This window comes from Sphingomonas sp. P4_G3 (assembly GCF_056401105.1).
Genome location: NZ_JBFUJZ010000003.1, coordinates 506,442 through 560,517 on the forward strand (window position 1 = coordinate 506,442; position 54,076 = coordinate 560,517).

The following is a 54,076-nucleotide window of genomic DNA, read 5'->3' on the forward strand; positions in this document are numbered from 1 at the left end:
GAAGGCAAGCACGCCGAGCACGCCCCAGCCGAAGGTGTGACAGACCCACAGGATGCATGACAGCGGCACGAAGAGGATCGCGCGCAACCAGAACTTCTTGAGCCGCGCGAGGCGCAGCCACAGCGCAAACATCGGCAGCGCCCAGGCCATGGACAGCATGAAGTTCACGAAGCCGAATTGCAGCGGGTAGCAATAAGCGAGCGGCAACGCGAACAAGGCAGTGGGTGGGATGCGCCCATGGACTTCGCGCGCGATCCACAACAGGCCGATCACGATCAGCGGCGGGATCGACAATACGATCAGCTTGACCGACAGTTCGAGCCCGAAGATCGGGTGCATGATCTCGACCAGCAGATCGACGCCGAGATTGCCGATCAGCGACCATTGAAAATTGTACCAGTCGAGCAGCCAGGGATAATTCTGGAGATCGACCTGGACGCGATACCGGCCCATATGACCGGGCAGGTCGACGAGCGGCGGGATGTCAGGCCACAACAGCGGCACCATCGACAACAATGCCATCACCACCACGAAGGTGCGAGTCTGCCACCATTGAAGTTTGCCGCTGCCGTCCATCTTCGCGGCTTTAGGCATGGGCAGGGCCACGCCGCAAGGTCAACGCACGCGCCAAACCTTTGCGGGCGAGCCGGGGAGCGGCATCGGCGTCAGCCAGGCGGGTATCCGGCCGGCGTCGAGACGTGCCAGGAACCCCGAGGGCGATTCGCTTTCATAGATCATGATCTCGGGCAGGCCGGGGCAGAACGCGACATAGTCGATTCGCCGCTTGAGGATGATAGCATGCGCCTGATCCTCGGTGCCGACAAACGCCGCGATCACGTCATGCATGGCGGTTGCGCCACGATGATGCCCACTCGCGACGGCGTCGTGCGGTGTGAGCAGCAGGATCGCCGGCGAAATATCGAGCGGCGCGAGCACGTTGCCGCGTGGCAAAGCGTGGAGCGCCCGCATGTCGCTGGCGTCGAGGCACCCCATCGCCCGGTGCACCGTTGCGACCCGCGGATCGGGCGCCAACGCGGCCAACGACGTGTCGAAAACCGCGCCCGGCGCCGCCGCGGCAAAGATACCGAACGTCGCTGCGAGCCGCTTGGGCAGGCTGTCGATCGCCCGCGCCCGTAGGAGCAGCGGATGAAGCAGGCGTACCACCCCCGCGATCGCCAGCAGGTTGGCGACGCCGCCCGACCGCTGGACGAAGATCGCCGCCGCCGTCGCCGCCCCCAACAGGAACAACAAGGTGATCCAACGTACACGCTCTTCGCCCGTGCTCGTCCTCACCGCCAGCATGGCCCCGGCCAGCCCGAGCAGCGGAAGGGCAATCGTGTTGACGATCGCGAACGGCGTCTGGTCCCATAACGGCAGGCCTTCGGCCACGTTCATGTACCAATAATGGTGGACCAGCGGATCGAGCTGGCCGAACGGACCCGCCGCGCATTGCGGCGCGAGCAAGGGAAGTGGGACGAGGGCTGCCACGCCGACGCCCGCCAGTCCGGCCAGACGACCGGCGACCGTCCGGATCGGCAGCGCGGTCAGGGCGATTGTGCCCACCGTCGCGACCATGAGCATCGCGAGATAGACTGGCGACACCGCGTCGCACGGCGACACCAGCCAGGCGCTCGCCGGATGCGATGCCAGGAAGATGGAGACGGCGCCGAGACTGGTGGCCGCTACCGTCGCCGTCAGCAGCGGGCGATTGGCCGGCGTCACCGCCCATTTTAGCGAGACCAGCGCCAGGATCGCCGCGATCATCGGCAAGCCTTCGAGCGAGATCGACAGCCACACGGCGATCGCCGCTCCGGCCAGCAATCCCGCCTTGCGGGTCGGGGCGCCGACCAGCGCATAGGCCGCGAGAAGCGCGGTCGCCATTTGCCAGCCGTGATGGTCGATCCGCATCGGCCGCAGCTGGTGGAGGACTTCCACGCCGAGGGGGGTAATACACACCGCCATCAGCGCCGCACCGTCATTGGCGAGCAGCCGCCGGGCGAGCGCCGCGACCAACGCCATCACCACGCCGAGCGTCAGCAGCGGCACGACCACCAAGGCGACATGTTCGGCGGCAAGTTGGCCGAGCAGCGGCCGCAGCGTCACGATCACCGCCGCGATCGGCAAGTCGACCACGCGCGACCAGTGCATCGGCACGCCGGCGGGATCATTGAGACGATGCTGGGTCAGATCGAACCAGCTCTGCCCTGCCAGCCAGTCGCGGACCTGCAACAGCCGCATCGGGTCGTCGGGATCGGGAAAGCGCCAGGCGACGATGGCGCTCCAGGTGATGACGATGAGCAGGGCCGACGTGATCGCCCAGATCGCCGCGACCGACAGCCAAAAGCGCCGCCGAGTCATGCGAATACGATCTTCGCCCGCAATAGATACGTGGCCTGGAAGCTCGCCGCGACCGCGATCAGCTTGGCCAGCCGGGCGTCGAGCCCGAATTGAACCGCCAGGCTGACGATCGCGACGGTGATCAGCAGGCCGGCAAAGGCCGAGAGCAGGAACAGCGCCTGTTGCCGGGCGCGGTCGATGCCGACGTCGCGCAACTCACCGGCGAACACCAGCCGACTCGATATCAGCCAGTGCATCAGGATGCCGGCGCTGTAGCTGAGCGCCGACAACAGCGCGATCGGCATGCCGCTGGCCTGGAGCACCAGGAACAGCGAGACATCGACGCCAAGCGCGACGACGCTGGCGGCGAGATAGCGCAAATAGGTTGCTCGCCACAGCAAGGCCATGACGCGATTCATCATGCCGCCGCCCCCAGGCGGGCAGGCACGAGGCGTTCGGACGCCAGTGCGGCGCGTTCACCCTCATTGCCGCTCTCGTGATATTCGGCGTCCTCGTTGACCGCCCAGATATCGTAGATGCGCTCGCCCGCCTGGATGTTGCGGACAGTGAGCATCGCGGTCATCATCGCGTGATCCTGATTGTTATAGCGATGCATGCCGTTGCGTCCGACCATATGGAGCGTCGGATAGCGCGCTTCGAGCTCGCCGCGCATCTCCTCGACATTGGTCCGGTAAGCGTCGTCATAGACCGGATAGGCCTTTTCCTGCCGCACGACGCGGCCGCCGACGACAGTGGCCGGATCGGCCAGCCCCAAAGTCGCGAGTTCCTTCGTCGCCAAGGAAACGAGATCATCGTCCGAAGCCGACCACAAGCCATCGCCTTCAAAACAGAAATATTCCAAGCCGACACAGGCGAGCGCTTCGTCGGGCACCATTTCGGGCGACCAGCTGCGGAAATTCTGGACGCGGCCGACCTTCACGCGGGGGTCATGGATATAGATCCAATTGTCCGGGAACAGATCGTCCGACCGGATCATCAGCGCCACCGTCAGGAAGTCGCGGTAATTGAGGTCGAGGGCATTGGGCAGGGTCACGGGCAACGGGTGGATCCGTCCTGCCAGTTCGCGCATCGGCGCGGACGAGATGACATGGCCGGCATTGATCGTCAGCATCTCGTCGCCACGCCGCGCCGCGACGCGCCAGCGCCCGGTCGCCTGATCCTGGCTGATCTGATGCAGCGCGGTGCCCATCAGCACGCGATTGCCCCCGGCCAGCACCTTGTCGCGCGCGGCATCCCACATCATGCCCGGCCCCTGGCGCGGATAGCGGAAGGTCTCGAGCAATGTCTTGACGGCCATGCCGTCGTTGCGCCGCTTGTTGAGCCCGAGCGACCGCTTGAGCCCGTCGATCACCGCGCCGCCCAGGCTCAATCCCTTGATGCGCTGCGCGGCCCAGTCCGCCGACATCTCGTCGCACGGCATTCCCCAGACCTTTTCGGTATAGGTCTTGAAGAAGATCGAATAGAGTTTGTGGCCGAACTGGTTGACCACCCATTGCTCGAACGAGCGCGGGTTCTTGGTCGGAAAAGCCTTGGCCTTGGCATAGCTCAGCATGCACATGGCCGAGCGCCAGATGCCGAGATTCATCAGCGCTTCGAACCCGCGCAACGGATAGCTGTAGAATTTGCCCTCATAATAGATGCGGCTCATCCGCGGGCGTTCGATGAAGTCGTCGGGCAGGATCTCGTTCCAGAGATCGACTACCTCTTTCGATTTCGAGAAAAAGCGGTGGCCGCCAATATCGAATCGGAAGCCGTCATGCTCGACCGTGCGGCTGATCCCGCCGACATAGACCGGATCCTTCTCGATCACCGTAACCGAATAGCCGAGCTTGGTGAGCTGGTACGCAGCAGTCAGGCCCGCCGGGCCGGCGCCGATGATCGCGACATCGACTGCCTGATCGTCCCGCATGTCTACTTTCCCCCCGAACCGCGATGGTCGAGAGGAGCCTTGGCGGCAAAATGGTTAACGCTCCCCTAAAACGCGCTTGGGGTTGCGCGGAATCGGACCATTCCTGCTCGGCTGCACGAGCAGGCACCAATAGTCGTCATCCCAGCGCAAGCTGGGATCTCAAGCGAGGGCGCGATGCCGCACGAGACCCCAGCTTGCGCTGGGGTGACGATATGGGGCGATGACGGATGCTGGCTCAGCGATCCCGCCGCCCGAGCAACCGCAACCGCAGCGCGTTCAATTTGATGAACCCTGCCGCATCGCGCTGATCGTACGCGCCCTGATCGTCTTCGAAGGTCACGACCTTCTCGCTGTAGAGCGAATAAGGCGATTTGCGCCCGATCACATAGACCCCGCCCTTGTAGAGCTTGAGCCGCACCGTGCCGGTGACCTTTTCCTGGCTGTGGTCGATCGCCGCCTGGAGCATTTCGCGCTCGGGCGAGAACCAGAAGCCGTTATAGATCAGCTCAGCATAACGCGGCGCAAGCTCGTCCTTGAGGTGGGCAGCGCCGCGGTCGAGCGTCAGCTGCTCGATGCCGCGATGCGCGAGGTGATAGATCGTGCCGCCCGGCGTCTCGTACATGCCGCGCGATTTCATCCCGACGAAGCGGTTCTCGACCAGGTCGAGGCGGCCGATGCCATGGCGCTTGCCCAGCTCGTTGAGCTTGGTGAGGAGCGTCGCGGGGGACATGCCCTCGCCGTTCAACGCGACGCCGTCGCCGCGCTCGAAATCGATCGTGATGATCTCGGGCGTGTCGGGCGCATCCTCCGGATTGTCGGTGCGCGAATAGACGTAATCGGGCACTTCTTCCCACGGATCCTCGAGCACCTTGCCCTCAGACGAGGTGTGGAGGAGGTTGGCGTCGGTCGAGAACGGCGCCTCGCCGCGCTTGTCCTTGGCGACCGGAATCTGATGCTGTTCGGCGAATTCGATCAGCCGGGTGCGGCTGGTCAGGTCCCATTCGCGCCACGGCGCGATCACCTTGATGTCGGGGGCGAGCGCGTAATAGCCGAGCTCGAAGCGGACCTGGTCGTTGCCCTTGCCGGTGGCGCCGTGGCTGACCGCATCGGCATTGACTTGCTTGGCGATCTCGATCTGGCGCTTGGCGATCAGCGGCCGCGCGATCGAGGTGCCGAGCAGATACAGGCCCTCGTAGAGCGCATTGGCGCGCATCACCGGGAAGACGTAATCCTTGACGAATTCCTCGCGCAGATCGTCGATGAAGATATGCTCGGGCTTGACCCCCGCCATCTCGGCCTTCTTGCGCGCGGGCTCGAGTTCCTCGCCCTGGCCGAGATCCGCGGTGAAGGTCACCACCTCGCATTGATAGGTCTGCTGGAGCCATTTGAGGATGACGCTGGTGTCGAGGCCGCCCGAGTAAGCAAGGACGACACGATTGATCTTTTCCGACATGGCGGCTCCGAACGCTGAATTGGGGAATCGCGAGCGCGTCTAAGTCCCGGGGGACGGTTCCGCAAGCGGCGGAGGCGTTCCGACGTCCTTGAGCAGCCCCGGCCACCACAAAGCGAGCGCGCCAGCGCGATAGACATAGCTCATGGTCAGTGCGATCCACACGCCGAGCGCTCCCCAGGGGCGCATCGCGAGATCGGTCGCGATGTACAAGCCCGTCGACAGGATCGCGGCGTTTCTCAACGCCTTGCCTCGCGTCGCGCCGATGAAGATGCCGTCGAGCAGCCAGGCTGGCGCGCCGATCAGCGGCAGCAGCGCGGCGAACGGGGCAAACGCCAGCGCGCGTTCCTGCACGTGCGGGTTGCTGGTCATCAGCTCGACCAGCCAGCGCCCGCCCAGGCCGATCGCCGCGACGAAGACGAAACCGCTGGCGAAGGAGAATTCGCCGGTCAGCCGGATCGCACGGAGGAAATCAATCCGCGACTTTGCCCCTATCGCCTGGCCGACACGCGATTCGGCGGTGAAGGCGAAGCCGTCGAGCACATAGGCCGCCAGGCCGACGAATTGCGACAGGACATGGTTGGCGCCGAGCTGGACCGGTCCCAATCGGGCGCCGGCATTGGCGAACCAGCCGAACAGGATCAGCAGCGCGACGGTGCGGACCATGATGTCGGCATTGACCCCGAACAGCCGCTTGAGCGCCGCCGGATCGAACGCGCGTGCCAATTCGCTGCGGATCGCGGCGCGACCGTCACGCCCAAGCACGAAGGCAGCAATGGCGAGGCCGGTCGCCAGCGCGATCCACTCCGCGCTCGACGTGCCGAACCCGACGCCGCGCGCGCCCCAGCCGAAATGCCAGACGAAGATCAAATCGAGCGCGATGTTGGCGGCGTTCATCACCAATTGGAGCAGCAAGGCCGCGCGCGTCCGCCCCAATCCGAGCAGCCAGCCGTTGATGGCGAAGCCGGCCAGCGCGGCGGGTGCGCCGAACAGGCGAGCGGCAACGAACCCCTCCGCCACGCTGTCGAGCTCGCCCGAGCCCGCGAAGATACGAAAAGCGAGCGGGATGAGCACAATCTGGAGCGCGAGCAGCGCCGCGCCGAGTCCGAGCCCAAGAGCGATGCCGCGGATCAGTAGCGCACGAACCTCGACCGCGTCCTTGGCACCCTCGGCCTGCGCGGTCAGACCGGTCATCCCCATCCGCAGGAAGCCGAAGGTCCAGAACAGGAAAGTGACGACGAAACTGCCGAGCGCGACCGCCGCCAGCGCCACCGCATCGCCGGTCCGGCCGATGATCGCGGTGTCGACCAGCCCGACCAGCGGCACCGTGATCTGCCCGATCATGATCGGCCAGGCCTGCGCTGCGATCGAGCGGCGAGTGATCGCGGAGGCAGTCATCGCAGGCCGCTTAAGCGAAGCACGGTCGGCGTGCTAGGCTGTGCGAACCGACTCGCAAGGGGTGCGATCGATGGCCGAGAACAAGACCAAGGCGACCGCGGTCGATCCGCACGCGTTCCTCGCCGCGGTCGAGCATCCGCAACGGCGTGCCGACGGCCAGACGCTCGCCGCGATCATGACGCGCATCTCGGGCGAGCCGCCGGTGATGTGGGGGCCGTCGATCGTCGGGTTCGGTCTGTATCGCTACAAATATGACAGTGGGCGCGAGGGCGAGATCTGCACGATCGGCTTTTCGCCGCGCAAGGCGGCGCTGGTTCTCTACCTGAGCTGCGATCTCGACTCGAATCAGGCGCTGCTCGACCGGCTGGGCAAGCACGAACGCGGACGCGGCTGCCTCTACGTCAAGAAGCTGGCCGATGTGGATGCGGAAATACTCGAGGAAATGATCGCGGCCGCCTGGGCGGCACGCCCCTAAGGCTTAGCCCCGATCTCGCTCACTGACCCGGCGAATTCCTCGAAATCCTTCGCCTCGGTGAAGTCCTTATAGACGCTGGCGAAGCGGATATAGGCGACCGAATCGAGGCCCTTGAGCCCTTCCATCACCATCTGGCCGATCTGCTGCGCGGGGATTTCGGGGTCGCCCGTCGTCTCGAGCTGGCGCTGGATGCCCGACACCAGTTTCTCGATGCGCACGGGATCGATCGGGCGCTTGCGTGTCGCCACCGAGATCGAGCGCATCAATTTCTCGCGGTCGAACGGTTGGCGGCGATCGTCGCTCTTGAGCACGACCAGGTCGCGCAGCTGGATGCGCTCGAACGTGGTGAAGCGCGCCGCGCAGCCCTCGCATTGCCGCCGGCGGCGGATCGCCGCGCCGTCCTCGGTCGGGCGCGAATCCTTGACCTGGCTGTCTTCGTGGCCGCAAAAGGGGCAACGCAAGGTCGATCAGTCCTTCTTCGTGAGTCTGTCGAGCGCGGCGGCACCGGCGCCGATCACCGCGCCGCCGATCACGCCGATGCCCGCGACTGGCAGCGAGACGATCGCCCCCAGTACCGCACCGCGCTTCATCGCACCACCAACGCCCGGTTCGGGCTCACCGGCGCGCGAGCGGTGAAGGGCGGCGCGGGCCGCCGCGAGCGTTTCGTCCGAAGAACTCATACGTCTCCTTATTTGGCGAATCGATTATACGCCATGATTCCGGCGCCGATCACCGCGCCCGTCACCATCGAGATCGGCAGCACGATCGCCGCCACCGCGCCAACCGCCGCGGCACCCGCGATCTTCTGCGCATCCTCGTTCTTCATCAGCTCGCGCGCGGTCTTTTCGGCCTCGGACGCGCTGTTCATCACGAACGCCTTGGCTTCTTCATAGGTGGTCGAACCGTCGCCGGTCGCGACGCCGCACGCCGGGCAGAATTTGGCGCCGTCGGGCAGTGCCGCGTCGCAATGCGTGCACATCCGCTTCAGATTGTCTTCGGTCATGTCTCAGCCTTCCGGATAAATCGGGAATCGGTGACATAGTGCATTAACACGGTCACGCACAGCCATTTCGACTTGAGCGTCGCCCTGCTCGCCATTTTTGGCCAGGCCATCGAGCACGTCGGCGACCATATTGCCGATCTCGCGGAACTCGGCGGGACCGAATCCGCGGGTGGTGCCGGCGGGCGATCCGACACGGATGCCGCTGGTCTTGACCGGGGGAAGCGGGTCGTTGGGAATGCCGTTCTTGTTGCAAGTGATGCCCGCGCGCTCGAGCGCCTCATCGGCATCCTTGCCGGTCACGCCGAGCGGGGTCAGGTCGATCAGCGCGAGGTGGGTGTCGGTGCCGCCCGAGACGACCGCTGCGCCGCGCTCGGCCAGCGTCGCCGCCAGCACCTTGGCATTCTCGATGATGGCCGCGGCATAGAGCTTGAAGTCGGGGCGCAGCGCTTCGCCGAACGCGACCGCCTTGGCGGCGATGACATGCATCAGCGGGCCGCCCTGCAGTCCGGGGAACACCGCCGAGTTGATCTTCTTGGCGATCGCCTCGTCATTGGTGAAGACGGCACCGCCGCGCGGGCCGCGCAAGGTCTTGTGCGTCGTCGTGGTGACGACATGGGCGTGGCCGAACGGGGTCGGGTGGACGCCGCCCGCGACCAGCCCGGCGAAATGCGCCATGTCGACCATGAAGATCGCGCCCACTTCATCGGCGATCGCGCGGAACCTGGCGAAGTCGATCTGGCGCGGATAGGCCGAGCCGCCGGCGATGATCAGCTTGGGTTTATGCTCCCGCGCCTTGGCCGCGACTTCGTCGAAATCGATCAAATGCGTCGTCGCGTCGACGCCATATTGTACCGCATTGAACCACTTGCCCGACATTGCCGCCTTGGCGCCGTGGGTCAGATGGCCGCCCGAATCGAGGCTGAGCCCCATGATCGTCTCGCCCGGCTTGACGAGAGCGAGCATCACCGCACCGTTCGCCTGCGCGCCCGAATGCGGCTGGACGTTGGCGAACTCGCAGCCGAACACTTCCTTGGCGCGATCGATCGCCAACTGCTCGACTTCGTCCGACGGGTGGCAGCCTTGATAGTAACGCTTGCCCGGATAGCCTTCGGCATATTTGTTGGTGAACACCGATCCCTGCGCCTCGAGCACCGCTTTCGAGACGATATTCTCCGACGCGATCAGCTCGATCTGGTTCTGCTCGCGGGCGAGTTCGTGGCGCACGCCGGCGAACACCGCGGGATCGGCCTCGGCCAGGCCGCGAGTGAAATAGCCGTCGGGCTGGACGTCGTGGAGCGTGCTGGGATTCGTGCTCATCGTTCAGGCTTTCGTTGGTTCTGCTGGCGTGGGATGGCCGAGCTTGTCGACCCGGTGCTGGTGGCGGCCCCCGGCAAAGGGGGTGGATAGAAAGGCTTCGAGGCAAGCGATCGCCATCGCCTCGCCGGTCAGCCGCGCGCCGATCGCGATCGCGTTGGCGTCGTTATGTTCGCGGGCAAGCGCGGCAGACAAAGGTTCGGAGACGAGCGCGCAGCGAACCTTGGGATTGCGATTGACCGCGATCGAAATGCCAATGCCGGATCCGCACAAGGCGACCCCGCGTTCGGCCGCACCACTGGCGACCGCCTCGGCGAGCTTGTAGCCGTAATCGGGATAATCGACGCTCGCGCCGTCGTGCGGACCCAGATCGTCGACTTCATGCCCGGCCGCACGCAACCATTCCGCAAGCGTCGCCTTGAGGGCGATGGCGGCATGATCGGACGCGATGGCGATGCGCATGAACTGGGCGCGGGTCCTTTGAGCTGTCGTGTGAGACGCCCTTACCGATCCGTCGCGGGTTACGCCACCCCGACTTTGGGTTTTATCTTCAGCCAGCCGCGCGCGCGGACCGCGGAAAGGTAGGTGTCGCTGACCGGCAGCCGCGTCCCGTGGACCAGCACCAGCCGCCAGGCGCGCCCGTCGCGCACCGCGCCGTCCATGCCCGCGGCGGCGATCCACGCGCCGCGATGAACCTGCTCGCCGTCGATCCCCGCCAGTTCGGCGCGTAGATCGGCGAACCGCGCCAGCACCAATAGAGTCCGTCCGTCGCCGAGATGGACGCGGCAGTAATGATCCTCGGCACGCAGGCCGTGCACCTCGGCGAGGTCGCGGACGCCCGCGCGAAACAGGATGCCGGTGTCGGCGGGAATGACAGCTTTCGCTGGGCCCGCCCGCCGCGCCAGGAACAAGGCGACGAATAAGGTGACGCTGATCGCCGCCGCCTCGATCCAGGTCCGTGCGGGATCGATTGCGGTACTGACCCCGAACAAACGGAGCGCGAGCGGGATTTCGAGCGGCAGCGGCAGGTTGATGGCCAAAGCCCCGAGCACCGCGGCTCGCCGCCAGTCCCGCGGGCGCCGCACCCGCCAGGCGAACCAGACGATCCATTTGGCGATGTTCCAGCCGATCAGCAGCGACCAGAAACCGAACCGCGCCGGATAGGCCATCGCGATCGTCCCGAACGCCCCGGTGATCGTCGCCAGAACGATCGCCGCGAGCCCGCTCGCCGTCAGCGGCACGAAACCCGGCAAAGCGACCACATGGTTCGCGAAATTGCGTGCGGCATTGGCGAAGCCGCGATTGCGCGGCCGTTGTCGTTTCGGCTGATCAGGGGAAAGCGTCGCCATCGCGGCCGACGCTGCCACGAAGCGACGCGGAGGACCATATGCGGCGGATTATCCTGGGGACGTTGGCTCTAATCATGACGGTACCGGCGAGCGCGCAGCAAGCCGATCCCGCCACGATCGCTGCGCAGAAGGACGCAGCGGGCAAATTCGCCTGGATGGACGGCACCTGGCGCGGCACCGCAACGACGCGCGGGCCGAGCGGCGAGCATAAAGTCACGCATACCGAGCGCATCGGCACCATGCTTGGGGGGAGCTTGAGGGTGATCGAGGGCCGGTCGTTAAATGCCGACGGGTCGATCGGCTTCAATGCCTTCGCAGTGATTTCGTACGAACCGACGAAGAAAGCTTACAATTTCCGCTCTTATGCGCTTGGTCATGCCGGCGACTTCGTCATCACGCCGACCGCCGACGGCTATGTCTGGGAGGTTCCTGCCGGCCCGGCGACGATCCGCTACACCGCGACGTTCAAGGACAAGGTGTGGACCGAGATCGGCGAGCGCGTCGTGACGGGTCAACCACCGGTGCAATTCTTCGAGATGCACCTGACCCGGGTCAGCGACACCAGCTGGCCCGATGGCGGGGCAATGACCCCGTGATCGCCTCGCCCCATCGCGAGTCCGGGGGGCGTCATCGAAACGTCACCGGATTGCCCTAGCGCGAAAAGGTCGCGCGCGGTAAGGCCGCGCACCCTCTGGGACACTTCATATGGCCACTGCCCTTGCTCCGCAAAAGAACCGCGCCGTCCAGGATGCGGTCCACCGCCACGACCATCTGACCAAGCAGGGCATTCTCGAACGCGCCTTCACCTTCGCCTTCCGCGGCCTGGTCTATGCGCAGATCTGGGAAGATCCCTCGGTCGATATGGAAGCGCTGGCGATCCAGCCCGACAATCACGTCGTGACGATCGCCTCGGGCGGGTGCAACGCGCTCAGCTATCTGACCGCCAATCCGCGCCGGATCACCGCGGTCGACCTCAACACCGCGCATATCGCGCTCAACAAATTGAAGCTCGCAGCAGCCCGCCATCTGCCCGATTACGATGCTTTCCACCGCTTCTTCGCCGAAGCCAACACCAAGGCGAACATCGCGGCGTACAAGAGCTATATCCGCCCGCATCTCGATGAGCCGACGCGGCATTATTGGGAAAGCCGCGACCTGATCGGCCGCCGCCGCATCGGCGGGTTCGCCAAGGGGCTGTACAAGCGCGGCCTGCTCGGCGGCTTCATCGGCGCGGCGCATATGCTGGCACGGCTCCACGGGCTCGATCCCAAGGCGATCCTCAAGGCCAATACGATCGAGGAACAGCGCGAGATATTCGACCGCGAATATGCGCCGTTCTTCGACAAGGCGTTCGTGCGCTGGCTGACCGACCAGCCGGCGTCCTTGTTCGGGCTCGGCATCCCGCCCGCTCAGTACGAAGCGCTGGCCGGTGACGCCAAGATGGCGACGGTGTTGCGCGAGCGGCTCGAAAAGCTCGCTTGCGACTTCGACCTCAAGGACAATTATTTCGCCTGGCAAGCGTTCGGCCGCGGTTATGGCGAAGGGCCGGAGGCACCGCTGCCGCCCTATCTCCAGGCCGACAATTACGCCGATGTCGTCGACCGGCTCGACCGGATGGAAATCCTCCATTCAAACTATAGTGAGTTCCTCAAGCGCCAGCCCGATGCCTCGCTCGATCGCTACATCCTGCTCGATGCGCAGGATTGGATGACCGACGAGCAATTGACCGATTTGTGGACCGAGATCACCCGCACCGCGCGGCCGGGATCGCGCGTGCTGTTCCGCACCGCGGGCGAGCCGACCATCCTGCCGGGCCGCGTGCCCGACGCGGTGCTCGGGCGCTGGACCTATCGCGCCGAGGACTCGCTCGATTACACCCGGCGCGATCGTTCCTCGATCTATGGCGGCGTGCATCTCTACGTGCTGGGGGACGCCGCCTGAGCGAGCAGCCGCATGCGGCGCAGATGGACGCGATCTATCGCTCCCAGCGCCACTTTTACGACCTCACCCGCAAATATTACTTGTTGGGACGTGACGCGCTGATCGAGGGCCTCGCGCCTCCGCCGGGCGGCAGCGTGCTCGAGGCGGGGTGCGGCACCGGGCGCAATCTGATCGTTGCCGCGCGGCGCTGGCCCGACGCGCATTATTACGGTGTCGATATCTCGGAGGCGATGCTCGAGACCGCGCGCGCCAATGTCGCCAAGGAGGGACTGAGCGATCGCATCGCTTTCGCGCTGGGCGATGCCACCGCGTTCGATGCGAAGGGCATGTTCGGCCGCGCCGAATTCGATCGCGTGTTCCAATCCTACACCCTGTCGATGATCCCCGACTGGACCGGCGCGATCCGCGAGGCGGCAAGCAAGCTCGCGCCCGGCGGGCGGCTCGACATCGTCGATTTCGGGCAGCAGGAACGCCTGCCGCGCTGGTTTCGCGCGATGCTGTTCGCCTGGCTCGGCAAGTTCGATGTCAGCCCGCGCGCCGAGCTGTTCGAGGTGGTGGACAAGATCGGGCTGAACGCGCAACACCGCACGCTCTATCGTGGCTATGCCTGGAGCGCGCGCCTCACTCGTGACTGAGCTTACCGACCTTCATCAGCCGATTATCGTCCTCGTCCGTCCCCAGCTTGGTGAGAATATCGGCAAAGCGGCGCGCGCCATGCTCAATTTCGGGCTGACCGAGATGCGGCTGGTGGCCCCGCGCGACGGCTGGCCCAACCCGCAGGCGGGACCGGCGGCATCGGGTGCCGACGTGGTGCTCGAACGTGCGCGGGTATTCGACAGTGTCGCCGAGGCGGTCGCCGATTGCCCTCATGTCTATGCGACCACCGTCAGGAAACGCGGCGTCACCAAGCCGGTGATGACTCCCGAGGCCGCGGCGCGCGAGATCCATGAGCAAGCGGGCCGGTCGGCGATCCTGTTCGGGCCCGAGCGCTCGGGGCTGGAAACCGACGATGTCGCGGTCGCGCGGACGATCGTCACCGTGCCGATCAATCCCGCGTTCGGCAGCCTCAATCTCGCCCAGGCGGTGATCCTGGTCGCGTACGAATGGTCGAAAAGCGTGTCGCTCGCGCAGCCGACCGACACCGACCTGCCGCTACCCGCGCCGCAGGAAGAGCTCGACGGCATGATCGGCCAGCTCGACGCGATGCTGGAGGGTGCCGGCTTCTATTTCCCGCCCGATCGCGTGCCGACGACGAAACGGACATTACGCACGCTGTTGACCAAGCCCGGTTGGTCGAGCCAGGAAGTGCGGACATTGCGCGGCGTCTTGTCGGCACTTGCCAATCCGCGTCAGCGAGGCTGACGTTTTTGACTTCCTTCGGCGCTAGGGAACCGATACAGCTTCGCGCCAAGTAAAGCCGCTCTCACTTCGGAGTTATACATGCGTTTCAAGATGATGGCAGCTGCGGGCCTTGCGCTGCTGACCGTTCCCGCTTTCGCCCAAACCGGCGATACGGCGCCGGCGCCCAAGCCGAAAAAGGAAAAGAAAATCTGTCGCCCGCTCGAGCCGTTTCCCGGTTCGAACATGATGCGCAGTTCGTGCCACACCAAGGACGAATGGGCGAAAATCGACGGCACCGGCGTCGATCCCAACGCCGAACGGGCGCCCATGCCCGGCGTGCGCTCGGGCGACGGGCTCACCTCAGGCAGCGGTGCGTCGGACGCACACTGACACTTCATCGAACGCTGCCCGTCGTCGAACGACGGAGGCGCGCTGGGTCCAGGCGCTTCGCCAGGTTGGTGATGAGCGCCCCAGCCGCTTTGGCCTTCGCTCCAGTGACGGACACGATAGTCGGATAAGCAATCCAACCAGGGGAGTTACTAATGCATTTCAAGATGATGGCGGCAGTACCCGCCATGTTGTTCGTTGCTCCGGCGATCGCTCAGTCCGCTACCGACGCAGCCGCGCCGGCACCCGTCAAGGAAAAGAAGACTTGCCGCCGCGACGGTCCAGCCACCGGCTCGATCCTCGGTGGCCATGTGACGTGTCATACCAAGGCCGATTGGAGCCGGATCGATTCTGACAATGCGCGCGTCAGAGACGATGCGATGCAGCGTTCGCAAACGCTCCAGAATAATGGTCAGGTCGTCCGACAATAAGGCCGACCCCACCACTGAGGCTTGACTCTAGCGGACGCCTCTGCGAGAGGCGCGCCCTTCGCAAACGGCCCCGCACTTCCGGTGAAGCGGTGGCCCTGCCGATCTCCTGATCTCAGCAGAGCGATGACCGGAATTAGCGCCGCCTTCGGGCGGCGTCGTTGTTGGCAATTGCAAAGGAATATTTATGTCGAAGCGCTCCAGCGCCAAGCACAAGCTCGACCGCCGGATGGGCGAAAACATCTGGGGTCGTCCCAAGTCCCCGGTGAACAAGCGCGAATACGGCCCCGGCCAGCATGGTCAGCGCCGCAAGGGCAAGATGTCGGACTTCGGCATCCAGCTGCGCGCCAAGCAGAAGCTCAAGGGCTATTACGGCGACGTGACCGAGAAGCAGTTCCGGCATTGCTATCACGAGGCCGCCCGGATGAAGGGCGATACTTCGCAGAACCTGATCGGCCTGCTCGAACAGCGCCTCGACATGATCGTCTATCGCGCCAAGTTCGCCCCAACGATCTTCGCCGCGCGCCAGTTGGTCAGCCACGGCCACATCCGCGTCAACGGCGTGAAGTGCAACATCGCGTCGCGCCGCTGCTTCGTCGGTGACGAAATCACGCTGGGCACCAAGGCCAAGGAAATGGCGCTGGTGATGGAAGCGCAGCAGCTCGCCGAGCGCGACATTCCCGATTACGTCTCGCCCGACGGCAATGCCAAGGTGACCTTCACTCGCGTGCCGACCCTCGACGAGGTGCCGTACCCGGTGAAGATGGAACCGAATCTGGTCGTCGAATTCTACTCGCGCTGATGACACGGATCGGCGTGAGCTGATCTGGACGACATCGTCGATATGCGAAAGGGCGGTCCCTATGGGGCCGCCCTTTTGCGTTGACGGATAAACATTCTAGGACTGTCCGAAGCTCTCTTGTGTGGTTGCGAGCGCCGACCCACAAGTTGGTGTCGCGAAACGGACGAACCGGCCGACGGCATTGGGGAAAAGTGATCGATATTCTGCAACGATACCCGCACGTTGCGGACGAGCCGCTCGCCATGGCGATGCTGTGCCAGGCGCTCAAGACAAAGGGCATCGCCGGCGACGCTTATGCGCTGGGGCTGGCCGCGGTGGCGGCAGCGCCCGACGACACCGACGTGCGCGACCTGGTCCGCGCGGCACTGTCGGCGGGCGTACCGCACTGGCATGCGCCCATGCTGCGCGACGGCCCCCGCAACGCTTGTTACTCCCAAGCGATCGCCCGGCTGGTGTCCCCGGGAATGCGTGTATTGGAGATCGGTACCGGGGCCGGGCTGCTGTCGCTGCTCGCCGCCCGCGCCGGTGCCCAAGTCATCACCTGCGAAGCCAATCCGGTGATCGCGGCGGCGGCGCGCGAGATCGCGCAGCGCAATGGGCTGGCCGATCGCATCACGGTCATCTCCAAATATTCGACCGACCTGGAATTGGGACAGGATCTGGCGGAGCCTGCCGACCTGCTGATGTCCGAATTGTTCGACGACGCGTTGTTTGGCGATGACATCGTTCGGGTCATTACCGACGCCCGCGGGCGGTTGATCCGGCCCGACGCGCCGATCCTGCCGCCGCGCGCCGAATTGCGGTGCGCGCTCGTCGCGCTCGACCACCCGGCCGAATGGCCGCTTGGCATGGTGGAGGGCTTCGACATGTCGCCCTTCAACCTGCTCGCCGCGCCCTCTCCGGCAGTGTTGCGGGCGCGCGCCGATGGAGCCACGCGCCGATCTCGCCCCACCAGCCTGCTCGCCATGGATTTCGAGGCGCCGTCGTTCGGGCCGACCCAAGAGACTGCGACGCTGATCTCCGATGGCGGCGTGATCCACGGGGTAGCGCAATGGCTGCGAGTCGATTTCGGCGCAGACGTGACGTTCGAAAACAGCCCATTCGACGAGTCGCGTTCGCATTGGGGCGCGCCGATCCACCCGCTGTCCGAACCGATCGAGACAGTAGCAGGCGAAGCGATCGAGGTGACCGCGCGGCTGGTGGCGGCGCAATTGCTGATCAGCGCGCGGCGCGCCTGACCAACGCCGCGCTACAACCCCATCGCGTTGCGCAGGAAAGCGTCGGCCTTGCCAAGCATCGTCGTGCGCGCCGTATCGTCATCGAGTTGATGGTCGAGCCCCTTGAACTCGACGAATTCAACCTTGCCACCCGCGCTTTTGATCTTGCCGGCCATCAATCGCGACTCGCCGATCCCGACGTTGGTGTCGCGATCCCCGTGGAACAGCAGCACAGGCGCCTTGATCTTGCCCGCATTGCGCGCCGGCGACCCTTCGGCGATCCACGGACCGTGGCCGATCTGCGCATCGACCTGAGGGAAATTGGTGAAGTCGCGCGACTCGTCTCGTAGCGCGTCCAAGTCGGTGACCGGCGCGATCGCGACGATGGCCTTGAACAGATCGGGGTCGAGCACCGCCGATTGCAACGCGGCATAGCCGCCGTAAGACCAGCCGACGATCGCAAGTTTTCTGGGATCGGCGATGCCGGATTTCACCAGCCAGCGTCCGGCATCGTTCACGTCGCCGATCGAGGTCCGCCACGACTGGAATCCGTTCTTCTGATACCAGGCGTCGCCATAGCCGGTCGATCCACGGAAATTGGGTTGGATAACGACATAGCCACGCGCCACGAAATATTGCGCGAGCCAATCGAAACCCCATTCGTCGCGCGCGCTTGGCCCGCCATGCGGCATCACGATCGCGGGCAGGTTTTTGCCGTCGCTGCCAGCGGGAAGAGTCAGAAAAGCGGGAATGCTGGTGCCGTCCGCGGCTTGGTAGGTAACCGGCTTCACCGTCGCGAGCTTGACGCTGTCCAGGTCGGGCCGCGACGACAGAACTTCCGCCATCGATCTCGTCTTCTTGTCGAACACATAATAGCGTCCGGGATCGAGATCGCTGTAGGCGAACATCAGCAACTTGCTCTCGTCGGCGCTGGCGTCGATGAAGGTGATGATCTTGCCCGGCAACGCCTTGCCCAGCGCAATACGCAGCGCCTTCAGTGGGGGGTCGAAGAACACCGCCTCGCGGCGATCAGTGACATAGGTGGCGCCGACCACGCGATTCTGCCGACCCACTTCGACGAGATCGTCGACATCGACATCCGGCCGCGACAGCACCAGCTTCTTGGTCAGGCTGCCGTCGAGCGCGACGCTGTAGAGCGCGGCGCGCCCATCCTGATTTTCGAATCCATAGGCCACATTGAGCGCCGGATCGACGGCGTAAGGCAGGAAACCCGCCGCCTGACCGGCGACGGACGTTCCCGTCGTGAGCGGCTTCCACGTTCGGCTGTCGGAGGTCCGGTAGGAATAGATGATCTTGTCCGAATCGTACCCCGAACTGGTCTTCGGTCGGATGCCCATCACGCGGACGTTACCCCGACCGTCGCTGATATAGTCGACCGCACCGTCGCGCGCCGGCTCGACCTGCTTGCGCGACAGCGAGGTCGTATCGATCAATTCGACCCCCAATCCCGATTGGCTCTCGGCGATGTGCGTACCGGTCGACGATTCGGGGACGAAAAGCCGCGTCATCAATGCCGACCCATTGCCTCCGGCGCCCCAGTCGATCAGCGAGCCGCCGTTTTGCATCAGCCCCAGCGAGCGGTCGCTGGTCCGCGCGCTCAGCAGCTTGAGATTCTTGCCATCCGAATCGACCGCGATAATCCGGGAGAAACCCAGCCGATCGCCATTGATGTTGGTAGTGATGACAATGCGGCAGATCAGCCGCGTGTCGGTCGACCAGTGGCAATCGCCCAGCTGGTCCGGATTGCCGGTCGAGGTGACGATAGCCTTCAACTCGCCACCCTTGACCAGGTCACCGATCATCAGCGCCGAGCCCCGGCCTTTGGTCGGCTGGATGATCGCCACCTTGGTGCCGTCCGGCGACAGGCTGATCTGCCGCACCGCCTCGCGCGCGCCGAATGCGACAGCCAGGTCATTGGAAGATTTGGCAGGTGCATCCTGTGCCGCGGCTGCCGTGATAGCGATGGGCGTCAGGCCCAATGCCGCCGCCAAGCCCCATATCCGCATAAGTCCCCCAACCCCTTGATCGCACGATGAATAACGATGACGCCGGACTTCGCAAGGAAAGGCGCGCCCGGTGGCAACCCTTTTGCTCCGTTGTGGACCAAACAGTGGACCGACGCGCGCCGACCGGCCGTGAGGCCACGATGGTCGGCGATGATAGTCCGGCTTGCGCCCTTGGCGGGGCGCTGCCAGACAGCGGCCAACCCTAGCGAAAGGTCGCCGATGCGCCGTCTCGTCCTCTCTCTTGCCGTCCTGGCCGCAACGCCCGCGCTTGCCCAGTCGAGCACCCCCGCCATCTCGGTCGACACGCTCAAGGACGTCACCAAAACCTTGTCTTCCGATGCGTTCGAGGGACGCGCGCCGACCACGCCCGCCGAGGACAAGACGGTCGCCTATATGGTCGAGCGGATGAAGGCGGCGGGGCTGAAACCCGGCAATGAAGGCAGCTGGTTCCAGGACGTGCCGATGGTCCAGCTGACCGCCGAGAACATGACGCCGATGACCTTCACCGGCGGCAAGGCACCGGTCAGCCTGACCTATCGCGACGATATGGTGGTCTCGACCTATCGCGTGACGCCGAAGATCGACATCCGCAACTCGGACGTCGTGTTCGTCGGTTATGGCATCAACGCCCCCGAAAAGGGCTGGAACGATTATGCCGGCGTCGATGTGAAGGGCAAGACGGTGGTCGTGCTGGTCAACGACCCCGATTGGCAGGCGCCCAACAATCAAGGCCTCTTCGAAGGCAAGGCGATGACCTATTACGGCCGCTGGACCTACAAGTTCGAGGAAGCCGCGCGCGAAGGCGCCGCCGCCGTCATCATCGTCCACGATACCGATCCCGCCGCGTACGGCTGGGGCGTGGTACGGTCGAGCTGGTCGGGCGCGCAGCTCGAGCTCGATGAAAAAGGCGATCATATGGACCAGAGCCAGGCGATCGGCTGGATGCAGCTCGCCAAGGCCAAACAGGTGTTCGCCAGCGCGGGGAAGGATTTCGATCAGCTTCAGGCGGCGGCCAAGGTCAAGGGGTTCAAGGCCGTCCCGCTGGGGATCAAATTCTCGGTCGGCTTCACCAATACGATCAAACGCCAGGCATCGAAGAACGTCATCGGCATCCTGCCGGGGACCGAAAAGCCCGACGAGACGGTGATCTATTCGGCGCATTGGGACCATCTCGGCCATTGCACCCCGGTCAAGGGCGACGACATCTGCAACGGCGCGCTCGACAATGCCTCGGGCTCGGCCGGGCTGATCGCGCTGGCGGAAGCGCAGGCCAAGGCCGGTCCGGCCAAAAGAACGATGGTTTTCCTGTCGGTCACTGCCGAGGAATCGGGACTGCTCGGGTCGAAATATTATGCCGAGCACCCGATCTTCCCGCTCGCCAAGACGGTCGGCGGGGTCAACATGGACGGATTGAACGTGATCGGGCCGGCGAAGGATTTCGTCGTCACGGGCTGGGGCAAATCGGAGCTTGAGGATCTGATGAAGCCGCTGGTCGAGGCGCAGGGCCGGGTGATGAAGCCCGAACCCAATCCCGAACGCGGCGGCTATTTCCGCTCGGACCATTTCAGCTTCGCCAAATTGGGCGTGCCGATGTTCGACGGCGGGTCGGGCGAGGATCTGGCCGATGGCGGCGTTGCCAAGGGGCACGCCGCAGTGCTCGATTATATCGAGAACCGCTACCACGAGCCGCAGGACGAATATGACCCCAATTGGAACTGGGCGGGCGCGGTGCAGGATCTGACGCTTTATTACCAGCTCGGGCGCCGGCTCGCCGACACGCCGGTCTGGCCGAATTGGTACAAGACAGCCGAATTCCGCGCGATCCGCGACCGGTCCCGCGCCGGGGCGCGCGCTGGCCAATGATCAAGATTGCCCCTCCCCGGCCCGAATGGGCGCCGCACAAGGCGGTGTGGATCGGATTTCCCAGCCACCCCGAATTGTGGGAACTCGATCTCGAACCCGCGCGTGACGAAGTGACCGCCTTCGCGCGCGCCATCCATGCCGATGGCAAAGGCGAACAAGTGCTGCTGGTCGCCGCCGACGAAGAGGCCGCCGCCGCCGCGCGGCGCCGCGCGGGCGACATCGCCAAGGTCGTGATCCAGCCGTTCGGCGACATCTGGTTGCGCGACACCGGGCCGATCATCCGCGGCGACGGGGTGGCAGCCGATTTCCAGTTCAACGGCTGGGGCGGCAAATATGACTTGCCCGGCGACGACGATATCGGCGCGCGGCTGGCCGAGGCGCGCGGCAAGACGGTCGAGACCTTCAACTGGGTGCTCGAGGGCGGCGCGATCGACGGCGATGGCGAGGGGTTGGTGGTAACCACCGAACAATGCCTGCTCAATCGCAACCGCAACGGATCCACGTCGCGCACCGAGATCGAGGAACTGCTCCATCGCGATCTCGGCTATAGCGAAGTGCTGTGGCTCGGCGACGGCTTGCTCAACGACCATACCGACGGGCATGTCGATAATCTCGCGCGCTTCGTCGGCACACGGCGGCTGGCGATTCCCGAAGCGAGCGAGAACGACCCCAATTGGCAAGTCTATCAACGCGCCACCGCGCGCGCGCTCCAGCATGGCGATATCGAGGTGGTGCCGGTGCCGTCCCCTGGCCGCGTGCTGCGCGACGACGAGATCATCCCGGCGAGCTATATGAACTTCTATATCGGCAATGCCAGCGTGGTGGTGCCGCTCTACGGCACCGAAAATGACGACACGGCGGTCGAGGCGATCGGCGCGCTGTTCCCGGGACGCAAGACCGTCGGTCTACGCGCCGACCATATCCTGACCGGCGGCGGCAGCTTCCACTGTATCTCGCAGCAGATACCGATTTGAGATCAGCGCGATGATCCTCCTCGCCGCCACGTTCGTTGCCCTGCCAGCCTCGGTCTCGGCGCACCCTATGCGCCAGCGCACATCGTCGCGGCGCCCGAACGCAAGGGGTGTTACGTCCGCTGTCACCTATCCGCCGATGCGCCGATCGCCAGCGTCGTCGCTTTCTATCGGATCGAAGCGGCGCGGGCCGGCATGGCGCTGTTCAACGACACCCAGGCGAAATTCGCCGATTATCGCAACCTGACATTCATTGCGCAGCCCAAGTTCATGAAGGTCGTGATCGATCGGCAGGAAGGGCGCACGAATGTCTTCGTGAGCTACAAGATCGGCAACGCCTCAACCTGCTCCGCGCGTTAGGCGTTTACATCAGTCGCGCGATGGCTTCCTCACCTCTGCGGAGGCGCAGTGCGGCCAGGCCATTCTATTGCAGCGTGACGCGATCCTCGCCATCGTGGCGGCCGAAGAATTGCATCAATTGCACGGTCAGCTCGGCGCGTGCGGCGAGGTCGGTGGCCTCGAGCAGCGCCTGCTTGGCCGCCGCGTCGAACGGCGCGATCTGGGCGATGCCATTGACCAACGCCTCATCGTCGAGCCGCGCCACCGAATCCCAGTCGACCGCATAGCCCTGCGCATCGGCGAAGCGCCGCGATTCGGTTTCCAGCGCGGCGCGATGCCCCAAGGACAGCGTCTCCGATTCGTGCGGCAGCGGGATCAATTCGGCCTCGACCTGACGGAACGGCGTTGTGACTTCCAACTCGCGCGCGACTCGGAACAGCGACGTCCCTTCGAGCACGATATTGTAACGGCCGTCGTCGAGCGCCTCGACCTCGGCGATGCGGCCGACACAGCCCAGATCGAATAGCGGCGGAGGATCGCCATCGCCGCGCGGCTGGATCATCCCGATGCGGCGGTCGCGCGCCATCGCGTCCGACACCATCGCGCAATAGCGCGGCTCGAAGATATGCAGCGGCAGATGCATCCGCGGAAACAGCAACGCTCCCGCCAGCGGGAAGATCGAGAGCCGCGTCGTCGTCACGTAAACAAGATCGCCGACAGCCGGCGGCGCTGCGCCGACACCCAGGGATCCTCCAGCCCGACCACTTCGAGCAACTTCAGGAATTGCGCGCGCGCCGCGCCGTCATTCCAGGCGCGATCCTTGGCGACGATCGCCAGGAACGAATCGGCGGCGGCATCGCGCTGCCCGGCTGCCATTTGCGCATTGGCCAAATCGAACCGCGCCTGCAGATTGTCCGGATCGGCTTCCGCTGCCGCAATCAATGGCGCCAAATCCTCCGCGGGCGGAGCCGAGCGTGCGAGATCGAGCGCAGCGCGGGCGCGATCGATCTCCGCGCCCTTGGCCGCGTCTTCGGGCAGGGCGGCGAGCACTGCCTCGGCGTCGTCCAGCCGGCCGAGCGAGACCAGCGCGCGGACACGGCCCGACACCACTTCGGGATGATCCGGCGCGATCTCGGCGATCTGCTCGAAATAGGACAAAGCGCGCTCCGCGTCGCCATCGTGCAAAATCTGCTCGGCGGCCGCGACCAATGGTTCGATCTCGGCTTCCTGCTGCGCCTCCGCGCTCTCGACCGGCAATTGGCGAAGCACCTGGTCGAGCATCGCCTTCAATTGCGATTCGGTCCGCGCGCTGGTCAGGTCGGCGATCAACTGCCCCTGGAACATCGCATAGACGGTCGGGATCGACTTGATCTGGAATTGCGCGGCGATGAACTGGTTCTTGTCGGTATCGACCTTGGCCAGCACGACGCCCTTGTCGGCATAATCGGCGGCGACCTTTTCCAGCACCGGGCTCAGCGCTTTGCACGGCCCGCACCATTCCGCCCAGAAGTCGATGATCACCAGCTTGCTCATCGACGGTTCGACCACGTCCCGGCGGAATGCCTCGACGGCTTCCTTTTGCTCCGGGGTCATTCCAAGCGTAGCCAAGTCTCTTCTCCGTCAGCGATAAAGGCCCTTATGTGGGCGCTAGCGCCGCGAAGCCAAGGCTTTTCGATCGGGTTGCAACAGGGGGTTGCGGACCCGCGGGAGCGCTGCTAATGGCCCCGCTCCTTACCCGCCCGTGGCTTCACGGGCCGGCGCCAGAGCGGGCGTAGCTCAGGGGTAGAGCACAACCTTGCCAAGGTTGGGGTCGAGGGTTCGAATCCCTTCGCCCGCTCCAGTTCGCTGCCGCTGATTAGCGGCAGCTAATCAGCGTAATCGCAGCGAACCGGCCGGCATGGCGCAGCCATGACCGACGACGCGGCTTTGCCACGCCGGAACCCCCGAGTCTTTTGTTGGCGCTCCGTCCTTAAGCCGGGCCCCGCAGCCCGATACCCCCGCACACGAAAAAGGCCGCCGGACGTGTCCAGCAGCCCTTTCGCAGCAGAGCGGCGCCGACCTCAGGCGGAGACGAACTCGACCTTGCCGTTGCCACGCAGATGGCGGCCGAAAGCGTCGCGCAGCCCCTTGATATCGGCGACGTGCGCATCGCGTCCCGCGAGCGCAGCGACACCGCGATAGGTCGCGGGCATGTCGGGCACGATCGCCAGCTTGCCAGCACGGGCATGGTAGTGCGCCAGCGCGCGCGCGCCAGCGTCGAAACCGTTCTCGCCATGCAGCACGACAACCACATCGAGGTAGGAGCTATTGCTGGGTGCGACGAAATAGCCGTCGATGATGCGGCCACCGCGTAGTGCGTACCGGCCCTTGAATGTCTTCAGCCCGTCATCCGACCCGGCGGCACGCGCCACCGGAGTCAAGGCCGGTGCCACCATTCCCGCGGCAGCGACGGCAGCCACCCGGCTCATGATGCCGCGGCGGCTGACCGAATTGGAGTGCGAAACGCCCATGTCGAAACCCCCTAAAGCCCTATTTACCGACACGATAATCCGCCGTCGTCGCCAATACAACCAATATGAATGCTTGGGGCATAGTGGCTTTGCTCAGTCGTCGGGCGTTGGACGGCAGTAAGTGCGCCGTCGCAAGACAATCCTGCTATCCGCCTGTCGACTACCAGATCTTCATTATCGGCGACCGGAGCGCTTCCGCTTCACCAACGTATTGATTGTCTTGGAGAAGACCCCGATACGGCGCCTCACAACGACCGGATTGCTGCTGCCATGGCCGCACTAGGCTGTGACCATCATAAACGGATGACCGAAGAGCCAATCATTCCGAAATAGACGGGAAGGTGATTGCCTCAATCTTGTTGCCATCGGGATCGATGATGAATGCGCCGAAATAGGTGGTCAGCGCGGCATCCCTAGGGCCGGGCATTCCGGCATCGGTCGCGCCATTCGCCATAGCCAAGGAATGGAATTCACGTACCGACTGCTCGCTGGCGGCCCGCAAGGCGACATGTGCGCCAGGATTGACATCATGGTGGCGGGTGCTGCGCTTGTTGAGCCAGAATTCAGGGTATCGCTTGCCAAAACCTGCCGTCTCGTCGCGCGTTACGAGACGTGAAAGGCCAAGGGGCGCCAGAACTCGCTCGTAGAATGCGATTGCGGCAACAAGATCGCCGACCGGAACGGACACGTGGTCGATCATGCCGTCACCCTAAAGGCTTGGGTCTTGGACGCAATGTCCTCTGGACGCCCGCGGCCGGGCGGGTCTTTCCCGGCCGAAATAGCTCGAGCGCAAATGGCCAGGCTCGACAATCTCGATGTCGCCGGTGCCCTTTCTACCGCGCCAGCACGACCTCGGCGACATGGCGCCGCCCGCCGGTTCGCGCCAGTTGGACGAAGACGTCGACCGTGCTGCGGACATAATGATGCACGTCCTCGCGCCCCAGCCGGGTGCCGGTCTGCAGCACCAGCAAGGCGATCTGCTCGATCGCACGCTCGGCGCTGTCGGCATGGACCGTGGTCATCGAGCCGGGATGGCCGGTATTGACCGCGCGCAGGAAGGTGTAGGCCTCGGGTCCGCGCAACTCGCCGACGATGATGCGGTCCGGGCGCATGCGTAGCGACGCGGCGAGCAGGCTGTCGGCGGTGACCTGCGCCTCGCCCAGCGCGCTTCGCGCCGCGAGCAGGCCGACAGCATTGGCGTGGCCAAGATGCAGTTCGGGCGTATCCTCGATCAGGATCAGCCGTTCGTGCGACGGAATCTCGCGGATCAGCGCGTTGAGAAAGGTCGTCTTGCCGGTCGAGGTGCCGCCCGACACCAGGATGTTCTTGCGCGCCTTGACCGCGGTCGCGAGCATTCCCGCCACGTCGCCGGCATCGAGCATCCGCGCCAATTCCACGTCGATCGGCGCGCGCCCGCCGACATCGCCGCGCTTGGTTTCGGCGAACGATCCCGCCGAAACATAATCCGACAGGCTGAGGTCGGGCGAGACGTGCTTGCGGATCGCCAGCGCCAGGTCGCCGCGCGTCGCCGGCGGGGCGACGACCTGGACGCGCGCTCCGTCGGGCAAGGTCGCCGATAGAAGGGGGTGCTCGCGACTGATCCCCTGATGCGACAGCGCAGCGATCTGGCGCGACAGCCGATCGAGCGTCGCGCGGTCGAGCGCCGGCGCATCGTGCCGCTCGGTCGCGCCGCCCAATGTCTCGACCCAGATCTCGCCGGGCCGGTTGACATAGATGTCAGTGACGTCGTCGCGCGCCAGCATCCCGCCCAACGGGGCAAGATAGCTCTTGAGATAGATGGGATCGCTGGCGGCTATCGCTTCGTCTCCACCGCGGTGAAATCGAGGTCCTTGGCGACGAACACGCTGACCGACACGCCTTGCTTGACGCGCAAGGTCGGCTTGATGTCCTGGTTGCCGACCAGCGACGATGCTGCCGTCCCGGTCGCGCCGGGCAGAGCGACCACCGCGACATTGTTGTTGCTGCCGAGACCGGCGGCAAGCCCGGTGCCGATACTGAGCGACGTCTGCAGCAGCGCGTTGCCGAACCGCTGCAGGAAATGGCTGTTGACCTTGCCCTTGATGCCGACGCGTCCCAGCGGATCGGCCGAGGGCGAGGCGAGCTCGATCGTCGCACCGTCGGGACGGACCAGCCGCTGCCAGATCACCAAGGCGCGATTCTGTCCGGGCTCCAAGTCGGCCTTATACTCGCCGATCAACCGGCTGCCGCGTGGGATCAGCACCTTGCTGCCGTCGAACCCGCGGACATCGCGCGTCACCAGCGCGCGCGCCGGACCGGGTCGGGTGGAATCGAGCGCGGTTTCCAGCACCGCGGGGATCAGCGTCCCTTGCGGCACCGTGGTCGCGCGGTTGCGCAGCACCGAGGCGCGCGACCGGCCGCCGAGCGTGCTGCCTCCGCTACCCGGATTAGCCGTCGCGACGGCGCCCGCGCTGCCTTCTCCGGCCGGCCCGGTCGGAACGATCGCCTCGCCGGCCGTGGTGTCGAGTACGAGCACCGGATCAGCCGAGGCGCGCGGCGGTGGCGCCGGCGGCGCGACCGGCTGGGGCGGCGGCGGCGCCGGGACATAGACGACGCGCGGTTGCGGCGGTGGCGGCGGAGGTGGCGGCGGAGGTGGTGGCGGGATCACCGTCGGCGCCGGCTCGGGCACCGGTGGGACGTAGAGCGGGGGCGGTTCGGCGCCGTTGCGCAGATCGGCAGTGCGCACGCGGGTCGCCGGCGCCGACAATTGGCGACGGCGCGTCTCGAGGACCAGGAACAGGATCAGGCCCGCGACGACGATGCCGACCGCGATCACCCAATTGGGCAGCCCGCCACTGGGCCGCGCGACGACCGGGCGCGCGCTCGGCTCGACATCGGCCAGCGGCGGCAGCGTGGCGCGCGGATCGCTTCCCGCCACCGCCATCAGCGCGCCACCTGCGGCACGCGCGTCGCGCTAGCCATCTTCTTGTCGAGCCGGAACACGAGTTTGTTGTTGATGCTGTCGAGCACATAGCGCCCATCGCGCATCGCGCCGTCGGCCAGCGTCTCCTTGCCGTCGCGGTCGATCACGAACACCGCCGGCAAGGTCTGTGTGTCACGCCACATGATGAAAGTCTTCGACCCATCGTCGGAAATCGCGTCCGGCCGCACATCATCCGATCCGGCGAGCTTGTAGCGGCCGGCTTCGACCGGCGCGGGTCCGGCATTGGCCGGCGCGGGCGGCGGCGGATAGCGGAAGCGGACGATGAACGGCGCGCTGCCGGCGCTGCCTGGCGACAGCTCGAACACATAGCTACGTGCGTCGGTCACCACGGTCATATTGGTGGTGACGCCTTGCAGTGGCTTGAGGAACAGGCGGTCGCCGCGCTTGTTGGGAGTGACTTGCCACGCTCCGCTATCGCCGACCGCGACATTCTCGATCCGCTCGTCGGGGGCGAATTCGACCGTCAGCTCGTACCCGCCCGGCACCTGCAGCGAGACGACCTGGTCGGCATCGTACATCACCGTCTGGATGCGCGGATCGCCCGAGCCGGGCTGTGGCCGGACTTGTGCCTGCGCCGGGTCGACGGCAAGCGCGATCGTCAGCATCAGAGGGACAAGAAACCTCAAAGCGTGACCTCGACGCCGTTGGGCTGGCGCGATGGTGATGCGCCGGGAGACGGTTGCGCGCCGGGGGCGAGCACTTGCGGTTGGCTCGATCCTGGCAGCGGCGCTACGGAGGTGGCCGGCGCCGGCTGGGGCGCGAGATTTTCCTGGCTGCGATTATAGCCGAACACCTGGAAGCCGAGCGGATTGATGAAGCGGTCCTCGGCGCGCATCGGCCCGGTCGAGAAGCGATATTTGATCACCGCGACCCAGGATTCGGCCGGCTGCGCCTGCCCACCCGGATCGCGACGCACGGTGTCGAACCGCACCAACGCTTCGTTGCCGCCCATCGAGGTGATGCTCTTGACCCGCGTGTCGACGACCGACCTTGGGTAGCGGCTGAGCGGGCTGGCGGGATTGGCCGCCTGCATGCCGTTGACGTAATCGGCCTTGGCGACCTGGGCCGACCAGGTCTGCACCTTGCGATAATTGGCCTGGACCGTGCCGGCATCGTAGCTTTCGCGCGCGATGACATATTGCACCAGGAACGACTGGGTCAGCGCGGTGTCGGGCGCGATCTTCTCGGCGTCGAGTGGCTTCAGTTCCTGGACATAGCCGGTCTGCTTGTCGACCAGCAACGTATAGGGAACGACCGTCTTCAGCGGCATCAGCACGATCAGCGCGATCGCCTCGAACAAGGCGATTGCCACCGCGACACCAGCGACGATCCACGCCGTGCGACGCGACGCGCGCAGCATGTCCTGGCGATCGTCGGCCCAGCTGTCGGCCTCGCGATAATAAGCGTCGAGCGATTCGCGCGCGGCCTGTTTCATCTGTTGCTATCCCGCCGTGTTGCTCCGGCCGACACGCGCCCCCGCGTCCGCCTCCTGAAACTCTGGCCGAGCGGCACGGCAGCCGCAACGGCGATCTCTCGCGTGTTGGTGGGGACTATCCCGGGTCGCCCGAGCGAAGCGGCGGGCGGCTGGCTGGCATGGCTCTCGCGCCGCTGGGTCGCGGTCACCGCATCGGCGATCGCGATGGCGCGCGAGCGTTGGTCGGTGATCGTCCCCTCATTGCCGCGCGCGCCGGCGAGCACCGGCACGCGGTCGGCGAAGCCGGTGGCGACCCGCTCGCCAACCTGTTTCCAGCTCGACGGTATGCGGAATCCCTGCGCTACGCGCGCGACCGCGACCAGCACCGCGATCAAGGTCACCGCAAAGATCAGCGACAAAGCGAGCAATTCGACCGGGACCGCTGGTGTCGCGATCTCCTGATGCCGCAACTCCATCACCGCGGCCATCCAGGGTTCGAGCAAGGCGAGTTCGACCCCCAGCACGATCGCGGTGCCGAGCGCGCCCAGCGCCGCGCCGGCCAGGCCGCGCACCCAGCCCTCGAACAGCCCGCGCGTGCCCTCAAACAGCAGGAAGATCGCGAACAGCGGTCCCAAAGCGAGCAACAGCCCGGCGATCAGCCGGACGCTGGCAAAGGCGGCGATCGTCCCCGCCAGGAACAAGGTCCGCGCACTCCCCAGCAGCGACAGGTCGCGCGCCGGATCCCAACGCGCATGGCTGGCCAGCCCCTGTAACCGGCGGCGCTCCTGCGCCTGTTGCTCAGGCGTCATCGGCTGCGTGGCCGGCCCCGCGACCAGATCTGTATTGGGCGGGCGTCCGGTGCCGATGACGTTGAGCTCGGCGATCTCGTCGTCGACCGCCTGCAATCGCGCGACCAGCCCGCCACCGGCGCCGGGCAGGCCCGACGCGCCGCCAACCGCACCGGCGAGTTCGGCCGGGCCCTTGAGCGCAACGTCATAAGCGAGCGTGCGGAACGCCGGCCAGCTTGTCGCCAGCAGCAACACCACGCCGAGTTTGATCACGGTGAGGATGGCGCTGCGCACATCGGGCGTGTCGCCCAGGATCAGTCGATAACCGAACAGCGCGATGAACACCGTCAGCACGCCGCCCAGGATCATCGACGAAGCCGATCCGCCCGCCGACATCGCCTGATATCCGGCCGCGCCCAGGGTCTGCGCCTGACAATCGATATGGCCGAGCACGCTCGACAGGAATTGCGAATCGCTGATCGCCGGGCACGCCACCTGCATCACGCGCGCTCCAGCAAAAGCGGGATCCAGTCGGCGGGGTCGTCGCCCTTCTCCGCACGGATCTCGTCGAGCAGGCGCACGGTGCGCTCGCGCCCCGACAGAATCGTCAGGATATCGCGCTCGCCGGTCAGATTGAGCCGCACCACGACGCTCTCGTTGCCGTGCTTGATCAGGAAGCAATGCGCGTCGTCGGGCAAGGTCCGGACGATTTCGTATTCGTGCGGGGTGAGCCCGAAGCCGTCGATATAATCGGCGGCGCGCGCCTTGGGATTGGTCATGAATATCTGCGTCGCGGCCTGCTCGATGATCGCCGAGGCAATGCGGCTTTCGAGCGCGTCCTGCGCGCTCTGCGTCGCAAAACCGACGATGCCGTTCCTTTTGCGGATCGTCTTTTCCCAATCCTTGATGCGGCGCACGAACACTTCGTCGTCGAGCGCCTTCCACCCCTCGTCGACGACGATGATCGCCGCCGATCCGTCGAGCCGCTCCTCGACGCGGTGGAACAGATACATCATCGCCGGCGTCCGCACCGCGGGATCGTCGAGGATCTGGGTCATGTCGAACCCGACCGAGGTGGCCGACAGATCGGTCAAATCGCGCTCATTGTCGAACAGCCAGGCGCGCTCGCCGTCGCCCCACCAGGGGCGCAAGCGCGAATAAAGATCGGCGGCGGTCGGCCGCGATCCGCCGCGGAACAATTCGGCCAGGTGACGCAGCCGGCGATGCTCGATCGGCTGGGCGAAATTGGCGTCGATCGCGTCCTTGATCCGCGCGGTCTCGTCGATATCGGCGCCGCCTGCGAGTTGCGCGACCCAGTCGATCAGGAACTGGCGGTTGGCCGGGCTGTCATCGAGCTGGAGCGGGTTGAGCCCCGCCGCCATGTCGGGGCGCAGCACGTCATAGCGCCCGCCGATCGCGCGGATGAACAATTCCGCGCCGCGATCCTTGTCGAAGAAGATGATCCGCGGATGGAATTTGCGCGCTTGCGCGAGCAGGAAGTTGAGCACCACCGTCTTGCCCGATCCCGACGGGCCGATGACGGTGAAATTGCCGAGATCGCCCTGATGGAAATTGAAATAATAGGGGCCGGCGGCGGTGGTCTCGAGCAGGCTGACCGCCTGGCCCCAATGATTGGCCTCGGGCTTGCCCAGAGCAAAATTGTGGCTCGACGCGAAACCGGCGAAATTGCCCGTCGAGATCAGCCCGCGCCGCGCGATATATTTGAAATTGCCGGGGAACTGTGCCCAGAAAGCCGGCTCGAGCGCGATCTCCTCGCGCACCGCGATGATCCCCAGGTCAGACATCGACGCCTGCACCTCGGCGACCCCGGCATTGACCTCCTCGATCGTGTCGCCGTGCACCGCAACCGTCATGTGATGCTCGCCGAACCCGGCGCGCCCGGCGGCGACATCGTCCTTGGCATTGGAGAGTTCGCCGCGCAGGCTGACCGCCTCGTCCTCGGCCGAGCGCATCCGCCGCAGCGCCAGGTTCATCTTCCCGAGCGCGGCCTGGCGATCGACGAACCCGAACGATTGCGACACGGTGATCTCGAACGGCAGCCGCAGCAATTCGTCGAGCATTCCCGGCGCGGTCTGCGCGGGATAATCCTTGATCGACACCATGCCGACGAAGCTGCGCTCGGTATTGCCCGCCGGGCCGAGCTCCACCGTCTCCTCGCCGAAGCTGATCCGGCGATAGGGCAGATAGCCGCCGACATCCTGCATCGGCATCAGCACCGGACGCATCTCGGCATTGTACAGCGCCGACAGGAATTCGAGCGGCTCCGAACAGAAGCCCGCCTTTGTCTCATAGACCGACAGCAAGCGCGGATCATAGCTGCCGAGCTGCGCCAGCAAGGCATCGCGCGCGGTGTCGAGCTGATGTACTTCGTGGCTGCGCGTCACGTCGGGGTCGACCCCGGTGCTGCCGAACCAGCCGCGAATACGGTCGGCGACTCCGACTCGACCCTGCATCGGGCGCCGCACCAGCGTCAGGAAGATGTCGTTGACGTAAAGCCGCCGCGCCGACAGCCGCGCGCGCCACGCGGCATCGAGCCGGGTCGAGAAATCGTCGGGGAATTTGTCCGACATCTCGGCGTCGGCCTCGCGTCGGATGACGTGATGATAGACCGCGAAGCGCGACGATCCGATCGCCTGCAGCATCGCATCGCGCAACGACTTGCGGTAATTGATCTCGTCGGTGTCGGCAGTTTCGAACAACAGCCCGCGTAGCTGGATCACTTGCATCAGCAAGCCATCGCGGGTCTCGATCGTGTGATCGTCGACGTGCCGTGCATAGGGAAGATGCGCCCCGGCCGCTTTCTCGCGCACGACGGCTCGTCGGTCGTTGGTCAGGGGCGGTAGGAGTTGCATCGCCAGATCGAATAATTGCGCACGCGCGGACAGCGGCTGACCTTGGCCAGCCACAAGTCGAAAAAGCGCGGCTCGCGCACGCACAGGATCATGCCGACGACGTGGATCAGGGCGGCGGCGGCCAGCACCCAGATCGAATGGAAGATCAGGAACAATTCGGTCGCGACCACGCCGTTGACGACGAAATAGCTATAGGTCACGCCCGCGAACATCTGCGGTCGCGTCAATGCGACGAACAAGGGATCGCGATCGAGCCCTTCGGCCATGGCTCAATTGCCCAGAGTGGCGGTGGACTGGATACCCGCGACGATCGAGGCGGCACCGAACAGGATGAAGCAGCCGACGATGACGGTCGCGCCGTACCGCCAGTTGATCCGCCCGGTCAGCATCATGAACCCGACCGCGGCGACCGCGATGATCGCAACCACGGTGGCGACGGTGCCGAGCAACGTGCCTTGCAACCAGCGCACCGCGGAGACCAATACGCCCGATCCGGCGGGGTCGCCCACCGTATCCTGTGCATAGGCGACACTGGCGTTGATCGTGGCGCCAAGGGCGACCAGCAATTGTGCAATCCGGGACTTCATCAAACGCAACACGCCTTACCTCTCGCCTGGGCGGGTCGATGGCGCATGCAGCCGCGGATTCGCGGCGACAGGCGCCCCCCGCACCCGAGTCGCGGGTGTGCACCAGCGCGCATCGCGTTTCAAGCGGTGCGCCCTTCGCTACATGAAACGCGTTTCGCCCTAATGCGTTGAAAAGCCATGCCCTCCAGCGTGATACGCTCTTTCGACTATAATGAGGCAGCACATCGGCTCGATATTCGCTTCGTCAACGGGCGGCTTTATTCGTATCTCGACGTGCCCGAATGCGTCGTCGAGGCAATGCGCCGCGCGACGTCCAAGGGCGGATTCTTCAACCGCCGCATCCGCGACCGCTATCGCTTCGTGCAACGTTGAGCGATATCCTCCCCCTCATGGCGACTATACGAATCGGAATCGGCGGCTGGACCTACGAGCCCTGGCGCGGAACCTTTTTTCCCGAAAAATGGCCCCAAAAACGTGAGCTTGAATATGCCTCGCGCCAACTCACCGCGATCGAGATCAATGGCACCTATTATTCGGGGTTCAAGCCGGCGACCTTCGCCGGCTGGGCGGAAGTCGTGCCAGACGACTTCGTTTTCACCGTCAAGGCATCGCGTTTCTGCACCAACCGCAAGGTGCTGGCCGAAGGCGGCGAATCGATCGCGCGGTTCGTCGGCCAGGGGATCGTCGAACTTGGTCCCAAGCTCGGCCCGATCCTGTGGCAGTTCATGGCGACCAAGAAATTCGACTCGGACGATTTCGGCGCGTTCCTGAAACTGCTGCCGGCGAGCCATGACGGCGTCGCGCTACGTCACGCGGTGCAGGTCCGGCACGACAGTTTCCACGTCCCCGAATTCGTCGATCTGTGCCGCGAGGCCGGGGTCGCGATCGTCTATGCCGAATCGGCCGATTATCCGGCGATTGCCGATGTGACCGGCGACTTCGTCTATGCGCGGCTCGAAAATGCGGTGGAGGAAGAGCCGCAAGGTTATTCCTCCGACGCGCTCGACCATTGGGCGGTGGTGGCGAAGGACTGGGCGGCGGGCGGATCGCCCAAGGGGCTGCCTTATGCCGCCGATCCGGCGCCGAAGAAGCCGCGCGATACCTTCATCTTCATGATCAACGGCGCCAAGGTCCGCGCGCCGGCGGCTGCGCAGGCGTTGATCGAGCGGGTCTAATATTCCGCAATATTCCGCTCGTCCCACCACCCGTCATCCCCGCGCAAGCGGGGACCCAGCTCCTGATCGAGCAGCGCAACACAGCGGGTGTGATGGTTGGATGTGTCCGAGATGGGTCCCCGCTTGCGCGGGAATGACGGTAAAAGCGCGGACGCCGAACTCTACCCTCTCACCGGCGGCAGCGCCGCGGCATTCCCCTGCAGCGCCGCGGCTTCGAGCGTGTCGAGCGCTTGGCGCGTTGCGATGTAGCGCTGCGCGCCGTCGAGCCAGGCCTTGGATTGCGCGGCGCCGGGCAGGCGCTTCACTTCCTCGACCGCGGCCTCGACCTGTCCCTGGGCCAGAAAGCGGCGAATCCGCGCCAGCCGTTCGCCCGGGACCGGCGACGGCGCGTTGCGCGGGTGGATCACCACCAGGCTGCCGAGCATGCGGACGAACGACCCGCCCCAGCCGTCGCCGGCCGGGCCTAACGCCAGCTGCGATCCGATCTGGTCGAGCCCGAGCCGCAGATCCTCGACCGTGATCGGGTTGCGCCCGGCATCGATGATCGCGGCGACTTCACTGGGTCGCGTCGTGCCGAACCGATCCCGCAATTGCTGTTCGATATAGCCCAAGGACGATCCGCGATCGATCGCGCGGCGCGCGGCGAAGGCGATCATCATGCCTTCGGCGCGGGTGGCATTGCCATAGGAATTGGCGGCTTCCCCGGTCACCGCGGCGGTGCGCTGTTCGAGCGCGGAGAGCTCAGCGGCGAGCATCTGCTGGCGCGCGGAGATCGAGGCGGGGTCGGTTGCGACAGGCGGGGCGACGATGACCTTGGTGGCCGGCACCGCGGCTTGCGGTTCGGGCACGGGTTGCGCGGGGACCATCCGCCAGACAACCAGCCCGGCGATCAGCAGCCCGACGATGAAAGTGGCGAGCGCGATCCCAATGGTCGCGGTCAGGGTCAGCTGCCGGGCGGGCGCCGGCGGACTTTGCGCGATGTCGCTCATGGCATCCTTATCCGCCGCGGCGCAGGGGCGGTCAATCGGCCAGGGTGCGCGCGAGCTGGATCAATGTGGCATCATCGGGAGAAGCCGCCGCCGCGATACCCTCCCAATTCCCGCCGGCGGCGGCGGCGGCCGCCGCGCTGATCGCCGCCAACCGCACCGTCCGGCGATCGATTCCGGCGCGATCGATCAGGTCGGCGACGCGGCGCGACGCGCGGGCCGAATGGAGCAGCACCACCGATCCCGCGAGCTGGTCGAGCGCCTCGAGCGCCACGGCAACCGGCTCGCTCGCATAGACGGCGATCGCCTCCGCGATGATCGGATGCTCCTCCACCGCGCGATCGCGCCCGCCGAGCAGCAAGGCACGCTGTACGCCGCTCGCCGCGGCAGCCGCGACCAATGCCGCGCCGTCGCGATCGCCGACCGCGACGACCTCCAATCCGGCATCGCGCGCGGCGGCGGCGGTGGCATCGCCGACCGCATGAACCGGCAGTCCCCGCAGAGCGGCCAACCCCGGTCCGGCACGGCGAAGTGCATTGGCGCTGGTCAGCAGCAGCGCATCGAATCGCGTGACGTCAGGCGGCGTCCAGTCGATCGCGTGGACCTCGAACAGGGGCAAGCGGATCGCGGTCAGCCCCAGCGCTTCGATCGCGGCGGCGGTCGCGGCGTTGCCCGGCTCGGGGCGCAGCACCGCGATGGCGCGGCTCATCCCGCGAACCCCGCGCGAATCGCCGGCGTCGTGCGCTCGAACAGCGCACTCGCCAGATCGCGCGCCAATGCTTCGCCATCCGGTCCCGAGGCGTCCCCCGCGACGTGCTCGCCGCCATCCTCGGACAGCAATTCGGCGCGCAAGGTCACGACATCGTCCGCGATCGTCGCCAGCGCGGCGATCGGCGAGTGGCAGGTGGCATCGAGCGCAGCCAGGAACGCGCGCTCCGCGCGAACCGCGCGGCTGGTCGCCTGATGGTCGATCGCCGCGAGCAAGGCCGCCGTCATGGCGTCATCGGCGCGGCATTCGATCCCGACGGCACCCTGGGCCGGGGCAGGCAGCATTTCCTCGACCGCCAAGGCCACGCCGACATCGTCGCGCCCCAGCCGGTCGAGCCCCGCCGCCGCGAGCAAGGTGGCATCGGCTTCGCCCGCCGCCAGTTTGGCCAGCCGCGTATCGACATTGCCGCGGAACAGCACCACCGACACATCGGGGCGCGCGCGCAGCACCTGGGCGCGTCGCCGCGGGCTGCTCGTACCGACCACGCCATGTTCGCGGATCGCCGCCAGGCTGTCGGCACCGACCAGCCGGTCGCGAACATCGGCGCGCTCGAGCATCGCGGCGATGACGATGCTGTCGGGCCGGATCGTCTCGACATCCTTCATCGAATGGACGGCAAGATCGATCTCGCCGTCGAGCAACGCGCGGTCGAGTTCCTTGGTCCACAACGCCTTGCCGCCGATTTCGGCCAGCGCGCGATCCTGGACGCGGTCGCCGGTGGTACGGATAATGTGGATCTCGCAGGCGATATCGTGCGCCGCGGCCAGCGCGTCCTTCACCATATTGGCCTGGACCAATGCGAGCGGCGATCCTCGCGTGCCGAGTTTGAGGACAGTCATCGCCCCCCTCTAGCGAGTCGCTTCCGGCTTGTCGGCTCCGTTTTCGCGACCGCCGGTCGGCAGCATCGGCGCCCCCTGCATGGCCAGGATTTAATCGACCAACTGCGTCTCCACCGTCGGACAGTTTTCCAGCGTCCGGTGCACCGGGCATTTATTGGCGATCACCAGCAGGCGATCGCGCTGTTGCTGGGTGAGGTTGCCCTCCAGCCGGATGTCGCGATGGAGGATCTCCAGCCGCGGCCGCCCGCCTGCCGCCGCAGCGCTGTCGTCGGCGTGGCGGCGTTCGTGGCGGAGCAGCACCTCGACTCCCTCGACCGGGATGCCCTCGGCATGCGCCACGAGTTCGATCGTCATCGCGGTACAGGTGCCGAGTGCCGCGAGCAGCAGGTCGTACGGCGTGGGGCCGAGGTCGCTGCCGCCCGATCGCAGCGGTTCGTCGGCCAGGAATGTGTGTCCCGACGCATCGACCAATTGGACGAACGGCCCCTCGCCCGAGCCGACACGGACGCAGCCTTCGGGCAACATGTCGGGCGATTTGGCGGGCAGCAGAAAGGGCTCGACCCAGGCGGTGATGATCGACGCGGCATAGGATGCGCGCTCGGCATCGGTCAGCAGATGATCGGCGCCGTCGAGCGCGACGAAACTCTTCGGGTGTTTGGCGGCATCGTAGATCGCCTTGGCATTCTCTATCCCGACCACCTCGTCGGTCGGCGCGTGGAGCACGAGCAGCGCTTTTTTGAGGTGCGCCAGCCGCGTTGCCTGATCCTGTCCCTTGGCGGCATCGAGAAAGTCGCGCCCGACGCGGAACGGACGTCCGCCGATCGCAACCGTACCCACGCCTTCGGCCTCGATCCGCGCCGCATCTTCCGCGCTGATATGATGCAGCGCGTGCGCGGGGTCGAACGGCGCGCCGATCGTCACCACGGCGCGCGACGAGGGGATGAGCGCCGCCGCGGCGATCACCGCCGCGCCACCCAGCGAATGGCCGATCAGGATTGAGGGTGCGCCGATCGTCGCCTCGAGATGGGCCGCCGCCGCGACGAGGTCTTCGACATTGGCGCCGAAATGGCTGTCGGCGAACTCGCCTTCGCTCTTGCCGAGCCCGGTGAAGTCGAACCGCAAGGTGGCGATGCCTTGCGCCGCGAGCGCGGTGCTGACTCGCCGCGCGCCATGGCTCGCCTGGGTGCAGGTGAAGCAATGCGCGAACAGGGCGATGGCGCGGACCCGCCCCGGCGGCAGTTCGAGCGATCCCGCGAGCGCCACGCCCGCCGCATTCTCGAACTGAACCTCTCGCGCCATCCTCGCCTCCATTATCGCTGGAGCCCAGGCCTATAGCATGCAGGTTACCGTTCGAAGGCCCGGCATGGCGGAAAAGCAGCGTTTTGGTCAGTGGCGCGTCGGCTGAGCGAGGGACTGCGACGGCCGCCACTCCCAACCGTCACCCCGGCCTTCTGCCGGGGTCCAACGGGCGGCAAGTCTAGGACAAGCGGCTCCAGCTTCGCGTTCGCCTGCACGGTGAATGCCGGGACGAGCCCGGCATGACGGGGGTAGTTCAGACCTCGGCTCCGGCCAGCGCCGCCTTGGCGCGGTCCTCCGATTCCCGGTGCAGCGCCCAGAAATCGGGAACACCGCGCCCTTCGAGCCGCGCCTCGAGCACGGCCAGATGCGAAGCCCAGCCGCCGCCGAAATTGGCCGCCTGATCGCGGTTCTTGATGCCGCTATGCACCAGGGTCAGCAACGTCTTGCCGTCGCCGGCGTCCTTCAGTTCGAACGTCGCGATGCTGTCGGCGTCGCTGCCGAACGTATAGGCAAAAGCGTGCGGCGGCTCATACCGCACCACTTTCTCGCTCCAGCGGCGGCCGACATTGCCGGCGAAGCGCTCGGGCATCGGCACGTCGTCGTCGGACAATTGGTCGTGATCGAACACGAATTCGATCTCGCCGCCGACGCGGCCGTCGAGCGACCCGCCCATGAACCAGCGTTGGCGAAGCTCGGACTCGGTGAGATATTTCCACACGGTCTCGAGCGGCGCCGGCAAGAGGCGCTCGAAGCGCAATTCGGTTGCGGTGAAGCTGTCGGTCATCTTTTGTCTCCAATCGTATCGGACAATGTGTCGAGGATCATCGTCCAGCCGTGGCGCGTCTGGTCTTCATACGCCGCCCAGGCCGGATCCATTTCGTGGGTGAGCGTCAGTCGAGCGCCGGCCGCGGTCGCCGCGATCTCGATCGTCACGCGAGTCCATTGCCCTTCCTCCGCCGGATCGGCGGCGAACAGGAAGACCAGGCGGCGCGGACGGTCGATCTCCTCGAACAACAAGCGATGGTGCGCATTACCGGAGGGCCGCCGCTCGACGATCAAGCCGCGTCCGCCGACCCGCGCATCGATCTCGCAAGTCAGCATCTCGCCATCGGGCGTCGCGAACAGGAAGCGTCGCGCGATCGCGGGGTCGAGCCAGGCATCGAACACGCGCTCGGGCGAGGCAGCGATGTCGCGGTGGACGGTCAGGATGATGGGATCGGTCATGGTAGATTCACTTGCCAGGAGACGCCGAACCGGTCGTTCACCCAGGCGAATTTCCGGCTGAACCCGTAATTGCCCGGCGGCATCAACACGCCGCCGCCCTCGCCCAGTGCAGCGGCGAGGTGCTCGACCTCGTCCTCATCCTCGCAAGTCAGCATGAACGAGATCGACGGCGTGAAGGTGAAGGCGTGGTGGACGAAGCTGTCGCTGGCCAGGATCGGCAGCCCGGCGACCACCGCCCGCGCCAGCCGGACCGATCCTTCCGGACCCGGCTCGCCGGCGCCATAGCGATCGATATGCTCGATCCGGCTGTCCGGAATCGTCGCGACGTAGAAGTCGAGCGCTTCCTCGGCGCGTCCCTCGAACATCAGGAAAGGCGTGGCGTCGGTCATTTCAGCTTCTCCTGATCCTCGACGATGATCGCCTCGAGCCGATCGAGCGTGGACGTCCAGAACCGTTCCCATTGCCGCAGCCAATCGTCGGCCTCGCGCAGTCGCTCGGCCTTCAATCGGCAGAGCTGCTGACGGCCGGCCTTGCGGCGCTCGACCAATCCGGCGCGTTCGAGCACGCCGACATGTTTGGCGGCGCCGGCAAAACTCATCGCATGCGGCGCGGCGAGTTCGCCGACCGATCGTTCGCCCAGCGCCAGGCTGGCAAGCATCGCGCGGCGGGTAGGATCGGCCAGCGCCGCGAAAGTGAGATCGAGTTGTTCAACCATATGGTTTTATATTGCGAAGCCGCCGAGAAAGTCAACCCATCGGTTTAATGTTTCCTCGCTCGGTTATAGCCCTCTCCCGTTTACGGGAGAGGGTTGGGTGAGGGTCTTCCTTCTTCTTCCAAGCGGCATGTGCCAAGACAGAGGAAGTAAGAAGACCCTCACCCTCCCACCGCTTCGCGGCGGGCCCCTCCCTCTCCCGCAAGCGGGAGAGGGGCTCAACGCCACGTCCGGCCAACCCGCCTAGTTAAAAACTTGCCAAGAACACCCTATTTGCCACAAGATGACGAACCGATCTGGTTTGCCGGAGGGGCGATATGATTACCGCGATCCGCGAAGTACGCCGCGCCAAGGGAATGACGCTCGACGATGTCGCGCAACGATGCGTGCCGCCGACTACCGCGCAGACGATCGGCCGGCTGGAGACAGGCATGCGAACGGTGTCGGTCAAGTGGCTCAATCGCATCGCGGCGGCGCTCGGCGTCGAAGCCGCGGATTTGGTGCGATTGCCCGACCAGGCGGATTTGCCCGTCGCCGCCGTGCTGGGCGCGGATGGCGTGTTCGCTCCAGTCCGAGCCAGCTTGATCCCGCCGCCGCGTCCCGAAGCCGGCGCGGTGGCCGTATCGGTCAGCGCGGGGATCGGCGATTACCGCGCGGGCGACACGATCTGGTGCGCGCGGCTGGAGCCCGAAGCCTTCGGCCGCGCGCTTAACCGCGACGTGCTGGTGCCGCGCCCCGGCGGGCGATTCCTGTTCGGCAGGCTGATCGGGCGCGAAGGCGACCGGCTGCAGCTCCTTCCGCTCGGGCCGGGCCAGCGCCAGCAAGTGATCAGCGACCCCGCCTGGATCGCGGAAGCGCGGACACTGGTCCGCGCCTTGTGATTACGTCAGTCCTTTGCCTCTGATCCGCAGCGCCGGCGCAAAGGCGCCATCCTGCGGCGCCGGCAGCGTCAGCCGCAGCGCATCGGCATCGCGGCGAAACCGCAATTCGGGCCCGCCGACAAGGTCGACGCGCTCGATCACGGCATCGCGAAGCGCGGTCTTGCCGAGCGAGGCGATCGCGCTTTCGCGTTCGGGCCAGTCGAGGAAGATGACGTAAAGCGTCTCGCCCTTCTTGGTGAAACGGACGTCCTCGCCGGTGAACGGCTTCTGTTTTTCCTCGCCGAACGCGCCGGGCGGCGGCGGCTTGGTCGGGCCTTCGCCATATTTGCGCCAGGGACGCGTGGCGAAGATCGCCTCGCCGTTGCGCCGCGTCCAGGCGGTGAACTGGTCGAGGATCGCTTCTTCTTTCTCGTCGATCGTGCCGTCGCCGCGGACCGGCACGTTGAACAGCAGGGTGCCGTTCTTCGACACGACGTCCGCCAGAATCTGCACGACCTGTTTCGCGCTTTTGTAGCCGTTATCCTTATAGAGCGGCCGCGAATAATGCCACGATCCGATGCAGGTGCAGGTCTGCCACGGCGTATCGTGGATATCGTCGAGCACGCCGCGCTCGACGTTCCAGGTGATCGCCCGTTGCGCGAACGCATCGAGCACGCCGCCGGTCATGATCACGTCGGGCGATCCGTGCCACTCGACCGCCTTGTTGTAATAATGGGCGACCGCCTCCAGCCCGTATTTGCCGAACGGCACGCCGGCATGGTCCATGAACATGAGGTCGGGTTTGTAATCCTCGACGATCTGCTTCTGACGCTTCAGCCATTTTTCGACGAAGCGGATGTTGCCCGACGGCAGCCCCTCGAGCCACTGGCCGTCGCGCTTGTCGTGCCAGTCCGACATTTCCTTGATGGATTGGATGCCGTCCGGCGCCACATAATAAGGCCCGGTATAGAGTTCCTGGGGGTCGAGGCCGTCCCAATATTTGCCCGCGCCGTGTTGCTTGCGGAGCCAATAGGCATCGTAGCGCCGGCCGCGCATCGGCCCTTCCGCGTCATAGCCATAGGCCGGCTGATACCAATGCCAGGCATGGCCCGAATGGTTGGAGACCCCGAACCTCAAGCCGGCGTCGCGCGCCGCCTTCTCCCAGGTCGCGAGGATGTCCTTTTTCGGCCCGACGCGCACGCTGTTCCATTCGTGGTGCTTGCTCGCGAACAGGTCGAGATTGTCATGGTGGCAGCCCATGCCGACGAAATAGCGCGCGCCCGCGGCGGCATATTTGCGGACGAGGTACTCCGGCTGCCAATTCTCCGCCTTCCAATCGCCGATGATGTCGATGAAGCCGGCCCGGCTCGGATGCCCGTAGCGCCGGACATGGTTTTCATAGGCCGTTTCGCCGCGGTCCCACGGCTGGCGACCCTGCATGTACAGCAGCCGTGCATACCAATCGCCGAATTCGGGCTGGCATTGCGGCCCCCAATGCGCCCAGATGCCGAGCTTGGCATCGCGAAACCATTCGGGGTGGCGGTACCCGGCGGCAAGCGACTGCCAGTCGGCAGTAAACGGCTCGCTTGTGGCTGCCTGGGCGACACCGACTCCGCCGGCCAGGGCCGCCGCTCCGCCGCTCAGCAACACGTCACGTCTCGTCAGCATTGGCCGCTCCCAACGGATGCGTGAACCGCCCTCGGCGTTTTCTCGCATATGAAAACGTGGATTACATATGCGAGAGCGAGAATCCAGATGCGCACTCAATCTTTCGGGCATGCGGCAGGCCTTTTGGCGCAAACGACCGCATTGCCCGCCACGGCCGCCCATCGGCGATTGGAGCCTACTTTGCCATGCTGAACAGGAATGGTGGGCGGTGACGGTCTCGAACCGCCGACCCTCTCGGTGTAAACGAGATGCTCTACCAACTGAGCTAACCGCCCGTACGCCTGTCCTCTGACGCGGCTTGGCCGCCAGCGCAAGGGGTCAGGCGATCGCGAGGCCGTTCTGCGCGAGTGTCGCGAAATAGCGATTCATGCGGTCGAACGCCGCCTCGCTCAGTGCCATGAACGCGCGACGGCGGTCGAACGGGTCGGGCTCGCGCACGAACAATCCGTCCTCGGTCATCTTCGAAATCCAGCGCAATGCAGTGCTCGGCGGCACTGCCGAGGCGATGCACAGGCTCGATACCGACACTTGGGCGCGTTCGAGATGCGCCGCATAGAGATCGAGCAGCATGTCCCAGGCGGGATCCTCGAACAGCACGTCCGGGAATGGCCGGCTGCGCAGCCGCCGCGCGCGGATCGCCTTGCGGACATCGGCCGCGGCGACCTGCACCGGCTCGGCGGCCACGCCATAGTCGCTGCGTTGATCGGCGACCGTGGCGGGAAGCGGGGGGGCTGCGGGCTCGACCGGCGCGACCAGGGCCTGCGCGACCGCCGCCGCGAGATCGGCCGGCTGCGGATCGCACAGCAAGGTGATCCGCCGGGCGAGCAACGATGCCGCGACCGCGTCGATCTGGCTTTCGGCCAGCGTGACGATCAGGCCGAATTCGGTTTCGGGCACATGGCCGAGCCGGTCGACCGCATCGTTCAGCGTATCGGCCGCGAGCTCATCGAGCGCGGCAATGACGAGCTGCGCGCCCGTGGCGCCGGGCAATGCGGCATCCGACCAATCAGCCTCGGCGACGATTACGGCACCCGCGCGGACCGCCGCGGCGGCGAGGTGAACGCGCGCATCGGTCCGGCCCAGCAGGAGCGCTCCGGGGCGCTGGATCGGCGTCGCGCCGTCCATCGCGATCACCCCAGCGCCTTCACGATCTCCTCGACCATCTTCTTGGCGTCGGCGAGGAGCATCATCGTATTGTCCTGATAGAAGACGTCGTTGTCGACCCCGGCATAGCCGACGCCGCCCATCGATCGCTTGATGAACAGCACGGTCTTGGCCTTGTTCACGTCGAACACCGGCATGCCGTAGATCGGCGAGCTCTTGTCGGTCTTGGCGGCAGGATTGACCACGTCGTTGGCGCCGATGATGAACGCGACGTCGGTCTGCGCGAACTCGCTATTGATGTCCTCGAGCTCGAACACCTCGTCATAGGGAACGTTCGCTTCGGCCAGCAGCACGTTCATATGGCCCGGCATACGACCGGCGACCGGGTGGATTGCGTACTTCACCCGAACGCCCTCTTCCTTGAGCTTGTCGGCCATCTCACGCAGCACGTGCTGCGCCTGCGCCACCGCCATGCCATAGCCCGGCACGATGATGACCTGTTCGGCCTGGCTCATCAGGAAGGCCGCGTCCTCGGCCGAGCCGCGCTTCCACGGACGGTCGGTCGCGGCCGCCGCCGCACCGCCACCGCTGTCGCCGCCGAACCCGCCGGCGATCACGCTGATGAAGCTGCGGTTCATCGCGCGGCACATGATGTAGGAAAGGATCGCGCCCGACGAGCCGACCAGCGCACCGGTGATGATCATCGCGGTGTTGTGCAGCGTGAAGCCCATCGCCGCCGCCGCCCAGCCCGAATAGCTGTTGAGCATCGACACCACGACTGGCATGTCGGCGCCGCCGATCGGGATGATCAGCAGGAAGCCGATCGCGAAGCTGAGGCCAGTGATCGTCCAGAACACCCAGGGCGATTGATCCTGGGTGAAGTAAGCGACCAGCCCGAGGATGCCCGCGAGCACCGCCAGGTTGATGACGTGGCGGCCAGGCAACATGATCGGCTTGCCGCCCATATTGCCGTTCAATTTGAGGAAGGCGATTACCGAGCCCGAGAAAGTGATCGCACCGATCGCGACGCCCAGACCCATTTCGATGCGGCTCTGGGTGAAGATGACGCCTGCTTCGGCGATGCCGAACGCCTCGGGGTTGAGGAACGCGGCACCCGCGACAAGCACCGCTGCCATGCCGACCAACGAGTGGAACGCTGCGACGAGCTGCGGCATCGCCGTCATCGCGATGCGCCGGGCAGTAACGATGCCGATTGTGGCACCGATACCGATCGCTACGAGGATTTCGATCAACGTGACCGTATCGAGGCGCGCCACATACGAATCTTCTGCATAGTTCGTGACCAACCAGGGCGCATGCGTCACCAGCGTCGTCAGCACGGCGATGGTCATGCCGATCATGCCGAAGCGGTTGCCGCGTTGGCTCGAGGTCGGGCTCGACAGCCCGCGCAGCGCGAGGATGAAACACACCCCGGCGACAAGATAGGCCAGCGACGCCCAGGGATTCACCGCGATCGCTTCTTCCATTCTGTCCTACCCCGTCATGCCAGCGGACGCTGGCATCTCCCTGTTACCCGCACGGTTCCAAGCCGCACGAGACCCCAGCTTTCGCTGGGGTGACGCATTATTTGTGACCGGCCGCCGGCCGGTCCTTCTTCTTGTACATCGCCAGCATCCGCGCAGTTACCGCGAAGCCGCCAAAGATGTTGACGCTGGCCAGCACCACCGCGAGCAGACCCAACCACTTCGACGTCGCGCCGGTACCGCCGATCCCGATCGCCGCGCTGGCGATCAGCGCGCCGACGATGATCACCGACGAGATCGCATTGGTCACCGCCATCAGCGGCGTGTGCAGCGCCGGGGTCACCGACCAGACGACGTAATAGCCGACGAACACTGCCATGACGAAGATCGAGAGGATCGAGATGAAGTCCATTGCCTTATTCTCCGGGCGCGGGCTGGGCGGCCAGCGCGGAATCGACGAGCCTGCGATACTCGGCGAGATTCGTTTGATAGACCATCATCACCGCGCGGCAGTCGCCGGGCCCCGAGGGACCCGGTCGCGGCGGCGAAAAGGGCTGTTTGCCATAGCGCGCGATCAGGCGCTTGCGGATCGAGTCGAATTCGTCGTCGGCCGCCTTGCGATCGGGACCTTCGCATTTGAGGTCGGCGGCGCGCTGGTGAAACGCGACCATTCGGTAGAAGCCGAACAGCAGAGAGGGAGGCACTTGTGGCGCGGGCGTGGACTGCGCGAGCGCCAGGGCGACGAGCGCGATGCTCAACCCAATAGCCTCTGGTTGACGACCTTGCCGCCCTGCGTCAGCCGCACCGCATCCCCGATCTCTTCATCGAGCACCGGCTTGCCCGCTTCCTTGTCCCAGAAGGTCGAGAGGAAATTGTACAGATTGCGGGCGAACAGTGCCGAGCTGTCAGTGGCGAGCCGCGAGGCGACGTTCTTGTGGCCGACGATCCGCACGCCGTGCTTCTCCACGACTTCACCGGCGACCGAGCCCTCGACATTGCCGCCGCTTTCGACCGCGAGATCGACGATCACGCTGCCCGGGCGCATCGTCGCGATCTGGGCATCGCTGATCAGCCGCGGCGCGGGACGGCCGGGGATCAGCGCGGTGGTGATGACGATGTCCTGCTTGGCGATATGGCCGGACACCAGCTCGGCCTGTGCCTTCTGATATTCCTCGCTCATCTCGGTGGCGTAACCGCCCGAGCCCTCGCCCTCGATTCCGGCGACATTCTCGACGAAGATCGGCTTGGCGCCGAGCGACTGGATCTGTTCCTTGGTCGCCGAACGCACGTCGGTCGCCGAGACTTGCGCACCCAGCCGCCGCGCGGTGGCGATCGCCTGCAGCCCGGCGACGCCGACGCCCATGACAAAGCATTTGGCCGCCGACACGGTGCCCGCCGCGGTCATCATCATCGGAAAGGCGCGACCATATTCGGCGGCGGCGTCGAGCACCGCTTTGTAGCCAGCCAGGTTCGCCTGGCTCGACAGGATATCCATCGACTGCGCGCGGGTGATGCGCGGCATGAATTCCATCGCCAGCGCCTCGATACCGGCGGCGGCATAGCCGTCGACCCGCGCGCGCTCGCCAAACGGATTGAGCCCGGCGACCAGCCAGACGCCCTTGGCGGCGTCCTTCAACTCGGCCGGATCGGGGCCCTGGATGCCGAGCACGATATCGGCGCCCTTGAGCGTCGCCGCCCGCGTCCCGATCGTCGCCCCCGCGCCTTCATAGCCGGCATCGTCATAGCTGGCGGCAGCGCCCGCGCCCTGCTCAACCGCGACCTGGGCACCCAGCGCGACGAACTTCTTGACCGTTTCCGGAGTCGCCGCGACGCGGCGCTCGCCCGAAGCGGTTTCCCGCAGGACGGCGATCTTCACCCGCGGCTTACTTGTGACCGGAGGAAATGAGCCAGATCACGATTCCCGCGATCAGGATGCACCCCACCGCGCCATATTTGAGCAACCCGAGCACCGAGTGATAGGTCGACTCATGTACTTTCATGTCGGTCTGGTCGGCCATGCCGCAACTCTCTCCACCCTGATTGTGCGGCGGTCTTAGCCAGCACCGCCCCGCGCCTCAAGCCCGCAAGCGTTAAGTTAGTGTCCGCATACGCTTAAGCTCACCTTTACCCGCTCGCCTTATGGTTACCACATGACCCAGGAGCAGAAGAGGGCGGGATGACGCGCAACGGACAGCGCCTCCTGATGTTGATCGACGACGAACCCGCGCAGCGCCGCCTCGTTTCGGCGATCGCCGCGCGGCGCGACTGGCGTTCGGTGTTCGCGCCCGATGGCGAGACCGCGATCGCGATGCTCGGCACTCAGGACGGGATGCAGCTCGACGCGATCCTGCTCGACAGTTTCGGTCCCGAAAGCGAAGCCGAGGCGCTGATCAAGGAATTGCGCGCCCGCCGTCCGCAGCTCCCCATCCTGATGCTCACCGCCAATGGCTCGGTCGCCCAAGCGGTCTCTGCGATGCGCGCCGGCGCCACCGATTATCTGGTCAAGCCGTTCGCGCCCGACCGCTTGTTGTCAGCGCTCGAAGTGGTCGTCGCCGGCACCGATGCGGGCGAATTGCGCCCGCTGACGGAGAAGATTCCGGCCCTGCTCGGCTTTGACGAGATCGTCGGCGCCTCCCCCGATTTCCGCGCCGCACTGGCGATCGCGGCCAAGGCGGCGCGCGCGCGCGTCCCCGTGCTGATCGAGGGCGAAAGCGGCGTCGGCAAGGAAGTCGTCGCCGAGGCGATCCATGCCGCAAGCCCACGCGGCAAGAAGCCGATGATCGCGATCAATTGCGGCGCGATCCCCGCCAATCTGGTCGAAAGCGAGCTGTTCGGGCACGAAAAGGGCGCCTTCACCGGCGCGTTCGAGCGCAAGATCGGCAAGTTCGCCGATGCCGATGGCGGCACGCTGTTCCTCGACGAGATCGGCGAGATGCCGCTCGACGCCCAGGTCAAATTGCTCCGCGTGCTGCAATCGGGCGAGGTCCAGCCGATCGGCGCGCGCCACACCCGCGAAGTCGACGTCCGCGTCATCGCCGCGACCAACAAGCGCCTGATCGAGGAAGTCGAGGCCGGCCGGTTCCGGGAAGACCTCTATTATCGCCTCAACGTCGTCCAGGTGACGATCCCGCCCTTGCGCGAACGCATCGCCGACATTCCCGCGCTTGCCCGGCATCTGCTCGCGCGGATCGCCGACCAGCCCGGGCTGCGCCCGCTCGGCATCACCGACGACGCGCTCGCGCTGCTCGGCCGCTACGTCTGGCCGGGCAATGTCCGCCAGCTGCAGAACGCGCTCTTCCGCGCCGCCGTCTTGTGCGAGGGCGACGCGCTGACCCGCGCCGATTTCCCGCAGATCGCCGCGCTCGGCACCGCGCGCGTGCCGACCCCGGGCGGCCAGATGGCGACCTCGGGCGGCGTCACCCTGTTCCGCCCCGACGGCAATATGCGCCCACTCGAAGAGATCGAAGCCGACGTCATCCGCCTCGCCATCGGCCATTATCGCGGCCGCATGACCGAAGTCGCACGGCGGCTCGGGATCGGGCGCTCGACGCTCTATCGCAAGCTCGGCGAACTCGGCATCGACAACGCGGCGTGAGATGTGACCCCTCTCCCGCGTGCGGGAGAGGGCTTAAAGTACCCTCTTCCACCATTGCCGCCCCTTCTGACTCACCTTAGTGCCACCACGCATGCGCATCACCGATACCGACATCGCCCTCGCCATGGCCCTGGCCGACGCCGCCGGCGCGGCGATCCGCCCGCATTTCCGCGCGCCGTTCGACGTTGAGATCAAGGACGACGCCTCCCCCGTCACGATCGCCGACCGCGCCGCCGAACAGGCGATGCGCGCGCTGCTCGCCGCCGAAGCGCCGCGCGACGGGATTTCGGGTGAGGAATTCGGCACGACCGAAGGATCGACCGGGCGGCAATGGGTGCTCGATCCAATCGACGGGACGCGGGCGTTCATCGCCGGGCGGCCGCTGTTCGGCACGCTGATCGCACTGGTGATCGATGGCTGGCCGGCGATCGGGATCATCGACCAGCCGATCCTGAACGAGCGCTGGGTCGGTGCGGTCGGGCGGCCGACCTTGTTCAACGGCAAGCCCGCCGCGACGCGGACCTGCCGCGAATTGAGCCATGCGTTGCTCGCCACCACCTCGCCCGCCTTGTTCGACGATGCGCAACTCCATGCCTTCGAGCATCTCGACGGCGCGGTGCGGTCGGTCGTGCTGGGCGGGGATTGCTACAATTACGCCAGCCTGGCGTCGGGCTGGCTCGACCTGGTGGTCGAGGCGGGGCTCAAACTCCACGACTTCGCCGCGCTCGTTCCGGTGATCGAGGGCGCTGGTGGTCGGATGTGCGACTGGTCGGGCGACCCGCTGATCGCCGCGAGCAAAGGCGAAGTCGTAGCGGCCGGCGATCCGGCGCGCGTCGAGGAAGTGCTGGAAACGCTGGCCTGCCGCGGACATTGATATTTTCACGCGGAGGCGCGGAGAACGCGGAGGATTTTGGCTCGGATGCCCGCGACCCGATAGGCTGCCTTCTTCGCGCCTCCGCGCCTCCGCGTGAATCTGAATCCCTAGCCCGAGGTTGCTTTTCCAGGGACTCGCCGCTATGCGCGCCCACTTCCGAGCGATGCGGATGAAGTTTGCCCGGCCATCAAGGGCTGCCGCGGCATGCTTGCGCATCGCCATAGAGAAAGGACCAAAATGCCCAAGCTCAAGACCAAGAGCGGCGTGAAGAAGCGCTTCAAGCTCACCGCCACCGGTAAGCTGAAGCACGGCGTCGCCGGCAAGCGCCACCGGCTCATCAGCCACAACGGCAAGTACATCCGCCAGAACCGCGGCACCAAGGTGCTGTCGGACTCCGACACCAAGACGGTGAAGGCCTGGGCCCCGTACGGCCTGAACTGAGGAGCTAGATAATATGGCACGCGTCAAACGTGGTGTGACCACCCGCGCCAAGCACAAGAACATTCTTGAGCAGGCCAAGGGCTATTCGGGTCGCCGCAAGAACACCATCCGCATCGCTCGTCAGGCCGTCGAAAAGGCCGGGCAATATGCGTATCGCGACCGCAAGGTCAAAAAGCGGACTTTCCGCGGTCTGTGGATCCAGCGCATCAACGCCGGCGTCCGCGCCGAGGGTCTGACCTATTCGCAATTCATGCACGGCCTGAAGCTCGCCGGCATCGACCTCGACCGCAAGGTCCTGGCCGATATCGCGATGCACGAAGCCGAAGCGTTTACCGCCATCATCGCTCAGGCGAAGGCGGCACTGCCCCAGGCCGCCTAACAGCAGCCTGAGCGTTACGCAGATCAGGGGCGTCGGTGGCAGCACCGGCGCCCTTTTTCGTTCTGGAATACTCCCAAGGAGCCTTTCGTGGTCGAACTGAAAGCGATGCAGGACAGCGATTTCGCGTGGCTGCTGGGCGAGGCTCCGGCAGCGGCGAACCCGCCGGCGATCTGCGATGGCGGCGTCGCGCCGGTCGAGGTGATCGAGTTGATCCGCGGCGTCGCAGCGAAGAACCGCGAGGCCCTGGGCAGCGACGTGGCCTGGTTGGTCGTCGCTGACGGCGAAGCGGTCGGGATGATCAGCTTCACGCGCCCGCACGACGGCAAGCGCCCGGAGATCGGCTACGGCATCGCCGACAGCCGTCAGGGACGCGGCCATGCCACCGGCGCGGTCACCGCCTTGCTGCCGATCCTGCGGGCGCGTGGCTTTGACGGCTTGACCGCGGAGACCGGGGTCGACAATCGGGCGTCGCAAGTAGTGCTGGAGCGCAACGGCTTCACCCGCACCGGCGAGCGCACCGACCCCGAGGACGGCGACCTCTATCTATGGACGATCGGATTGAACGATGAGTGATCTCGACCAGCTCAAGAGCGACCTGCTCGCGGCGATCGGTAGCGCCGATCTGGCCGGGCTGGAGGACATCCGCGTCTCTGCACTCGGCAAGTCGGGCAGCGTGACCGGGTTGCTCAAGACATTGGGCGGCATGTCGCCCGAGGAGCGCCAGACGACCGGCCCGCGCATCCATGCGCTGCGCGAGGCGGTGAGCGAGGCGCTGACGGCGCGCAAGACGGGGCTCGAACGCGAGGCACTCGACGCGCGGCTGGCGGGCGAGACGCTCGACATGACCTTGCCGGCGGACGTCCCGTCGGCCGGGACGGTCCATCCGGTCAGCCAGGTGATGGACGAGTTGGCCGAGATTTTCGCCGATCTCGGCTTCGCGATCGCGACCGGTCCCGAGATCGAGGACGACTGGCACAATTTCACCGCGCTCAACATTCCCGAGTCGCACCCGGCGCGGGCGATGCACGATACTTTCTACTTCCCCGACCCGCCGGACGGGGAACGCAAGATGTTGCTCCGCACCCACACCTCGCCGGTGCAGATCCGCGCGATGATCGAGCAGAAGCCGCCGATCCGCATCATCGCACCCGGCCGCACCTACCGATCCGATTGGGATGCGACACACACGCCGATGTTCCATCAGGTCGAAGGGCTGGTGATCGACAAGGGAATCACGCTCGGCCACCTCAAATGGACGCTCGAGACGTTCCTGAAAGCCTATTTCGAGCGCGACGACATCGTGCTGCGCCTGCGCCCGAGCTATTTCCCCTTCACCGAACCGTCGGCGGAGGTCGATGTCGGCTATACGATCCAGAACGGCAAGCGAGTGATCGGCGGGTCGGACCATTGGATGGAAGTGCTCGGCAGCGGCATGGTCCATCCCAAGGTGATCGCGGCGTGCGGGCTCGATCCCGCCGAGTGGCAGGGATTCGCGTTCGGCTGCGGGATCGACCGGCTGGCGATGCTCAAATACGGTATGGACGACCTGCGCGCGTTGTTCGACGGCGATATCCGCTGGTTGAAGCATTATGGCTTCGCCGCACTGGATGTCCCGACGCTCAGCGGAGGTGTTGGGGCATGACCCATTCCCGTCGCCCCGGCGCAGGGGCACCCCGCAAAGTACTACTTTGCGGGGACCCCGCAGGCCGGGGCCGCTACGTGGCAGCGCGATGCCCTCTCCAACTCTACGGCCCCGGCCTCCGCCGGGGCGACGGGAACTGATATGAAGTTCACCCTGAACTGGCTCAAGGAGCATCTCGATACCCAGGCCTCGCTCGACGACATCGTCGAGGCGCTGACCCGCGTCGGGCTCGAGGTCGAAGGCGTCGACAATCCCGGCGAGAAGCTGGCGGCGTTCAAGGTAGCGCGCGTTCTGACCGCCGAGCGTCACCCCCAGGCCGACAAATTGCAGGTGCTGACTGTCGATACCGGCGACGGCGCGCCGCTTCAGGTGGTGTGCGGCGCGCCCAATGCCCGCGCGGGGCTGGTCGGCGTGCTCGGGCTGCCGGGCGCGATCGTGCCGGCCAATGGCATGGAGCTCAAGGTTTCGGCGATCCGCGGGGTCGAATCGAATGGCATGATGTGCTCGACACGCGAGCTCGAGCTGGGCGACGACCATGACGGGATCATCGAGCTTCCCGCCGATGCGCTGGTCGGCACGACCTTCCCTGAGTATGCCGGGCTCAACGATCCGGTGATCGACGTGTCGATCACGCCCAACCGCCAGGATTGCATGGGCGTGCGCGGCATCGCGCGCGATCTTGCCGCGGCGAGGCTGGGCACGCTCAAGCCGCTCGCCCAGGTCTATCGTGTCGAGGCGATCGCGCCAGTGGCGGGCGAAGGCCCGGGTCCCGACGTAGGCACCGACGACACCGCGGGCTGCCCGGCCTTCTACGGGCAGGAAGTGCGCGGCGTGACCAATGGTGCCGCGCCTGAATGGATGCGGCGCTTCCTCACCGCGATCGGGCAGAAGCCGATCTCGGTGCTGGTCGACATCACCAATTTCGTCTCGGTCGATCTCGGCCGACCGCTGCACGTCTATGACAAGGCCAAATTGTCGGGCGGCCTCGTCGCGCGGCGCGCCAAGGCCGGCGAGCAGGTGCTCGCGCTCAACGGCAAGACCTATACGCTCGACGAGACGATGACGGTGATTGCCGACGATGTCGCAGTCCACGATATCGGCGGCATCATGGGCGGCGAGCATTCGGGCGTGTCGGAGACGACCACCGACGTGGTCATCGAATGCGCCTATTTCGATCCCGACCATATCGCGCGGACTGGGCAGAAGCTCGGCCTGACCAGCGATGCGCGCCAGCGGTTCGAACGCGGCGTCGACCCCGCTTTCCTCGACGACGGGCTGGCGATCGCGACCAAATTGGT

At 65.8% G+C, this 54,076-nt stretch carries 62 protein-coding genes and 2 tRNA genes (2 of these 64 only partly in view); 23 read left to right on the forward strand and 41 right to left on the reverse strand.

Going from position 1 to position 54,076, the window contains the following annotated elements:
* From AC1DQQ_RS10535 to AC1DQQ_RS10560, 6 genes are all read right to left on the reverse strand, one after another.
* Positions 1-576: the 5' end (the start) of a hypothetical protein gene (locus AC1DQQ_RS10535; protein WP_478031375.1), read on the reverse strand. The gene continues 1,071 nt to the left of window position 1, outside the view; the window shows 576 of its 1,647 coding nt (coding positions 1-576); the start codon lies at positions 574-576; its stop codon lies beyond the left edge, outside the window.
* Between the two features lie 39 nt (positions 577-615).
* A complete protein-coding gene (locus AC1DQQ_RS10540; protein WP_478045139.1) occupies positions 616-2,358 on the reverse strand; it encodes a hypothetical protein in 1,743 nt (580 codons plus the stop codon).
* The gene (locus AC1DQQ_RS10545; RefSeq protein WP_478031140.1) at positions 2,355-2,759 is read right to left on the reverse strand and encodes a GtrA family protein; all 405 of its coding nucleotides are present in this window, start codon (positions 2,757-2,759) and stop codon (positions 2,355-2,357) included. Before AC1DQQ_RS10545 ends, AC1DQQ_RS10540 begins: the two co-directional genes overlap by 4 nt.
* The gene (locus AC1DQQ_RS10550) at positions 2,756-4,267 is read right to left on the reverse strand and encodes an NAD(P)/FAD-dependent oxidoreductase (RefSeq protein ID WP_478045140.1); all 1,512 of its coding nucleotides are present in this window, start codon (positions 4,265-4,267) and stop codon (positions 2,756-2,758) included. The genes AC1DQQ_RS10545 and AC1DQQ_RS10550 overlap by 4 nt, the downstream gene beginning before the upstream one ends.
* 235 nt (positions 4,268-4,502) lie before the next feature.
* Positions 4,503-5,720, reverse strand: a complete 1,218-nt coding sequence (locus tag AC1DQQ_RS10555) for an argininosuccinate synthase (protein WP_478045141.1) — start codon at positions 5,718-5,720, stop codon at positions 4,503-4,505.
* Between the two features lie 39 nt (positions 5,721-5,759).
* On the reverse strand, positions 5,760-7,115 hold the full coding sequence (locus AC1DQQ_RS10560) for an MATE family efflux transporter (RefSeq protein ID WP_478045142.1): 1,356 nt from the start codon (positions 7,113-7,115) through the stop codon (positions 5,760-5,762).
* A gap of 70 nt (positions 7,116-7,185) precedes the next feature.
* On the opposite strand from AC1DQQ_RS10560, the gene AC1DQQ_RS10565 reads away from it, so the two are divergent.
* Positions 7,186-7,590 carry a DUF1801 domain-containing protein gene (locus AC1DQQ_RS10565; RefSeq protein ID WP_478045143.1) on the forward strand — a complete coding sequence of 135 codons (405 nt, stop codon included), beginning with the start codon at positions 7,186-7,188 and terminating at the stop codon, positions 7,588-7,590.
* On the opposite strand, the gene nrdR is transcribed toward AC1DQQ_RS10565, so the two are convergent.
* Genes nrdR through AC1DQQ_RS10595 form a run of 6 tightly spaced genes read right to left on the reverse strand, consistent with a single transcriptional unit; the run spans position 7,587 to position 11,256 of the window.
* Positions 7,587-8,051 (reverse strand): transcriptional regulator NrdR, encoded by a 465-nt coding sequence (gene nrdR / locus AC1DQQ_RS10570; protein WP_478031148.1) that lies wholly within the window; start codon positions 8,049-8,051, stop codon positions 7,587-7,589. The genes AC1DQQ_RS10565 and nrdR overlap by 4 nt on opposite strands.
* Before the next feature lie 6 nt (positions 8,052-8,057).
* Positions 8,058-8,270 carry a hypothetical protein gene (locus AC1DQQ_RS10575; RefSeq protein ID WP_066821230.1) on the reverse strand — a complete coding sequence of 71 codons (213 nt, stop codon included), beginning with the start codon at positions 8,268-8,270 and terminating at the stop codon, positions 8,058-8,060.
* A gap of 8 nt (positions 8,271-8,278) precedes the next feature.
* Entirely contained in the window at positions 8,279-8,593 is a 315-nt protein-coding gene (locus AC1DQQ_RS10580; protein WP_478041495.1) for a zinc ribbon domain-containing protein, read from the reverse strand.
* Between the two features lie 3 nt (positions 8,594-8,596).
* Complete coding sequence (gene glyA, locus AC1DQQ_RS10585; protein WP_478031151.1) at positions 8,597-9,910, reverse strand: serine hydroxymethyltransferase; 1,314 nt, start codon at positions 9,908-9,910, stop codon at positions 8,597-8,599.
* A gap of 3 nt (positions 9,911-9,913) precedes the next feature.
* Positions 9,914-10,369 carry a ribose 5-phosphate isomerase B gene (gene rpiB / locus AC1DQQ_RS10590; RefSeq protein WP_478031152.1) on the reverse strand — a complete coding sequence of 152 codons (456 nt, stop codon included), beginning with the start codon at positions 10,367-10,369 and terminating at the stop codon, positions 9,914-9,916.
* A 59-nt stretch (positions 10,370-10,428) separates the two neighbouring features.
* Positions 10,429-11,256, reverse strand: a complete 828-nt coding sequence (locus AC1DQQ_RS10595; RefSeq protein ID WP_478041493.1) for a LytTR family DNA-binding domain-containing protein — start codon at positions 11,254-11,256, stop codon at positions 10,429-10,431.
* Between the two features lie 38 nt (positions 11,257-11,294).
* Here AC1DQQ_RS10595 and AC1DQQ_RS10600 point away from each other — a divergent pair, with 38 nt between their 5' ends.
* From AC1DQQ_RS10600 to AC1DQQ_RS10635, 8 genes are all read left to right on the forward strand, one after another.
* Positions 11,295-11,852, forward strand: coding sequence for a DUF1579 domain-containing protein (locus AC1DQQ_RS10600; RefSeq protein WP_478045144.1), 558 nt, complete (start codon positions 11,295-11,297; stop codon positions 11,850-11,852).
* 109 nt (positions 11,853-11,961) lie between these two features.
* Entirely contained in the window at positions 11,962-13,197 is a 1,236-nt protein-coding gene (locus tag AC1DQQ_RS10605; protein WP_478041492.1) for a BtaA family protein, read from the forward strand.
* A 23-nt stretch (positions 13,198-13,220) separates the two neighbouring features.
* Entirely contained in the window at positions 13,221-13,832 is a 612-nt protein-coding gene (locus AC1DQQ_RS10610; RefSeq protein WP_478041491.1) for a class I SAM-dependent methyltransferase, read from the forward strand.
* On the forward strand, positions 13,825-14,559 hold the full coding sequence (locus AC1DQQ_RS10615; protein ID WP_478041490.1) for an RNA methyltransferase: 735 nt from the start codon (positions 13,825-13,827) through the stop codon (positions 14,557-14,559). Before AC1DQQ_RS10610 ends, AC1DQQ_RS10615 begins: the two co-directional genes overlap by 8 nt.
* 78 nt (positions 14,560-14,637) lie before the next feature.
* Positions 14,638-14,928, forward strand: a complete 291-nt coding sequence (locus AC1DQQ_RS10620; RefSeq protein ID WP_478031161.1) for a hypothetical protein — start codon at positions 14,638-14,640, stop codon at positions 14,926-14,928.
* Positions 14,929-15,080: 152 nt separating this feature from the next.
* The gene (locus AC1DQQ_RS10625; RefSeq protein WP_478031162.1) at positions 15,081-15,356 is read left to right on the forward strand and encodes a hypothetical protein; all 276 of its coding nucleotides are present in this window, start codon (positions 15,081-15,083) and stop codon (positions 15,354-15,356) included.
* Positions 15,357-15,540: 184 nt separating this feature from the next.
* Positions 15,541-16,155, forward strand: coding sequence for a 30S ribosomal protein S4 (rpsD, locus tag AC1DQQ_RS10630; RefSeq protein WP_066808264.1), 615 nt, complete (start codon positions 15,541-15,543; stop codon positions 16,153-16,155).
* A 191-nt stretch (positions 16,156-16,346) separates the two neighbouring features.
* A complete protein-coding gene (locus tag AC1DQQ_RS10635) occupies positions 16,347-17,393 on the forward strand; it encodes a 50S ribosomal protein L11 methyltransferase (RefSeq protein WP_478031164.1) in 1,047 nt (348 codons plus the stop codon).
* An 11-nt stretch (positions 17,394-17,404) separates the two neighbouring features.
* Here the strand turns inward: AC1DQQ_RS10635 and AC1DQQ_RS10640 are convergent, their stop codons facing one another.
* Positions 17,405-19,399, reverse strand: coding sequence for an alpha/beta hydrolase family protein (locus tag AC1DQQ_RS10640; protein WP_478045145.1), 1,995 nt, complete (start codon positions 19,397-19,399; stop codon positions 17,405-17,407).
* Positions 19,400-19,618: 219 nt separating this feature from the next.
* On the opposite strand from AC1DQQ_RS10640, the gene AC1DQQ_RS10645 reads away from it, so the two are divergent.
* The 3 genes from AC1DQQ_RS10645 to AC1DQQ_RS10655 all read left to right on the forward strand — a co-directional run bounded on the left by AC1DQQ_RS10645 (position 19,619) and on the right by AC1DQQ_RS10655 (position 22,593).
* Entirely contained in the window at positions 19,619-21,262 is a 1,644-nt protein-coding gene (locus AC1DQQ_RS10645; protein WP_478045146.1) for a M28 family metallopeptidase, read from the forward strand.
* Positions 21,259-22,236: an agmatine deiminase family protein gene (locus AC1DQQ_RS10650; RefSeq protein ID WP_478045147.1), complete on the forward strand. Its 978-nt coding sequence runs from the start codon at positions 21,259-21,261 to the stop codon at positions 22,234-22,236. The genes AC1DQQ_RS10645 and AC1DQQ_RS10650 overlap by 4 nt, the downstream gene beginning before the upstream one ends.
* Positions 22,237-22,428: 192 nt before the next feature.
* Positions 22,429-22,593 (forward strand): hypothetical protein, encoded by a 165-nt coding sequence (locus tag AC1DQQ_RS10655; protein ID WP_478045148.1) that lies wholly within the window; start codon positions 22,429-22,431, stop codon positions 22,591-22,593.
* Positions 22,594-22,657: 64 nt separating this feature from the next.
* Here AC1DQQ_RS10655 and AC1DQQ_RS10660 read toward each other — a convergent pair whose 3' ends face one another.
* Positions 22,658-23,272, reverse strand: a complete 615-nt coding sequence (locus tag AC1DQQ_RS10660) for an LON peptidase substrate-binding domain-containing protein (RefSeq protein ID WP_478031172.1) — start codon at positions 23,270-23,272, stop codon at positions 22,658-22,660.
* Positions 23,269-24,165, reverse strand: a complete 897-nt coding sequence (locus AC1DQQ_RS10665; RefSeq protein ID WP_478031377.1) for a tetratricopeptide repeat protein — start codon at positions 24,163-24,165, stop codon at positions 23,269-23,271. Before AC1DQQ_RS10665 ends, AC1DQQ_RS10660 begins: the two co-directional genes overlap by 4 nt.
* Positions 24,166-24,337: 172 nt before the next feature.
* Here AC1DQQ_RS10665 and AC1DQQ_RS10670 point away from each other — a divergent pair.
* Positions 24,338-24,412 (forward strand) — tRNA-Gly (locus AC1DQQ_RS10670).
* 220 nt (positions 24,413-24,632) lie between these two features.
* Here AC1DQQ_RS10670 and AC1DQQ_RS10675 read toward each other — a convergent pair.
* From AC1DQQ_RS10675 to AC1DQQ_RS10720, 10 genes are all read right to left on the reverse strand, one after another.
* Positions 24,633-25,082: a dienelactone hydrolase family protein gene (locus AC1DQQ_RS10675; protein WP_478031173.1), complete on the reverse strand. Its 450-nt coding sequence runs from the start codon at positions 25,080-25,082 to the stop codon at positions 24,633-24,635.
* 319 nt (positions 25,083-25,401) lie between these two features.
* A complete protein-coding gene (locus AC1DQQ_RS10680) occupies positions 25,402-25,782 on the reverse strand; it encodes a VOC family protein (RefSeq protein ID WP_478041485.1) in 381 nt (126 codons plus the stop codon).
* Between the two features lie 133 nt (positions 25,783-25,915).
* Positions 25,916-26,845: a P-type DNA transfer ATPase VirB11 gene (virB11, locus tag AC1DQQ_RS10685; protein ID WP_478031177.1), complete on the reverse strand. Its 930-nt coding sequence runs from the start codon at positions 26,843-26,845 to the stop codon at positions 25,916-25,918.
* Between the two features lie 50 nt (positions 26,846-26,895).
* Entirely contained in the window at positions 26,896-28,005 is a 1,110-nt protein-coding gene (locus AC1DQQ_RS10690) for a TraB/TrbI/VirB10 family type IV secretion system protein (protein ID WP_478045149.1), read from the reverse strand.
* Complete coding sequence (locus AC1DQQ_RS10695; RefSeq protein WP_478031181.1) at positions 28,005-28,670, reverse strand: TrbG/VirB9 family P-type conjugative transfer protein; 666 nt, start codon at positions 28,668-28,670, stop codon at positions 28,005-28,007. The genes AC1DQQ_RS10690 and AC1DQQ_RS10695 overlap by 1 nt, the downstream gene beginning before the upstream one ends.
* A 17-nt stretch (positions 28,671-28,687) precedes the next feature.
* Positions 28,688-29,500 carry a VirB8 family type IV secretion system protein gene (locus AC1DQQ_RS10700; protein ID WP_478031183.1) on the reverse strand — a complete coding sequence of 271 codons (813 nt, stop codon included), beginning with the start codon at positions 29,498-29,500 and terminating at the stop codon, positions 28,688-28,690.
* Complete coding sequence (locus tag AC1DQQ_RS10705; RefSeq protein WP_478041553.1) at positions 29,497-30,768, reverse strand: type IV secretion system protein; 1,272 nt, start codon at positions 30,766-30,768, stop codon at positions 29,497-29,499. Before AC1DQQ_RS10705 ends, AC1DQQ_RS10700 begins: the two co-directional genes overlap by 4 nt.
* Positions 30,768-33,140 carry a VirB4 family type IV secretion/conjugal transfer ATPase gene (locus AC1DQQ_RS10710; RefSeq protein ID WP_478031185.1) on the reverse strand — a complete coding sequence of 791 codons (2,373 nt, stop codon included), beginning with the start codon at positions 33,138-33,140 and terminating at the stop codon, positions 30,768-30,770. Before AC1DQQ_RS10710 ends, AC1DQQ_RS10705 begins: the two co-directional genes overlap by 1 nt.
* Positions 33,119-33,406 carry a VirB3 family type IV secretion system protein gene (locus AC1DQQ_RS10715; RefSeq protein WP_066821144.1) on the reverse strand — a complete coding sequence of 96 codons (288 nt, stop codon included), beginning with the start codon at positions 33,404-33,406 and terminating at the stop codon, positions 33,119-33,121. Before AC1DQQ_RS10715 ends, AC1DQQ_RS10710 begins: the two co-directional genes overlap by 22 nt.
* 3 nt (positions 33,407-33,409) lie before the next feature.
* A complete protein-coding gene (locus tag AC1DQQ_RS10720) occupies positions 33,410-33,727 on the reverse strand; it encodes a TrbC/VirB2 family protein (protein ID WP_478031187.1) in 318 nt (105 codons plus the stop codon).
* Positions 33,728-33,916: 189 nt separating this feature from the next.
* On the opposite strand from AC1DQQ_RS10720, the gene AC1DQQ_RS10725 reads away from it, so the two are divergent.
* A complete protein-coding gene (locus tag AC1DQQ_RS10725; protein ID WP_478043349.1) occupies positions 33,917-34,099 on the forward strand; it encodes a KTSC domain-containing protein in 183 nt (60 codons plus the stop codon).
* A gap of 17 nt (positions 34,100-34,116) precedes the next feature.
* On the forward strand, positions 34,117-34,902 hold the full coding sequence (locus AC1DQQ_RS10730) for a DUF72 domain-containing protein (protein ID WP_478041483.1): 786 nt from the start codon (positions 34,117-34,119) through the stop codon (positions 34,900-34,902).
* Between the two features lie 161 nt (positions 34,903-35,063).
* On the opposite strand, the gene AC1DQQ_RS10735 is transcribed toward AC1DQQ_RS10730, so the two are convergent.
* From AC1DQQ_RS10735 to AC1DQQ_RS10770, 8 genes are all read right to left on the reverse strand, one after another.
* The gene (locus AC1DQQ_RS10735) at positions 35,064-35,891 is read right to left on the reverse strand and encodes a hypothetical protein (RefSeq protein ID WP_478041482.1); all 828 of its coding nucleotides are present in this window, start codon (positions 35,889-35,891) and stop codon (positions 35,064-35,066) included.
* A gap of 31 nt (positions 35,892-35,922) precedes the next feature.
* Entirely contained in the window at positions 35,923-36,597 is a 675-nt protein-coding gene (locus AC1DQQ_RS10740) for a uroporphyrinogen-III synthase (protein WP_478041481.1), read from the reverse strand.
* Positions 36,594-37,496 carry a hydroxymethylbilane synthase gene (hemC, locus tag AC1DQQ_RS10745; protein WP_478041480.1) on the reverse strand — a complete coding sequence of 301 codons (903 nt, stop codon included), beginning with the start codon at positions 37,494-37,496 and terminating at the stop codon, positions 36,594-36,596. The genes AC1DQQ_RS10740 and hemC overlap by 4 nt, the downstream gene beginning before the upstream one ends.
* A gap of 90 nt (positions 37,497-37,586) precedes the next feature.
* Positions 37,587-38,795 carry a bifunctional alpha/beta hydrolase/OsmC family protein gene (locus AC1DQQ_RS10750; RefSeq protein WP_478045150.1) on the reverse strand — a complete coding sequence of 403 codons (1,209 nt, stop codon included), beginning with the start codon at positions 38,793-38,795 and terminating at the stop codon, positions 37,587-37,589.
* Between the two features lie 253 nt (positions 38,796-39,048).
* Entirely contained in the window at positions 39,049-39,579 is a 531-nt protein-coding gene (locus tag AC1DQQ_RS10755; protein WP_478045151.1) for an SRPBCC family protein, read from the reverse strand.
* Positions 39,576-40,019: an SRPBCC family protein gene (locus AC1DQQ_RS10760; protein ID WP_478045152.1), complete on the reverse strand. Its 444-nt coding sequence runs from the start codon at positions 40,017-40,019 to the stop codon at positions 39,576-39,578. Before AC1DQQ_RS10760 ends, AC1DQQ_RS10755 begins: the two co-directional genes overlap by 4 nt.
* On the reverse strand, positions 40,016-40,408 hold the full coding sequence (locus tag AC1DQQ_RS10765; RefSeq protein WP_478045153.1) for a VOC family protein: 393 nt from the start codon (positions 40,406-40,408) through the stop codon (positions 40,016-40,018). The genes AC1DQQ_RS10760 and AC1DQQ_RS10765 overlap by 4 nt, the downstream gene beginning before the upstream one ends.
* Entirely contained in the window at positions 40,405-40,734 is a 330-nt protein-coding gene (locus AC1DQQ_RS10770) for an ArsR/SmtB family transcription factor (protein ID WP_478045154.1), read from the reverse strand. The genes AC1DQQ_RS10765 and AC1DQQ_RS10770 overlap by 4 nt, the downstream gene beginning before the upstream one ends.
* Positions 40,735-41,048: 314 nt before the next feature.
* Here AC1DQQ_RS10770 and AC1DQQ_RS10775 point away from each other — a divergent pair, with 314 nt between their 5' ends.
* A complete protein-coding gene (locus tag AC1DQQ_RS10775; protein ID WP_478041473.1) occupies positions 41,049-41,612 on the forward strand; it encodes a helix-turn-helix domain-containing protein in 564 nt (187 codons plus the stop codon).
* Here AC1DQQ_RS10775 and AC1DQQ_RS10780 read toward each other — a convergent pair whose 3' ends face one another.
* The 8 genes from AC1DQQ_RS10780 to AC1DQQ_RS10815 all read right to left on the reverse strand — a co-directional run bounded on the left by AC1DQQ_RS10780 (position 41,613) and on the right by AC1DQQ_RS10815 (position 47,865).
* The gene (locus AC1DQQ_RS10780) at positions 41,613-43,259 is read right to left on the reverse strand and encodes an alpha-L-fucosidase (protein ID WP_478045155.1); all 1,647 of its coding nucleotides are present in this window, start codon (positions 43,257-43,259) and stop codon (positions 41,613-41,615) included.
* A 199-nt stretch (positions 43,260-43,458) separates the two neighbouring features.
* Positions 43,459-43,534, reverse strand: a tRNA-Val gene (locus AC1DQQ_RS10785).
* Positions 43,535-43,577: 43 nt separating this feature from the next.
* Positions 43,578-44,384 carry a hypothetical protein gene (locus AC1DQQ_RS10790; RefSeq protein ID WP_478045283.1) on the reverse strand — a complete coding sequence of 269 codons (807 nt, stop codon included), beginning with the start codon at positions 44,382-44,384 and terminating at the stop codon, positions 43,578-43,580.
* Between the two features lie 5 nt (positions 44,385-44,389).
* A complete protein-coding gene (locus tag AC1DQQ_RS10795) occupies positions 44,390-45,850 on the reverse strand; it encodes an NAD(P)(+) transhydrogenase (Re/Si-specific) subunit beta (RefSeq protein WP_478031211.1) in 1,461 nt (486 codons plus the stop codon).
* Between the two features lie 97 nt (positions 45,851-45,947).
* Positions 45,948-46,259 (reverse strand): proton-translocating transhydrogenase family protein, encoded by a 312-nt coding sequence (locus AC1DQQ_RS10800; protein WP_066588195.1) that lies wholly within the window; start codon positions 46,257-46,259, stop codon positions 45,948-45,950.
* A 4-nt stretch (positions 46,260-46,263) separates the two neighbouring features.
* Positions 46,264-46,605: a hypothetical protein gene (locus AC1DQQ_RS10805; protein ID WP_478045156.1), complete on the reverse strand. Its 342-nt coding sequence runs from the start codon at positions 46,603-46,605 to the stop codon at positions 46,264-46,266.
* Positions 46,602-47,723, reverse strand: a complete 1,122-nt coding sequence (locus AC1DQQ_RS10810; RefSeq protein ID WP_478041470.1) for an NAD(P) transhydrogenase subunit alpha — start codon at positions 47,721-47,723, stop codon at positions 46,602-46,604. The genes AC1DQQ_RS10805 and AC1DQQ_RS10810 overlap by 4 nt, the downstream gene beginning before the upstream one ends.
* 7 nt (positions 47,724-47,730) lie before the next feature.
* Complete coding sequence (locus tag AC1DQQ_RS10815; RefSeq protein ID WP_478031214.1) at positions 47,731-47,865, reverse strand: aa3-type cytochrome c oxidase subunit IV; 135 nt, start codon at positions 47,863-47,865, stop codon at positions 47,731-47,733.
* Between the two features lie 158 nt (positions 47,866-48,023).
* Here AC1DQQ_RS10815 and AC1DQQ_RS10820 point away from each other — a divergent pair, with 158 nt between their 5' ends.
* The 7 genes from AC1DQQ_RS10820 to pheT all read left to right on the forward strand — a co-directional run.
* Positions 48,024-49,442: a sigma-54-dependent transcriptional regulator gene (locus tag AC1DQQ_RS10820; RefSeq protein WP_478041469.1), complete on the forward strand. Its 1,419-nt coding sequence runs from the start codon at positions 48,024-48,026 to the stop codon at positions 49,440-49,442.
* A gap of 91 nt (positions 49,443-49,533) precedes the next feature.
* On the forward strand, positions 49,534-50,316 hold the full coding sequence (hisN, locus tag AC1DQQ_RS10825) for a histidinol-phosphatase (RefSeq protein ID WP_478045157.1): 783 nt from the start codon (positions 49,534-49,536) through the stop codon (positions 50,314-50,316).
* Positions 50,317-50,553: 237 nt separating this feature from the next.
* Positions 50,554-50,757 carry a 50S ribosomal protein L35 gene (gene rpmI / locus AC1DQQ_RS10830; protein WP_478045158.1) on the forward strand — a complete coding sequence of 68 codons (204 nt, stop codon included), beginning with the start codon at positions 50,554-50,556 and terminating at the stop codon, positions 50,755-50,757.
* Between the two features lie 13 nt (positions 50,758-50,770).
* The gene (gene rplT / locus AC1DQQ_RS10835) at positions 50,771-51,136 is read left to right on the forward strand and encodes a 50S ribosomal protein L20 (RefSeq protein ID WP_066812844.1); all 366 of its coding nucleotides are present in this window, start codon (positions 50,771-50,773) and stop codon (positions 51,134-51,136) included.
* Positions 51,137-51,223: 87 nt separating this feature from the next.
* Entirely contained in the window at positions 51,224-51,709 is a 486-nt protein-coding gene (locus AC1DQQ_RS10840; protein ID WP_478045159.1) for a GNAT family N-acetyltransferase, read from the forward strand.
* Complete coding sequence (gene pheS, locus AC1DQQ_RS10845; RefSeq protein ID WP_478045160.1) at positions 51,702-52,778, forward strand: phenylalanine--tRNA ligase subunit alpha; 1,077 nt, start codon at positions 51,702-51,704, stop codon at positions 52,776-52,778. Before AC1DQQ_RS10840 ends, pheS begins: the two co-directional genes overlap by 8 nt.
* A 141-nt stretch (positions 52,779-52,919) precedes the next feature.
* A protein-coding gene (pheT, locus tag AC1DQQ_RS10850) for a phenylalanine--tRNA ligase subunit beta (RefSeq protein ID WP_478045161.1) crosses the window boundary here: on the forward strand, positions 52,920-54,076 show its 5' portion. It continues 1,219 nt past the right edge of the window; only the first 1,157 of its 2,376 coding nucleotides appear in the window; its start codon is at positions 52,920-52,922; the stop codon falls past the right edge of the window.

Bases quoted from the DNA above. Each gene is read 5' to 3' on its own strand.
- AC1DQQ_RS10580 (WP_478041495.1), bottom strand. From the start codon at position 8,593: ATGACCGAAGACAATCTGAAGCGGATGTGCACGCATTGCGACGCGGCA.
- AC1DQQ_RS10555 (WP_478045141.1), bottom strand. From the start codon at position 5,720: ATGTCGGAAAAGATCAATCGTGTCGTCCTTGCTTACTCGGGCGGCCTC.
- AC1DQQ_RS10715 (WP_066821144.1), bottom strand. From the start codon at position 33,406: ATGGCCGAAGGGCTCGATCGCGATCCCTTGTTCGTCGCATTGACGCGA.
- AC1DQQ_RS10755 (WP_478045151.1), bottom strand. From the start codon at position 39,579: ATGACCGACAGCTTCACCGCAACCGAATTGCGCTTCGAGCGCCTCTTG.
- AC1DQQ_RS10735 (WP_478041482.1), bottom strand. From the start codon at position 35,891: ATGAGCGACATCGCGCAAAGTCCGCCGGCGCCCGCCCGGCAGCTGACC.
- AC1DQQ_RS10695 (WP_478031181.1), bottom strand. From the start codon at position 28,670: ATGCTGACGATCGCGCTTGCCGTCGACCCGGCGCAGGCACAAGTCCGG.
- AC1DQQ_RS10795 (WP_478031211.1), bottom strand. From the start codon at position 45,850: ATGGAAGAAGCGATCGCGGTGAATCCCTGGGCGTCGCTGGCCTATCTT.
- AC1DQQ_RS10625 (WP_478031162.1), top strand. From the start codon at position 15,081: ATGCATTTCAAGATGATGGCGGCAGTACCCGCCATGTTGTTCGTTGCT.
- AC1DQQ_RS10730 (WP_478041483.1), top strand. From the start codon at position 34,117: ATGGCGACTATACGAATCGGAATCGGCGGCTGGACCTACGAGCCCTGG.
- AC1DQQ_RS10620 (WP_478031161.1), top strand. From the start codon at position 14,638: ATGCGTTTCAAGATGATGGCAGCTGCGGGCCTTGCGCTGCTGACCGTT.
- AC1DQQ_RS10655 (WP_478045148.1), top strand. From the start codon at position 22,429: ATGGCGCTGTTCAACGACACCCAGGCGAAATTCGCCGATTATCGCAAC.
- AC1DQQ_RS10575 (WP_066821230.1), bottom strand. From the start codon at position 8,270: ATGAGTTCTTCGGACGAAACGCTCGCGGCGGCCCGCGCCGCCCTTCAC.
- AC1DQQ_RS10595 (WP_478041493.1), bottom strand. From the start codon at position 11,256: ATGGCGACGCTTTCCCCTGATCAGCCGAAACGACAACGGCCGCGCAAT.
- AC1DQQ_RS10820 (WP_478041469.1), top strand. From the start codon at position 48,024: ATGACGCGCAACGGACAGCGCCTCCTGATGTTGATCGACGACGAACCC.
- AC1DQQ_RS10600 (WP_478045144.1), top strand. From the start codon at position 11,295: ATGCGGCGGATTATCCTGGGGACGTTGGCTCTAATCATGACGGTACCG.
- rpmI (WP_478045158.1), top strand. From the start codon at position 50,554: ATGCCCAAGCTCAAGACCAAGAGCGGCGTGAAGAAGCGCTTCAAGCTC.
- AC1DQQ_RS10700 (WP_478031183.1), bottom strand. From the start codon at position 29,500: ATGAAACAGGCCGCGCGCGAATCGCTCGACGCTTATTATCGCGAGGCC.
- AC1DQQ_RS10550 (WP_478045140.1), bottom strand. From the start codon at position 4,267: ATGCGGGACGATCAGGCAGTCGATGTCGCGATCATCGGCGCCGGCCCG.
- AC1DQQ_RS10680 (WP_478041485.1), bottom strand. From the start codon at position 25,782: ATGATCGACCACGTGTCCGTTCCGGTCGGCGATCTTGTTGCCGCAATC.
- glyA (WP_478031151.1), bottom strand. From the start codon at position 9,910: ATGAGCACGAATCCCAGCACGCTCCACGACGTCCAGCCCGACGGCTAT.
- AC1DQQ_RS10765 (WP_478045153.1), bottom strand. From the start codon at position 40,408: ATGACCGACGCCACGCCTTTCCTGATGTTCGAGGGACGCGCCGAGGAA.
- AC1DQQ_RS10740 (WP_478041481.1), bottom strand. From the start codon at position 36,597: ATGAGCCGCGCCATCGCGGTGCTGCGCCCCGAGCCGGGCAACGCCGCG.
- AC1DQQ_RS10760 (WP_478045152.1), bottom strand. From the start codon at position 40,019: ATGACCGATCCCATCATCCTGACCGTCCACCGCGACATCGCTGCCTCG.
- rplT (WP_066812844.1), top strand. From the start codon at position 50,771: ATGGCACGCGTCAAACGTGGTGTGACCACCCGCGCCAAGCACAAGAAC.
- AC1DQQ_RS10540 (WP_478045139.1), bottom strand. From the start codon at position 2,358: ATGACTCGGCGGCGCTTTTGGCTGTCGGTCGCGGCGATCTGGGCGATC.
- AC1DQQ_RS10690 (WP_478045149.1), bottom strand. From the start codon at position 28,005: ATGGCGGTGGCGGGAAGCGATCCGCGCGCCACGCTGCCGCCGCTGGCC.
- AC1DQQ_RS10720 (WP_478031187.1), bottom strand. From the start codon at position 33,727: ATGAAGTCCCGGATTGCACAATTGCTGGTCGCCCTTGGCGCCACGATC.
- AC1DQQ_RS10610 (WP_478041491.1), top strand. From the start codon at position 13,221: ATGGACGCGATCTATCGCTCCCAGCGCCACTTTTACGACCTCACCCGC.
- AC1DQQ_RS10560 (WP_478045142.1), bottom strand. From the start codon at position 7,115: ATGACTGCCTCCGCGATCACTCGCCGCTCGATCGCAGCGCAGGCCTGG.
- AC1DQQ_RS10650 (WP_478045147.1), top strand. From the start codon at position 21,259: ATGATCAAGATTGCCCCTCCCCGGCCCGAATGGGCGCCGCACAAGGCG.
- AC1DQQ_RS10605 (WP_478041492.1), top strand. From the start codon at position 11,962: ATGGCCACTGCCCTTGCTCCGCAAAAGAACCGCGCCGTCCAGGATGCG.
- AC1DQQ_RS10705 (WP_478041553.1), bottom strand. From the start codon at position 30,768: ATGCAGGTGGCGTGCCCGGCGATCAGCGATTCGCAATTCCTGTCGAGC.
- hemC (WP_478041480.1), bottom strand. From the start codon at position 37,496: ATGACTGTCCTCAAACTCGGCACGCGAGGATCGCCGCTCGCATTGGTC.
- pheS (WP_478045160.1), top strand. From the start codon at position 51,702: ATGAGTGATCTCGACCAGCTCAAGAGCGACCTGCTCGCGGCGATCGGT.
- AC1DQQ_RS10775 (WP_478041473.1), top strand. From the start codon at position 41,049: ATGATTACCGCGATCCGCGAAGTACGCCGCGCCAAGGGAATGACGCTC.
- AC1DQQ_RS10565 (WP_478045143.1), top strand. From the start codon at position 7,186: ATGGCCGAGAACAAGACCAAGGCGACCGCGGTCGATCCGCACGCGTTC.
- AC1DQQ_RS10790 (WP_478045283.1), bottom strand. From the start codon at position 44,384: ATGGACGGCGCGACGCCGATCCAGCGCCCCGGAGCGCTCCTGCTGGGC.
- AC1DQQ_RS10750 (WP_478045150.1), bottom strand. From the start codon at position 38,795: ATGGCGCGAGAGGTTCAGTTCGAGAATGCGGCGGGCGTGGCGCTCGCG.
- AC1DQQ_RS10815 (WP_478031214.1), bottom strand. From the start codon at position 47,865: ATGGCCGACCAGACCGACATGAAAGTACATGAGTCGACCTATCACTCG.
- rpiB (WP_478031152.1), bottom strand. From the start codon at position 10,369: ATGCGCATCGCCATCGCGTCCGATCATGCCGCCATCGCCCTCAAGGCG.
- AC1DQQ_RS10675 (WP_478031173.1), bottom strand. From the start codon at position 25,082: ATGGGCGTTTCGCACTCCAATTCGGTCAGCCGCCGCGGCATCATGAGC.
- virB11 (WP_478031177.1), bottom strand. From the start codon at position 26,845: ATGCTGGCGCGCGACGACGTCACTGACATCTATGTCAACCGGCCCGGC.
- rpsD (WP_066808264.1), top strand. From the start codon at position 15,541: ATGTCGAAGCGCTCCAGCGCCAAGCACAAGCTCGACCGCCGGATGGGC.
- AC1DQQ_RS10645 (WP_478045146.1), top strand. From the start codon at position 19,619: ATGCGCCGTCTCGTCCTCTCTCTTGCCGTCCTGGCCGCAACGCCCGCG.
- AC1DQQ_RS10710 (WP_478031185.1), bottom strand. From the start codon at position 33,140: ATGCAACTCCTACCGCCCCTGACCAACGACCGACGAGCCGTCGTGCGC.
- AC1DQQ_RS10640 (WP_478045145.1), bottom strand. From the start codon at position 19,399: ATGCGGATATGGGGCTTGGCGGCGGCATTGGGCCTGACGCCCATCGCT.
- AC1DQQ_RS10780 (WP_478045155.1), bottom strand. From the start codon at position 43,259: ATGCTGACGAGACGTGACGTGTTGCTGAGCGGCGGAGCGGCGGCCCTG.
- AC1DQQ_RS10800 (WP_066588195.1), bottom strand. From the start codon at position 46,259: ATGGACTTCATCTCGATCCTCTCGATCTTCGTCATGGCAGTGTTCGTC.
- AC1DQQ_RS10545 (WP_478031140.1), bottom strand. From the start codon at position 2,759: ATGATGAATCGCGTCATGGCCTTGCTGTGGCGAGCAACCTATTTGCGC.
- AC1DQQ_RS10770 (WP_478045154.1), bottom strand. From the start codon at position 40,734: ATGGTTGAACAACTCGATCTCACTTTCGCGGCGCTGGCCGATCCTACC.
- hisN (WP_478045157.1), top strand. From the start codon at position 49,534: ATGCGCATCACCGATACCGACATCGCCCTCGCCATGGCCCTGGCCGAC.
- AC1DQQ_RS10665 (WP_478031377.1), bottom strand. From the start codon at position 24,165: ATGACCCCGGAGCAAAAGGAAGCCGTCGAGGCATTCCGCCGGGACGTG.